This is a genomic window from Salinivibrio kushneri, assembly GCF_027286325.1.
Lineage (GTDB): Bacteria > Pseudomonadota > Gammaproteobacteria > Enterobacterales > Vibrionaceae > Salinivibrio > Salinivibrio kushneri_A.
The window spans coordinates 115,163-172,833 of record NZ_CP114589.1 but is presented as its reverse complement, the minus strand read 5'-3'; the positions used below and the strand labels follow the sequence as shown (position 1 = coordinate 172,833).

At 49.9% G+C, this 57,671-nt stretch carries 49 protein-coding genes and 1 CRISPR repeat array (2 of these 50 running past the window's edge); of the genes, 28 read left to right on the top strand and 21 right to left on the bottom strand.

Annotated features, from left to right (window positions below; genetic code table 11):
* Both hmpA and N8M53_RS13655 read right to left on the bottom strand, forming a co-directional pair.
* A protein-coding gene (gene hmpA, locus N8M53_RS13660) for an NO-inducible flavohemoprotein (protein WP_269580412.1) crosses the window boundary here: on the bottom strand, nucleotides 1-382 show its 5' portion. It extends 803 nt beyond the left edge of the window; only the first 382 of its 1,185 coding nucleotides appear in the window; the start codon lies at nucleotides 380-382; its stop codon lies off the left edge, out of view.
* 195 nt (nucleotides 383-577) lie between these two features.
* Nucleotides 578-2,521 (bottom strand): sensor domain-containing diguanylate cyclase, encoded by a 1,944-nt coding sequence (locus N8M53_RS13655; RefSeq protein WP_269580411.1) that lies wholly within the window; start codon nucleotides 2,519-2,521, stop codon nucleotides 578-580.
* A gap of 209 nt (nucleotides 2,522-2,730) precedes the next feature.
* On the opposite strand from N8M53_RS13655, the gene nsrR reads away from it, so the two are divergent.
* Nucleotides 2,731-3,156: a nitric oxide-sensing transcriptional repressor NsrR gene (nsrR, locus tag N8M53_RS13650; RefSeq protein ID WP_269580410.1), complete on the top strand. Its 426-nt coding sequence runs from the start codon at nucleotides 2,731-2,733 to the stop codon at nucleotides 3,154-3,156.
* 29 nt (nucleotides 3,157-3,185) lie between these two features.
* Nucleotides 3,186-4,997, top strand: a complete 1,812-nt coding sequence (locus N8M53_RS13645) for an ABC transporter transmembrane domain-containing protein (RefSeq protein ID WP_269580409.1) — start codon at nucleotides 3,186-3,188, stop codon at nucleotides 4,995-4,997.
* Here N8M53_RS13645 and N8M53_RS13640 read toward each other — a convergent pair.
* The 7 genes from N8M53_RS13640 to N8M53_RS13610 form a co-directional block, all read right to left on the bottom strand.
* Nucleotides 4,994-5,167, bottom strand: a complete 174-nt coding sequence (locus N8M53_RS13640) for a DUF6435 family protein (RefSeq protein WP_106406577.1) — start codon at nucleotides 5,165-5,167, stop codon at nucleotides 4,994-4,996. The genes N8M53_RS13645 and N8M53_RS13640 overlap by 4 nt on opposite strands.
* A gap of 144 nt (nucleotides 5,168-5,311) precedes the next feature.
* Nucleotides 5,312-5,719 carry a hypothetical protein gene (locus N8M53_RS13635; protein ID WP_269580408.1) on the bottom strand — a complete coding sequence of 136 codons (408 nt, stop codon included), beginning with the start codon at nucleotides 5,717-5,719 and terminating at the stop codon, nucleotides 5,312-5,314.
* Nucleotides 5,720-5,831: 112 nt separating this feature from the next.
* Complete coding sequence (locus tag N8M53_RS13630) at nucleotides 5,832-6,539, bottom strand: substrate-binding periplasmic protein (protein ID WP_269580407.1); 708 nt, start codon at nucleotides 6,537-6,539, stop codon at nucleotides 5,832-5,834.
* Nucleotides 6,540-6,819: 280 nt separating this feature from the next.
* Nucleotides 6,820-9,684, bottom strand: a complete 2,865-nt coding sequence (gcvP, locus tag N8M53_RS13625) for an aminomethyl-transferring glycine dehydrogenase (RefSeq protein ID WP_269580406.1) — start codon at nucleotides 9,682-9,684, stop codon at nucleotides 6,820-6,822.
* Between the two features lie 15 nt (nucleotides 9,685-9,699).
* Nucleotides 9,700-10,077 carry a glycine cleavage system protein GcvH gene (gene gcvH / locus N8M53_RS13620; protein WP_269580405.1) on the bottom strand — a complete coding sequence of 126 codons (378 nt, stop codon included), beginning with the start codon at nucleotides 10,075-10,077 and terminating at the stop codon, nucleotides 9,700-9,702.
* A 165-nt stretch (nucleotides 10,078-10,242) separates the two neighbouring features.
* Nucleotides 10,243-11,541, bottom strand: coding sequence for a serine hydroxymethyltransferase (locus tag N8M53_RS13615; protein ID WP_269580404.1), 1,299 nt, complete (start codon nucleotides 11,539-11,541; stop codon nucleotides 10,243-10,245).
* Nucleotides 11,542-11,567: 26 nt separating this feature from the next.
* Nucleotides 11,568-12,968: an L-serine ammonia-lyase gene (locus tag N8M53_RS13610; RefSeq protein WP_269580403.1), complete on the bottom strand. Its 1,401-nt coding sequence runs from the start codon at nucleotides 12,966-12,968 to the stop codon at nucleotides 11,568-11,570.
* Between the two features lie 584 nt (nucleotides 12,969-13,552).
* Here N8M53_RS13610 and N8M53_RS13605 point away from each other — a divergent pair.
* The 10 genes from N8M53_RS13605 (at nucleotide 13,553) to cas2e (ending at nucleotide 24,127) form a co-directional block, all read left to right on the top strand.
* Entirely contained in the window at nucleotides 13,553-14,155 is a 603-nt protein-coding gene (locus N8M53_RS13605; RefSeq protein WP_269580527.1) for a helix-turn-helix domain-containing protein, read from the top strand.
* A gap of 64 nt (nucleotides 14,156-14,219) precedes the next feature.
* Nucleotides 14,220-15,335, top strand: a complete 1,116-nt coding sequence (gene gcvT / locus N8M53_RS13600) for a glycine cleavage system aminomethyltransferase GcvT (protein WP_269580402.1) — start codon at nucleotides 14,220-14,222, stop codon at nucleotides 15,333-15,335.
* Nucleotides 15,336-15,534: 199 nt separating this feature from the next.
* Nucleotides 15,535-18,264 carry a CRISPR-associated helicase Cas3' gene (gene cas3 / locus N8M53_RS13595; protein ID WP_269580401.1) on the top strand — a complete coding sequence of 910 codons (2,730 nt, stop codon included), beginning with the start codon at nucleotides 15,535-15,537 and terminating at the stop codon, nucleotides 18,262-18,264.
* Nucleotides 18,261-19,856, top strand: a complete 1,596-nt coding sequence (gene casA / locus N8M53_RS13590; protein ID WP_269580400.1) for a type I-E CRISPR-associated protein Cse1/CasA — start codon at nucleotides 18,261-18,263, stop codon at nucleotides 19,854-19,856. The genes cas3 and casA overlap by 4 nt, the downstream gene beginning before the upstream one ends.
* Entirely contained in the window at nucleotides 19,856-20,413 is a 558-nt protein-coding gene (gene casB / locus N8M53_RS13585) for a type I-E CRISPR-associated protein Cse2/CasB (protein WP_269580399.1), read from the top strand. The genes casA and casB overlap by 1 nt, the downstream gene beginning before the upstream one ends.
* Before the next feature lie 14 nt (nucleotides 20,414-20,427).
* On the top strand, nucleotides 20,428-21,462 hold the full coding sequence (gene cas7e, locus N8M53_RS13580) for a type I-E CRISPR-associated protein Cas7/Cse4/CasC (protein WP_269580398.1): 1,035 nt from the start codon (nucleotides 20,428-20,430) through the stop codon (nucleotides 21,460-21,462).
* A 12-nt stretch (nucleotides 21,463-21,474) separates the two neighbouring features.
* Nucleotides 21,475-22,224 (top strand): type I-E CRISPR-associated protein Cas5/CasD, encoded by a 750-nt coding sequence (gene cas5e, locus N8M53_RS13575; protein ID WP_269580397.1) that lies wholly within the window; start codon nucleotides 21,475-21,477, stop codon nucleotides 22,222-22,224.
* Entirely contained in the window at nucleotides 22,208-22,879 is a 672-nt protein-coding gene (gene cas6e, locus N8M53_RS13570; RefSeq protein WP_332301574.1) for a type I-E CRISPR-associated protein Cas6/Cse3/CasE, read from the top strand. The genes cas5e and cas6e overlap by 17 nt, the downstream gene beginning before the upstream one ends.
* A gap of 27 nt (nucleotides 22,880-22,906) precedes the next feature.
* A complete protein-coding gene (gene cas1e / locus N8M53_RS13565; RefSeq protein ID WP_269580396.1) occupies nucleotides 22,907-23,827 on the top strand; it encodes a type I-E CRISPR-associated endonuclease Cas1e in 921 nt (306 codons plus the stop codon).
* Between the two features lie 3 nt (nucleotides 23,828-23,830).
* Entirely contained in the window at nucleotides 23,831-24,127 is a 297-nt protein-coding gene (gene cas2e, locus N8M53_RS13560; protein WP_269580395.1) for a type I-E CRISPR-associated endoribonuclease Cas2e, read from the top strand.
* 78 nt (nucleotides 24,128-24,205) lie between these two features.
* A CRISPR array of direct repeats spans nucleotides 24,206-28,447; the repeat unit is 29 nt; unit sequence GTGTTCCCCGTGCCCACGGGGATGAACCG.
* Between the two features lie 199 nt (nucleotides 28,448-28,646).
* On the opposite strand, the gene N8M53_RS13555 is transcribed toward cas2e, so the two are convergent.
* The gene (locus N8M53_RS13555; protein ID WP_269580394.1) at nucleotides 28,647-28,994 is read right to left on the bottom strand and encodes a carboxymuconolactone decarboxylase family protein; all 348 of its coding nucleotides are present in this window, start codon (nucleotides 28,992-28,994) and stop codon (nucleotides 28,647-28,649) included.
* Between the two features lie 240 nt (nucleotides 28,995-29,234).
* Between N8M53_RS13555 and N8M53_RS13550 the strand changes: the two genes are divergently transcribed.
* Nucleotides 29,235-31,190: a methyl-accepting chemotaxis protein gene (locus N8M53_RS13550; protein ID WP_269580393.1), complete on the top strand. Its 1,956-nt coding sequence runs from the start codon at nucleotides 29,235-29,237 to the stop codon at nucleotides 31,188-31,190.
* A 79-nt stretch (nucleotides 31,191-31,269) separates the two neighbouring features.
* On the opposite strand, the gene N8M53_RS13545 is transcribed toward N8M53_RS13550, so the two are convergent.
* Nucleotides 31,270-32,670 (bottom strand): multicopper oxidase family protein, encoded by a 1,401-nt coding sequence (locus N8M53_RS13545; protein WP_269580392.1) that lies wholly within the window; start codon nucleotides 32,668-32,670, stop codon nucleotides 31,270-31,272.
* A 128-nt stretch (nucleotides 32,671-32,798) separates the two neighbouring features.
* On the bottom strand, nucleotides 32,799-33,572 hold the full coding sequence (locus N8M53_RS13540; RefSeq protein ID WP_420066622.1) for an EAL domain-containing protein: 774 nt from the start codon (nucleotides 33,570-33,572) through the stop codon (nucleotides 32,799-32,801).
* 397 nt (nucleotides 33,573-33,969) lie between these two features.
* Here N8M53_RS13540 and N8M53_RS13535 point away from each other — a divergent pair, with 397 nt between their 5' ends.
* Nucleotides 33,970-34,584 carry a DNA-J related domain-containing protein gene (locus N8M53_RS13535; RefSeq protein WP_269580390.1) on the top strand — a complete coding sequence of 205 codons (615 nt, stop codon included), beginning with the start codon at nucleotides 33,970-33,972 and terminating at the stop codon, nucleotides 34,582-34,584.
* An 83-nt stretch (nucleotides 34,585-34,667) separates the two neighbouring features.
* Here N8M53_RS13535 and N8M53_RS13530 read toward each other — a convergent pair whose 3' ends face one another.
* Nucleotides 34,668-34,964, bottom strand: coding sequence for a DUF406 family protein (locus tag N8M53_RS13530; RefSeq protein WP_269580389.1), 297 nt, complete (start codon nucleotides 34,962-34,964; stop codon nucleotides 34,668-34,670).
* 238 nt (nucleotides 34,965-35,202) lie between these two features.
* Nucleotides 35,203-36,858: an AMP-binding protein gene (locus N8M53_RS13525; RefSeq protein WP_269580388.1), complete on the bottom strand. Its 1,656-nt coding sequence runs from the start codon at nucleotides 36,856-36,858 to the stop codon at nucleotides 35,203-35,205.
* A 363-nt stretch (nucleotides 36,859-37,221) separates the two neighbouring features.
* Between N8M53_RS13525 and N8M53_RS13520 the strand changes: the two genes are divergently transcribed.
* The 3 genes from N8M53_RS13520 to N8M53_RS13510 all read left to right on the top strand — a co-directional run bounded on the left by N8M53_RS13520 (nucleotide 37,222) and on the right by N8M53_RS13510 (nucleotide 39,745).
* Nucleotides 37,222-37,704 carry a TetR/AcrR family transcriptional regulator gene (locus N8M53_RS13520; protein ID WP_046075717.1) on the top strand — a complete coding sequence of 161 codons (483 nt, stop codon included), beginning with the start codon at nucleotides 37,222-37,224 and terminating at the stop codon, nucleotides 37,702-37,704.
* A 323-nt stretch (nucleotides 37,705-38,027) separates the two neighbouring features.
* The gene (locus tag N8M53_RS13515; RefSeq protein WP_269580387.1) at nucleotides 38,028-38,411 is read left to right on the top strand and encodes a hypothetical protein; all 384 of its coding nucleotides are present in this window, start codon (nucleotides 38,028-38,030) and stop codon (nucleotides 38,409-38,411) included.
* Nucleotides 38,412-38,557: 146 nt separating this feature from the next.
* A complete protein-coding gene (locus N8M53_RS13510) occupies nucleotides 38,558-39,745 on the top strand; it encodes an acetate kinase (protein ID WP_269580386.1) in 1,188 nt (395 codons plus the stop codon).
* Nucleotides 39,746-39,921: 176 nt separating this feature from the next.
* On the opposite strand, the gene N8M53_RS13505 is transcribed toward N8M53_RS13510, so the two are convergent.
* On the bottom strand, nucleotides 39,922-40,431 hold the full coding sequence (locus N8M53_RS13505) for a cytochrome b/b6 domain-containing protein (RefSeq protein ID WP_269580385.1): 510 nt from the start codon (nucleotides 40,429-40,431) through the stop codon (nucleotides 39,922-39,924).
* A 209-nt stretch (nucleotides 40,432-40,640) separates the two neighbouring features.
* Between N8M53_RS13505 and N8M53_RS13500 the strand changes: the two genes are divergently transcribed.
* From N8M53_RS13500 to N8M53_RS13470, 7 genes are all read left to right on the top strand, one after another.
* Complete coding sequence (locus N8M53_RS13500; protein ID WP_269580384.1) at nucleotides 40,641-41,258, top strand: thermostable hemolysin; 618 nt, start codon at nucleotides 40,641-40,643, stop codon at nucleotides 41,256-41,258.
* Entirely contained in the window at nucleotides 41,242-42,747 is a 1,506-nt protein-coding gene (locus N8M53_RS13495; protein ID WP_269580383.1) for an AMP-binding protein, read from the top strand. The genes N8M53_RS13500 and N8M53_RS13495 overlap by 17 nt, the downstream gene beginning before the upstream one ends.
* A gap of 8 nt (nucleotides 42,748-42,755) precedes the next feature.
* The gene (locus tag N8M53_RS13490; RefSeq protein ID WP_269580382.1) at nucleotides 42,756-43,448 is read left to right on the top strand and encodes a TenA family transcriptional regulator; all 693 of its coding nucleotides are present in this window, start codon (nucleotides 42,756-42,758) and stop codon (nucleotides 43,446-43,448) included.
* A 9-nt stretch (nucleotides 43,449-43,457) separates the two neighbouring features.
* The gene (locus N8M53_RS13485; RefSeq protein WP_269580381.1) at nucleotides 43,458-44,294 is read left to right on the top strand and encodes an SDR family oxidoreductase; all 837 of its coding nucleotides are present in this window, start codon (nucleotides 43,458-43,460) and stop codon (nucleotides 44,292-44,294) included.
* Nucleotides 44,281-44,925, top strand: coding sequence for a tetratricopeptide repeat protein (locus N8M53_RS13480; protein WP_269580380.1), 645 nt, complete (start codon nucleotides 44,281-44,283; stop codon nucleotides 44,923-44,925). Before N8M53_RS13485 ends, N8M53_RS13480 begins: the two co-directional genes overlap by 14 nt.
* The gene (locus N8M53_RS13475; RefSeq protein ID WP_069587928.1) at nucleotides 44,922-45,578 is read left to right on the top strand and encodes a response regulator; all 657 of its coding nucleotides are present in this window, start codon (nucleotides 44,922-44,924) and stop codon (nucleotides 45,576-45,578) included. The genes N8M53_RS13480 and N8M53_RS13475 overlap by 4 nt, the downstream gene beginning before the upstream one ends.
* A gap of 64 nt (nucleotides 45,579-45,642) precedes the next feature.
* Nucleotides 45,643-46,986, top strand: coding sequence for an ATP-binding protein (locus N8M53_RS13470; RefSeq protein WP_269580379.1), 1,344 nt, complete (start codon nucleotides 45,643-45,645; stop codon nucleotides 46,984-46,986).
* 20 nt (nucleotides 46,987-47,006) lie between these two features.
* Here N8M53_RS13470 and N8M53_RS13465 read toward each other — a convergent pair whose 3' ends face one another.
* Nucleotides 47,007-47,891 carry a LysR family transcriptional regulator gene (locus tag N8M53_RS13465; RefSeq protein ID WP_269580378.1) on the bottom strand — a complete coding sequence of 295 codons (885 nt, stop codon included), beginning with the start codon at nucleotides 47,889-47,891 and terminating at the stop codon, nucleotides 47,007-47,009.
* Between the two features lie 118 nt (nucleotides 47,892-48,009).
* Here N8M53_RS13465 and N8M53_RS13460 point away from each other — a divergent pair, with 118 nt between their 5' ends.
* Nucleotides 48,010-49,116: an alkene reductase gene (locus N8M53_RS13460; protein WP_269580377.1), complete on the top strand. Its 1,107-nt coding sequence runs from the start codon at nucleotides 48,010-48,012 to the stop codon at nucleotides 49,114-49,116.
* 37 nt (nucleotides 49,117-49,153) lie between these two features.
* A complete protein-coding gene (locus tag N8M53_RS13455; RefSeq protein ID WP_269580549.1) occupies nucleotides 49,154-50,158 on the top strand; it encodes a zinc-binding alcohol dehydrogenase family protein in 1,005 nt (334 codons plus the stop codon).
* Nucleotides 50,159-50,419: 261 nt separating this feature from the next.
* On the opposite strand, the gene N8M53_RS13450 is transcribed toward N8M53_RS13455, so the two are convergent.
* The 4 genes from N8M53_RS13450 to N8M53_RS13435 form a co-directional block, all read right to left on the bottom strand.
* On the bottom strand, nucleotides 50,420-50,950 hold the full coding sequence (locus N8M53_RS13450) for an MltR family transcriptional regulator (RefSeq protein WP_269580376.1): 531 nt from the start codon (nucleotides 50,948-50,950) through the stop codon (nucleotides 50,420-50,422).
* 62 nt (nucleotides 50,951-51,012) lie between these two features.
* A complete protein-coding gene (locus tag N8M53_RS13445) occupies nucleotides 51,013-52,161 on the bottom strand; it encodes a mannitol-1-phosphate 5-dehydrogenase (RefSeq protein ID WP_269580375.1) in 1,149 nt (382 codons plus the stop codon).
* Nucleotides 52,162-52,228: 67 nt separating this feature from the next.
* Nucleotides 52,229-54,199 carry a PTS mannitol transporter subunit IICBA gene (locus tag N8M53_RS13440; RefSeq protein WP_269580374.1) on the bottom strand — a complete coding sequence of 657 codons (1,971 nt, stop codon included), beginning with the start codon at nucleotides 54,197-54,199 and terminating at the stop codon, nucleotides 52,229-52,231.
* Between the two features lie 517 nt (nucleotides 54,200-54,716).
* The gene (locus tag N8M53_RS13435; RefSeq protein WP_269580373.1) at nucleotides 54,717-55,217 is read right to left on the bottom strand and encodes a lactoylglutathione lyase family protein; all 501 of its coding nucleotides are present in this window, start codon (nucleotides 55,215-55,217) and stop codon (nucleotides 54,717-54,719) included.
* Nucleotides 55,218-55,319: 102 nt separating this feature from the next.
* Here N8M53_RS13435 and N8M53_RS13430 point away from each other — a divergent pair, with 102 nt between their 5' ends.
* Nucleotides 55,320-56,195 (top strand): LysR family transcriptional regulator, encoded by an 876-nt coding sequence (locus N8M53_RS13430; protein WP_269580372.1) that lies wholly within the window; start codon nucleotides 55,320-55,322, stop codon nucleotides 56,193-56,195.
* Nucleotides 56,196-56,423: 228 nt separating this feature from the next.
* Nucleotides 56,424-57,029 carry a substrate-binding periplasmic protein gene (locus N8M53_RS13425; protein ID WP_269580371.1) on the top strand — a complete coding sequence of 202 codons (606 nt, stop codon included), beginning with the start codon at nucleotides 56,424-56,426 and terminating at the stop codon, nucleotides 57,027-57,029.
* Here N8M53_RS13425 and clcA read toward each other — a convergent pair.
* Nucleotides 57,015-57,671, bottom strand: the 3' portion of a protein-coding gene (gene clcA, locus N8M53_RS13420) for a H(+)/Cl(-) exchange transporter ClcA (protein ID WP_269580370.1). Its footprint extends 741 nt past the window's final position; only the last 657 of its 1,398 coding nucleotides appear in the window; its start codon lies off the right edge, out of view — the gene reads right to left on this strand; the stop codon is at nucleotides 57,015-57,017. The two genes, N8M53_RS13425 and clcA, sit on opposite strands and share 15 nt — an antisense overlap.

The following is a 57,671-nucleotide window of genomic DNA, read 5'->3' as shown; positions in this document are numbered from 1 at the left end:
CGAGCACTTGATAGGCCTCAGCCCACGCATCAAGCACGGCTTGTCCCGGCGAAAGTAGCTCATCAATGGTGGCCAATAAATGCTGACCGACAATCGGATAGTGCTCAGCTTGGACCAGCAAGCTGGTATGTTTGTGAGCAATCTTTTCTACCGCACCCAATAAAGCAGGCAAGTTGTCGATGTTCTGTGCATAGGCACAAATCGCGTTAAACAGTGCTTCCCGTTGATCGCCATTTTGCTGGTGGCGGAGGTTAAAAATGTCCTTTAACTCGGGGTGATGGTGGAACAGTCTTTGGTAAAAGTGGGTTGTCAGCTTGGGGCCAGTTTCGGCGAGCACAGGGGCAGTTGATTTAACAATATCAATGGTTTGTTGGCTTAACATCAGTGTCTCTATAAACATGTATATTTAATGCATGTTTTAAGTTTTATCTAAAATGCATGTTTAGGTCAATGTAAAATGGCTAAGAAAAATGCGAAGAGAAAACAGAGAACAAAAAAGTGTTTGTTAAGCAGTATGTTAATTATAACCTTGCAGAACTCAATCGTTGAGTCCTGCTAGGCTAAAGATGAGGAATTTCTATGAGCTTTTTTGCATATCACTTGCTGATGTATGGGTTTCAGCGGTGTATTTTGATAGTGCGGAAACCACGCGATTACGGCCTTGCTCTTTCGCTTGATACAAACAGCTGTCCGCGTTAGCCAGTAATGCGTTGATGGTGGAGGCGCCCGTAAACACCGCGACGCCGGCACTGACTGTTATACCGGTTGCTTGGCCTTCAAACGGGAAGCTTTCAACTTGCACGCGCAACTTCTCTGCCACTTTTACGCACGTTGCTAAGTCAAGATTGGGGCAAATCACTAAAAATTCTTCGCCGCCCCAGCGAACGACATAATCTGTACTTCTCACGTTGTACTTTAGAATGTTGGCAACGTCTTTTAAGACCAGATCACCTTCAAGGTGGCCATAGGTATCATTCACTTGTTTAAAGTGATCGACATCGAGAATAATCACACCAAACGACTTGCCCGTGTACGAGGCATTATCGAGCTGTTGTTCTAAAATATGGTTGCCTTTTAAACGATTAAACAGCCCCGTCATACTGTCGACTTCAGAGCGACGCTCCAACAGTTTTTTATCGGTAATATCAGCGCCGATACCAATATAACCAATCACTTTGCCGGCGTCGTTTTTATTGGGCATAATATGGGTTTGTAGCCAAAACTCTTCACCTTGTGCGGTTTTATTGTGAAACTCACCTTTCCAACTGATCCCGTTTTTTAAATTCGTCCACAACTGGGTGAAGTCGGCGGGTACGCATGCATCATGCTGAAAAATAGAAGCGGGCGCACCAATGACATCTCGGCGTCTATAACCAGAAAGCACGGACATTGCATCATTACAGCCAATAATGATGCCCTCTTTGTTGGTTTCTAAAATAGGGATGTATTGATCGATAATGCTGCTGTACTTCTTGTTCTCTTCTATGTTTTCTTGCAAAGCATTGGCTGTTTTTGACAGAGACTTTGCAATTAAAAAAGCGACGGGAAAAGCCAATAATAGAATCGCGATGATCGATTGAACCGCGCCTTCTAGGGCCTCGGCGGTAAGTCGACTAATGAAATTTTGCGATGCACGCGCGTACAGCACTAAGCCACTGTCATTTTTAATTAGGTTATCCAGATCATATTGGAAGACAGAACCATCGCTGTATAAAAGCTGTTCTCTCAATAATGCGATTTCTGTTTGCACTGTGGGTGATTTATTAAGATAGCGACTGAAGTCATATTCGCTGTTAGTCGATTTAAGGATAAAACCATCCTTATCTGTAATAGTAATATCTAGTTTATCGCTATTCACCAAGATACCGAGCAGGTATGAGGCGTTCATATTAGCAATCATATAACCGGCACGGTTTCCCGTGACTGGTGATATCACAGGGCGAGCAATGCGTAAGGTGGGACGAAGAGGGCGTTCAATTTCACCAAACTCTTTGTTGAGATTGATACTGGAATAATAGGTAGTGTCGTCAGAAAGTGTTTGTAGCTCAGCGAAATAACGGCTGTCCGACTTGTCTTGCAATTGCTCTGGTTTCTCTATTCGATAGGCGCTGTTTGCGCTGTTTGCGCTGTTTGCGCTGTTGGGCTTATAGACGTCGATGACCTCATTGCCATTCACGTCAAGTAGCCGCAGTTGAAAGATACCTGCGTTAGCGCGCGCCAAGCCGAGCAAATAGCGCTGAAGGTTTTCTTTTGCGTCTGGAGATTTGGTTGTCAGGTAGCTATCAATAAAGTCACTTTGTGCCGCGTTCACCACGGTGAGTTCAGCAGAGCCAATCAGCGTGCGCGTTGCGTTTTCAACTCGATCAAATTGAAAGTCGATTTGGTCTTTTATGATCCCTTTTGATATGTGGTTGAGATGGTAGTAGTTGAGCGCATTCGTGAGTGCTACGATAAGAACCCCAAAAATAACAAATGAAATCAAATATTTGTAAAATGTGGAGCCTTTGAATATTGATGTCATTCTCTTCCCCTAAACCAACACGTTACACCTCTCCTTAATGCATAGTAGACTAGTCTTGGCTGTCTAGTTGAATGTGGTCGACTTTTTTAAACGGTTTTTAGTTAACTTTTCTTAGAAAAAGTGAGGCTCGAAGACGATGATAACAGTGACGATTGCTTTGTTTTCACTGAGTGAAGACTTACAATTCGGCGGAGCAGAAAGAGGCACACATGCAACTAACCAGCTTTACAGATTACGGACTTCGCACGTTGATTTTTCTGGCTTCTTTGCCAGAAGGTGAGCTCACCAACATTACCGAGGTGACGCGCTTGTTTGGTGTGTCGCGCAATCATATGGTGAAAGTCATCAACCGTTTAGGGCAGTTGGGATATATTCAAACGGTGCGCGGAAAGAACGGGGGGATTCGTCTACTGCAAGCGCCGACCGCGATCACGGTGGGGCAAGTCGTACGCGATCTTGAACCCTTGGAACTCGTCAATTGCTCGGTTGAGTTTTGTCATATCACTCCAGCGTGCCGATTAAAAGATCGCTTAGCGAAAGCCAAGCAAGCCTTTTTAGAGGAGTTGGATACATGCACCATCGATGCGCTTATCAACGACAATCGCGAGTTAATGATCCTGCTTACCCGCCCCTAAATGTGCAAGGACCGCACTAAGAAGAGCTTATGGCCAATTCCGCTTCAACACACACCGCCTCGACGCCATCTGCCTCAAGTCGCAACAGTAAAAATCTGACCGTTTTGTGGGAGCTGATTGCGTTTATTCGTCCTTATCGCTGGCAAGTGAGTGCCGCGTTGCTTGCCTTAGTGTTTACTGCATCACTAACGCTGTCGGTTGGACATGGCGTTCGGCTTTTGATCGACCAAGGCTTTGCCCAGCAATCACTGGTTGAGCTGGGGAACGCGGTACAGTTTATTTTGCTGATCACGGTATTAATCGCGATCGGCACCTTCTTCCGCTTCTATCTGGTGTCGTCAGTGGGTGAGCGGGTCAGTGCCGATATTCGCCAAGCGGTGTTTGATCATGTGATTGGCCTACATCCGAGCTATTTTGAAACCCACGGTAGTGGCGAAATCATGTCGCGGATCACCACAGATACCAGCTTGCTGCAAAATATTATCGGTTCCTCCTTCTCCATGGCAATGCGCAGTGCACTGATGTGTGTGGGCGCCATCATCATGCTGTTTGCCACCAATATTAAACTGACCTTGATTGTGCTGGCCTCCGTGCCTTTTATTTTGGTGCCAATACTTATCTATGGCCGTCGTGTGCGGGCGTTGTCGCGGCAAAGCCAAGATTCGATGGCGGATGTAGGCAGCTATGCCGGTGAAGCCATCACCAATATTAAAACCGTGCAAAGCTTCGCAGTAGAAGATCACGCCAAAGCCGCATTTGGGCAAGAGGTGGAGCGTGCTTATCAGATCGGACGCGAGCGCGTGAAACAACGAGCCATTCTTATTTCCGGCGTGATCGTGATTGTGTTCAGTGCCATTACTGGCATGTTATGGGTCGGCGGTCGCGATGTGATTCAAGGCACTATGTCGGCAGGGGATCTGGGTGCGTTTGTATTTTTCGCCATCATGGTTGCCTCTTCGATGGCTACCTTGTCGGAAGTGATGGGGGAGTTGCAACGCGCGGCAGGCGCGACGGAGCGCTTGGTGGAGCTTTTGCATGTGCAAAGCCATATTCGCACTCCTTCTACCTCACCGATTGCCGATGCCCAATCATTGAGCAATGATCTTCGCTTTGACGCGGTGCATTTTCATTATCCCACGCGGCCCCATCAACCGGCGATTGATGCACTAAACCTTGCTATTCAGCCCGGCGAAGTCGTCGCTTTAGTGGGGCCGTCGGGGGCGGGGAAAACCACCGTATTTGAGTTACTGCAACGCTTCTACGATCCGCAATCAGGTGCGATTATGCTGGGCGGACAAGATATTCGCAGCTTGTCCCCGCAAGCGTTGCGCCAACAAATGGCTCTGGTGCCACAACAACCCGCGCTGTTTAGCGATGATGTGATAGGCAACATCCGCTATGGCAGGCCAGATGCCAGTGAGCAAGCGGTGAAAGAGGCGGCGGTTCAAGCGCACGCTGATGCTTTTATTCAGCAATTACCGGATGGTTATCACAGCTTTTTAGGTGAGCGAGGCGTGCGGCTTTCGGGCGGCCAACGGCAGCGAATTGCGATTGCCCGCGCAATTCTTAAAGACCCACGGATCTTATTGCTCGATGAAGCGACCAGTGCCCTTGATAGTGAAAGTGAGCATGCGGTACAGCAAGGCTTGGCGGCTTTAATGCGGGACCGCACGACCTTGATTATCGCTCACCGCTTATCGACCATTCAGCATGCTGACCGCATTGTCGTCATGGATCAAGGTAAGCTTATTGATGTGGGCAGCCATACCGACTTGCTGGCACGCTGCCCGTTGTACCAGCGCTTGGTAAAACGGCAGTTTAGCCATGTCTCAAATGGCTAAGCGTTGTTTTCCAATTCTTTGATTTGTTGGTCAATCTTTTCCGCTTCTTCGGTGAGCAGTGAATAGCCGCGGATGTCGCCGTTGCGCTGCGCCTGAAAGGCTTGTTGCTGCTTAGCTTCGTACTGTTTTTTAAGCTTTTTAACCGGATTCGGCTTTAAAAATGAGAGCATGTCGTGTCCTTTGTTGATAACTGACATGCTTCATTACGGTGAAAGGGTGGGCTTGGATGATAAGCGACTGCTGCTTAGCGGCTCAAAGTGGGTGCTCGAGATAAACAGGTGCCCAATAAAACCTATGGGCAGAGCCTACACTAACTAGAATGAGTAGGTTACGCCTAGTGCGCCACCAAGTTGCAATTCTGGGCCGCCGTGGAAATTGACCTCTGGGTGCACTTGGCCATAAGCACTGATCTGTTTGTTGATGGCCCAATCGAGTCCAATGGGCAAACGCACACCATAGTCGTCATCCCACTCGGCCCAGCCACCGGCGCCTACATACCAATCAACCGGGATATCGGGATTATCAAAAGTGCCGTGTTGAAAAAGGTAATCAAATGCAGTGCCGCCATTGCCGAGGGTAAAACGGTATTGATCGTCGACTTCTAGGACTGCGCTCAGTTGTTGGTCGACGGCAAGACCCGCCGAGATATTGGTTTTTTCTTTCGCCACCGCTTGAGTCGTGAGACCCAGTGCAAGTAGGAGACCGAGAGCGATAGGTTTCATAGTGTGCCTTAATGCTGCTTTTTCAGATGGCACAGAATGTAGCGATGTTAGGAGAACAATCTGTCAAGCGTTTGTCAGTCGCTTTTAAAACCTTCTGCGGGAATGTCAGCGGTTAATCATTAAAAAAGTCATCAATGATCGCTTGATACTCTCCGGTGGCTTTCATGTCTGCTAACGCGTGATCAAATTGGTCGCGCAGAGCTGATAGCCCTTGCACTTTAGAAAAGGCAATGTAACTGGGGGTGTCTTCAATAGGATGGGGGTTGATTTCAACAATCCCCTTCATATTTAGCTGACTAATCAGTGCGCGTGCACCAAAATGGTTGCTGAGCCACAAACGGGCTCGGCCGCTCTCTAACATCCGAAGGCACTGTGGTGCGCGAGTCAGGCGGAAAACCTGAGCGAATTGATTTTGCGCCAAGGCAGCATCCATTCGGCTGCCGTAACTGACTTGATTGATCACGCAGACCGAGTAAGCGCCAAAATTGAATGACTGAATAGCATTTTCAGAGACACTGACATCGGGGCGATGAACAAAGCGGATCCCTTGCCGGAATAAAACCTGCTGAGAGTAATCGAGAAAGGCTTCGCGCTCCGACGTTTTGAAAATGGTGAATATACCATCCGCTAAGCCGGTTCGGACTTGGTAGAGTGCTCGCGCCCATGGCAGCACTTCAATCTCGACGTCATAGCCCAGCTTGGCGAAGGTTCGACTGACCATCCGCACCGCCACACCATCCAGTGCGCCATCCGAGGTTTGAATGTAGGGCGGGTATTCCAACGTGACTAAGCGCACGGTTGACGTAGCAGCATGAACCACTCCTGTCACTCCCAACAGCAGTACTACCAACAGCACGCGTACAACAGGGCGTCGATATAAACTCAGCAAAGCTTACTCTCAGTGAAATGGTGCATTGCGTTAAGTTTAGCCAGCAAGTGGTAAGGCGTGAGAAAATTTCGCTGGGGGAGTGTTGCGAAGCGCGGCATTGTTTGAGGCTGTCACTACAGGCTGTTGAACCGCAACGGTGGACACATGGAGCAATAAAAAGGCGAACCGAGCGGCTCGCCTTTAACATCATTGTTTCCGTTAACGGAATGGATTACTCATCCATATAACTTTCAATGCTAGGGCAAGAGCAAATCAGGTTACGGTCACCGTAGACGTTATCGACACGGTTGACCGATGGCCAGTATTTGCTTGCCTTGTTATGGGCAGATGGGAAGCAAGCCAGCTCACGTGAATAGGCGTGAGACCACTCGTCAGCCATCAGATCCGCTTGGGTGTGGGGTGCATTGACCAATGGGTTGTCTTCCAGCGTCCACTCACCGTCTTGCACCTTGGCAATTTCCTCGCGGATAGCAATCATGGCATCACAAAAGCGATCTAACTCTTCTTGGCTTTCACTTTCGGTCGGTTCAACCATCAGCGTACCCGCGACCGGGAACGACATGGTCGGTGCATGGAAGCCATAATCCATCAAGCGTTTGGCGATGTCTTCTTCGCTGATGCCGGATGCCTCTTTGAGCGGACGAATGTCGATAATACATTCGTGCGCAATGCGTCCGTTTTTGCCGCGATACAGCACGGAGTAGTAGGGACGCAAACGCTCCATCACATAGTTGGCACTGAGAATTGCCAACTCGGTCGCGCGCGTCAGGCCTTGTTCACCCATCATGGCGATGTACGCCCATGAAATAGGAAGAATCGAGGCGCTACCCATTGGTGCAGCCGAGACGGCAAATTCGTCGCCTTGCTCGACATGACCGGGAAGGAAAGGCGCAAGGTGCGATTTCACGCCAATCGGCCCCATGCCCGGGCCGCCACCACCGTGGGGAATACAGAAGGTTTTATGCAGGTTGAGATGCGAGACGTCTGAGCCAATGTAGCCCGGCGTGGTCAGCCCCACTTGCGCATTCATGTTGGCGCCATCCAAGTAAACTTGGCCACCTGCTTCGTGCACCAGCTCGCACACTTGCTGCACGGTTTCTTCGTACACACCATGTGTCGATGGGTAGGTGATCATAATGCATGAGAGCGCATCGCGGTGTTTATCGATCTTGGCTTTCAGATCATCAATGTCGATGTTGCCGTCGTCATCACAGCCAACTACCACCACTTTCATTGAGACCATGGCCGCGGAGGCAGGATTGGTGCCGTGCGCGGAGCTTGGGATCAAGCACACGTTGCGGTGACTGTCACCACGGCTTTCATGGTAGCGCTGAATCGCGATCAAGCCCGCATACTCCCCTTGTGCGCCTGAGTTGGGCTGCATGGAGATCTCGTCGTAGCCGGTGATTTCACACAGCATGTCACGCAGTGATTTGCCCAGTGTTTGATAGCCTTTGGCTTGCTCCAATGGCACAAACGGGTGCAGGGCGCCAAATTCTGGCCAGGTGACGGGGATCATCTCGGCCGCGGCGTTTAGCTTCATGGTACAGCTGCCCAGCGGGATCATACCGTGGGTGAGAGAGAAGTCTTTGTTTTCCAACGCCTTCATATAGCGCATCAGCTTGGTTTCACTGTGATAGCGGTTAAAGACGGGGTGCGTCAGGTATGCACTGCTGCGGCGGCATGCGGCAGGGATCGCGGCAAATTCATCGGCTTCAATGTCGCTCGCTACGGTATCTGCATTGCCTTGACCGGTAAGCGCGGTAAGCAATTGATTGACTTCTGCCAGCGTGCTCGCTTCATCAAAGCTCACGCCGAGTTGGCCATCCAGTTTACGCAGATTAAAGCCGGCATCTTGCGCTTGTTGATACAAGGCATCGGTTTGCTCGCCCGTATTAAGCGTCACGGTATCAAAGAAGCTGTCGTGGGCAAGGTTCAAGCCCGCCGCTTGTACCGATTTGGCGAACAACGCGGTGAGATGATGCACACGGCGGGCAATTTTCTTCAAGCCTTCTGGGCCGTGATACACCGCGTAAAAAGCGGCCATGTTGGCCAGCAACGCTTGGGCGGTACAGATATTGGAGGTCGCTTTTTCACGGCGAATATGCTGCTCGCGCGTTTGCATCGCCATGCGCAGGGCTTGGTTGCCTTTGCTATCGACCGATACGCCAATCACACGGCCTGGCATGGTGCGCTTGAGCTTGTCACGCGTGGCCATAAAGGCGGCGTGTGGGCCACCGTAACCCATTGGCACACCAAAGCGTTGTGCTGAGCCAATCACCACATCCGCGCCCATTTCACCCGGCGCTTTAAGTAAGGTGAGTGAAAGCAGATCGGTGGCGACCGCAACCAGTGTCTTCTTGCTTTGTGCGTCTGCAATAAGTGCGCTGAGATCGCGTACTTCACCGGTGGTGCCAGGATACTGGAGCAGGGCGCCAAATACGTCGTACTGATTCAGCGTGTCGGTGTCATCAACAATGATGTCATAGCCGAGGAAGTTGGCGCGCGTTTTAATCACATCCAAGGTTTGTGGGTGCACATCGCTGGCAACAAAAAAGGCGTTGCCTTTGTGCTTGCCGCCACGCTTACACAGGGTCATGGCTTCCGCGGCTGCGGTGGCTTCGTCGAGCAGCGATGCGTTGGCCAAATCCATCCCTGTCAAGTCCATCACCATTTGCTGGAAGTTCAGCAACGATTCTAATCGGCCTTGCGAGATTTCCGGCTGATAAGGGGTATAAGCCGTGTACCAACCCGGGTTTTCTAGCACATTGCGCAAAATAGGCGGTGGAGTATGCGTGTGGTAGTAGCCTTGGCCGATCAGGCTGCGCTTAATGGTATTCTGCGCGGCAATATCACTAAGCTCGGCCAGCATCTGGGTTTCGCTTTTGGGGGCGCTGAGGTTAAGGGGCTGTGGTAACCGGATGTCAGCAGGGACAGTTTCTTCAATCACGTGCTCCAAGCTAGTGGCGTTGATCGCCGCTAGCATCGCATTTTGCTGATTGGTATCAGGGCCATTGTGGCGCGCGATAAAATCATTATCGGCCACCAGGCTATCGAGTAAACGAGTCTGCGTCATGGTATTCGTCCTGAATTAGTCGTCGATTGTGGCGGTATAGGCGTCCGCGTCCATCAGATGATCCAAGTTGGTGTCGTCTGCCAGCTTAATCTTGGCAATCCAGCCACCTTCAAAAGGTTCTTCGTTGACCAGTTCTGGGCTATCTTCCAGATCTTCATTAATGGCGATGACTTCACCATCTACGGGGGCATAAATATCCGACGCGGCTTTCACCGACTCCACCAATGAAAAGCCTTCACCTTTTTCAGTACTGTCGCCCACCTCAGGCAGATCGACAAACACGACATCGCCAAGCAGGCCTTGGGCATGATCGGTGATCCCCATAGTGACAGTGCCATCGCCGTTGTCTTTGACCCACTCATGGCTTTCAGAAAACTTTAGTGTCGCGTCCATTTGTTACTCTCCTGCTTTAATACGAGCTGCTCAATCGTTGAGCGATTTACAATGTAAATTGAGACGGCGTTTGGGTGATTACACCGCCTCCTGTGTCTTACTTGCGCTGATTGCAATCGTGATAGAAGATGCCGCGGTTATTCCGCGAGTGACTCCAGACCCTTATCACTGGCGATATAGCGGAAAACGGGCACAAAGCTGCTGCACTTCTTTACGTACGCGTGCCTCAACCTCGGCGTTGCCCTCTGGTGCCTCGACTAAGGCATCGAGCACGTCCCCAATCCATTGACCAACTTGGCGGAATTCCTCGGTACCAAAACCGCGGCTGGTACCAGCGGGGGTGCCGAGGCGAATGCCGGAGGTGACCATTGGTTTTTCGGTATCAAAGGGGATGCCATTCTTGTTACAGGTGATCCCAGCACGCTCGAGTGCCTGCTCAGTTTGGTTGCCCTTTAAGCCTTTGGGGCGTAAATCAACCAACATCAAGTGGGTGTCGGTGCCACCGGTGACGATATCGCAGCCACGTGTTTGTAGTACTTCGGCCAGGACTTTGGCGTTAGCAACCACTTGATCAATATACAATTTAAACTCAGGCTCTAGCGCCTCACCAAATGCGACGGCTTTGGCCGCAATCACGTGCATCAATGGACCGCCTTGCAGGCCGGGGAACACCGCTGAATTGATTTTTTTGTTAATGTCTTCGTGATTGGTCAGGATCATGCCGCCGCGCGGGCCACGCAGCGTTTTGTGGGTAGTGGTAGTGACCACATGCGCATGCGGTAATGGCGAGGGATGGGCGCCAGTGGCAACCAAGCCAGCGATATGCGCCATATCAACCATCAGGTACGCGCCTACTTCATCTGCAATCGCGCGGAAACGGGCGAAATCGATATGGCGAGGGATCGCGCTGCCGCCAGCGATGATCATCTTAGGTTGATGCTCTCGAGCGAGAACCGCGACTTCATCGTAATCAATTTCTAAGTTGTCTTGACTCACGCCATACTGCACGGCGTTAAACCATTTACCGGATAGTGCAGGGCGCGCGCCGTGAGTGAGGTGGCCGCCGGCATCGAGCGACATACCTAAAATGGTGTCGCCAGGTTGTAGCAGCGCCAGCATCACCGCGCCGTTGGCCTGGGCGCCAGAGTGCGGCTGCACATTGACATACTCGCAGCTAAACAGCTGTTTTGCGCGGGCCTGGGCGATGGCTTCGACTTCATCGACGTGTTCGCAGCCGCCATAGTAACGGCGTCCTGGGTAGCCTTCGGCATATTTATTGGTTAAGCAGGTGCCTTGCGCTTGCATGACTGCTTGCGAGACGATGTTTTCTGAGGCGATGAGCTCAATCTGCTGCTGTTGACGCTTGTGCTCGGCCTGCACGGCCGACATTACGGCACCATCGGATTCCGATAAGTTGGTGGAGAAAAACTGCTCCAATTCTACATTTGGGTAGCTCGGTTTCATTGCGCTTTCCTTATTGGCGATGGTGGCTAACAGGCCACGACGTTAATCGGGATCACATTGGTGGCGAGACCACCTTGTGAGGTTTCTTTGTATTTGCTCATCATGTCTAGCCCTGTCTCGTGCATGGTTTTTATCACGCTATCGAGTGAGACATGGTGTTCGCCGTCGCCACCCATTGCCAATCGGGTAGCGTTAATGGCTTTTACGGCGCCCATGGTATTGCGTTCTATACAGGGAACTTGCACCAGGCCATCAATCGGGTCGCAAGTAAGGCCTAGGTTATGCTCCATCCCGATTTCTGCCGCGTTTTCAATTTGTTGATTGCTTGCGCCCATTGCCGCAGCTAACCCTGCCGCTGCCATGGAGCACGCCACGCCAATTTCTCCCTGACAACCGACTTCTGCTGCCGAAATAGAAGCATTGGTCTTGTACAAAGAGCCGATAGCCGCGGACGTGGCCATAAAGGTACGGATCCCGTCTGGGTTATTGGGCGACACAAATTTGTCGTAATACGCAAGCACGGCAGGGATCACGCCTGCCGCACCATTGGTTGGAGCGGTGACCACTCGGCCACCGGCGGCATTCTCTTCATTGACCGCCATGGCAAACAGGTTGACCCAATCATTGGTGTCTGTCGGTAACCCATGAGCTTGTTTATCGTGAATCGCTTCGAACATGCCTTTAGCTCGGCGCTTGATGTTCAACCCCCCTGGCAGTACGCCGCCTTGTTTAATCCCGCGATCAATACACTCACGCATCACTTGCCAGATTTGATCAAGTCCCTGATTAACTGTGTCACGCGTGGCGCCACTATCGTGATATTGCGCGCGTGCCACTTCGTTAGTAAACATCAGCTCACTGATGGTCATGCCCGTTTTTGTACATTGCTCAAGTAACTCCGCCGCACTTTCAAATGGATGCGGCGGCGTGAAATCAGTCGCCAGCGCATCGGTTTCGCCTTCTTCCACCACAAAGCCACCACCCACCGAGAAATAGGTTTTGCGAGCAAGACACTCTCCTGCTTTGTTAAAGGCACTTACCGTCATGCCGTTGGGGTGCTCGGGTAGTACCTTTTCATAGTGAAAGGCAATATCTGCCCCCCAGCTAAAACGAATATAGTGGCGCCCTGCAAAAGGAAGCTCGCCACCATTTTTGACCATTTTGGTCATGGTATCGATTTCATCTGACTCGATGGTGGCAGGCATTTCGCCCATTAACCCCATCACACAGGCCACGTCAGTTGCATGGCCTTTACCGGTTAACGCCAGCGAGCCATATAGGTCGACTCTGACGTTATCGATATCGGTTATGGACAGTGTTTGCACCGCATAGTGAGTAAAGCGTGCGCAGGCGACCATCGGGCCGACAGTGTGCGAGCTAGATGGCCCGACGCCTATCTTAAACAGGTCAAACATGCTGTGACTCATGGCCTGTCTCCTAAATCAGTAAGGTACGTTGTTGTCATTATTTATGTTGTCCTGACATCGACGATGCCGACATTGCTTCACGTTGCATTCAACAGGTCCGCGATGATTCCACGCTTACTGTTGATTTAAACATTTTGTTAACGTACCTAAGCGTTCACTTTTCCGCAAAATAAATTTCCAATAAGAAACCTATGTTGTGATCATGGAGACAAAACCTTGCTTTGTTGTCCACAAACCAAGCAACGCAAACGTTTGCCTTTTTATCTTAAACTAGGGTAAATTGCAAATAGGCGACAGTAAAAACACCACTCTTAGTCCGTGGGCTTCACCGTATACATTTCATTTTTTTGTTTTTAATACATTGTTTTTAAGTTTTTTTATAGATTGCGAGTGTTGCGCTCACTCAGCATCGGATATCGTGTTCCGCTGCCAATTCGCTTGCGAGGTCACGTTTATGGTATTGCTATTTTCCGATAGGAAACTTTTTTGTTAAAAGTGTTAAAGCGTCAAATACAGTGGGACAAACCGATAGAGGTAAAAAGCTGGTGACAACAGACCAATCAACACAGGATGTGTACCCGTCGATGCAGGTTGAACGATCGTTGCGTGAGGGAGAAGCGCGTGAACCTATTGCGCCATTGCGCTTAGGCCCGCGCTTAAAAGCGGTACGGGTCGGGTTAGGGCTGACACTTGAAGAGGCCAGCCAGCGCACAGGCTTGGCGCGTTCAACCTTGTCCAAAATTGAGAATGAGCAGATATCTCCCACTTTTCAAGCGATGCAAAAACTTGCGCATGGGCTGGACATTGATATCCCGCAATTGTTTGCCCCACCCAAAAAGCGGCAGGCAACGGGAAGGCGAGACGTGACGTTTGCCGGACAGGGTAAAGCGCATCCCACTGGCACGTACGAGCATGAATTGTTGGCAACACAGCTAAGCAATAAAAAGATGATGCCGTTTAAGTCACGGGTCAGGGCGCGTGCTTTTGAGGATTATAGCGACTGGATTCGACACGACGGTGAAGAGTTTTTATTGGTGCTTGAAGGCAGCATCCAATTTTTTTCTGAGTTTTATGAAGCGATCACGCTCAATGAGGGTGACAGCGTATATTACGACGCCACCATGGGACACATGTTAGCTTCCGTCAGTGATGACGATGCACTGATCTTATGGGTAACGGCGTCTTAACCAACCACATAAACGCATTGCTTAACGTGGGCAAGATGCCCGCAGGCACAATATGGAGAGAATAATGGCAGAGTTACTAACGACCCCGTTACACAGCCTGCACCTTGATATGGGGGCAAAAATGGTTCCTTTCGCTGGCTATGACATGCCAGTTCAGTATCCGCTGGGTGTGCGCAAAGAGCACCTTCATTGCCGTGAGCATGCCGGGTTGTTTGATGTTTCTCATATGGGGCAAATCCGTCTTCACGGTGCGGATGCGGCCAAAGCATTGGAAGCGCTTGTTCCAGTCGATGTGTTGGATCTCCCCCAAGGAAAACAGCGCTATGCCGTGTTCACCAATGAGCAGGGCGGCATTTTGGATGATCTGATGATTGCCAACCTCGGCGATCACCTTTTTCTGGTGGTCAACGCGGCATGCAAAGCACAAGACATTCAGCACCTGCGCGATAACTTGAAAGGGAATGTCTCCGTCGAGGTGCTTGAGGATCGCGCCTTACTGGCACTTCAAGGCCCGAAGGCGGCGCAAGTGCTGGCGACATTCAACCCGAAGGTTAATGACATGGTGTTCATGGACATTCAACCTGTTGAGATCAATGGCATTGAGTGTGTAGTGAGTCGTTCCGGTTACACTGGCGAAGACGGGTTTGAAATATCTGTACCGGCTGAACATGCAGCATCACTCGCCAAAGCACTGTTAGCTCACGACGAGGTAGAATGGATAGGGCTCGGCGCGCGTGACTCACTGCGCCTTGAGTGTGGCCTTTGCCTGTATGGGCACGATCTGGACACCACCACGACGCCAGTTGAAGCAACCTTGATTTGGGCCATTAGTAAAGTGCGTCGTGCTGATGGTGAGCGTGCGGGTGGCTTTCCCGGTGAGGCGATAATCCTCGATCAAATCGCCACCAAAGCGGTCAGCCGCAAGCGCATTGGCCTTGTGGGCCAAAGCAAAGCCCCTGTGCGTGAAGGCAGCAAGTTGTTTGATGCCAACGATAATGAAATCGGCGTGGTCACCAGCGGCACCTTTGGCCCCACCAAGGGCATGCCCGTGGCAATGGGTTATCTCCCCCCTGAGTTTATTGCCCCCGGTACCGAGGTCTACGCGGAAGTACGTGGCAAAAAACTGCCCATGACAGTCGAAAAAATGCCCTTTGTACCGCAGCGGTATTATCGCGGCTAAATGCTTTTTACTTATATAGATGGCACAGATTACCTATTGATAATGATGAATAGGTATTCGATGTGCCATCTTCATTTTTCATGAGACTTTACTGCGGCTGTTTCGATTCGTTCCTAACTCACATAACTCATATGGCTAAATTGCTGGCTGGATATGCCTATGTTAGCGTTCTAAAAAGCATAGGACTTGGGTATGGGTTGTGGATAACGAAAAGCCTTATTTTTCCTATTGGGGAAAGGCCAGTGCTGACATAGGAAGCGGGGATACTTATCACCAGCTGGCCTATCACTGTTTGGACGTAGCGGCCGTTAGCTATCGCCTCCTTCATAAAGAGCGGCCGCTCACGAAAGCCATTGCGGAATTTCTCGAACTCTCTCCGGAACAGCTACGAACCCTATGGTGTTTCATGATATCGCTTCATGACTTAGGCAAGTATGCGTCCGCATTTCAGGAACTGAACCTCAGTGTTTCCGATGCCCTATTAAACCCTCGAAGTAAAAAAGAATATGACGGGCGAGAATACCGACATGACAGGCTAGGGTATTATTTCTGGCAGCAGCATGAGACTGAGATAGTTCAAGCTATTTGTGGTCAATCGCTCGGTTCAATGGATGATGAAACAGCTGTCTATGAAACAGTTGACGTGCTGGCGCAATGTGTATTGGGACATCACGGTCAGCCAGTCAATCGGCAAATGCCGAGGCGGATGAGATCATTCACGGAAGCGCGCAATCATGATGCGGTGACAGCATTTATTGCTGATGTAGGTGAGTTATTTCAGCCGCAAATCAAAATTGAAATACTGTCTTCTTCTGATTGGCGAGCGCGACTTGAACAAGTGAGCTGGCAACTAGCAGGGCTGGCCGTACTGGCGGACTGGATGGGTTCAGATACTCACTTTTTCCCCTACGTCTCTCAGCCTCAACCGCTTGAGCAGTATTGGCATTGTGCGCTGGCGTGTGCCGAACAAGCATTAAGCCATACCGACTTATCTCGCACACCGACAGTGACACCTTTTAGTGCCTTTTCCGATATCTTCCCTTTTTCCCCAACACCTTTGCAGGCCTGGGCGGCGTCGGTAGAAATCAACGACCAACCTCAGCTGTTTATCTTAGAAGATATGACAGGGGCAGGAAAGACTGAAGCCGCGCTCACACTCACACATCGACTCATGGCCGCAGGCGCGGCCGATGGTTTTTATTTTGGCTTGCCGACAATGGCGACATCCAATGCCATGTTTGATCGAGTAGCCGATCACTATACGCAAATGGTGAAACTTGGTGAGGGAGAACAAGCCAGTATTACGCTGGCACACGGTGCCCGTGATATGAATGACCGATTTCGAGAAATGGTGCACACAACAGGTACGGTAGATAGCAACTATCACCAGCGTGATGCAACCGTGACGGCACAATGTAATGCTTGGCTTGCGGATTCGCGTAAAAAAGCGTTATTAGCACCTGTTGGCGTGGGCACCATTGATCAAGCGTTGCTCGCTGTATTACCTCGGCGGCATCAATCTTTGCGTTTACTAGGGTTGAATCGAAAGGTCCTAATTTTTGACGAAATCCACGCAGCGGATGAATATATGCTCGCCTTGTTGGAAAGCTTATTATCATTGCATCTGCATCAGGGCGGCTCGGTTATATTGTTAACGGCTACCTTATCTCAGCAACAACGGCAACGCTTATGCCAAGTGTGGCAGCAAGCCGCCGGTTTAGCCCCTGTGATGCCGAGTCAGGATCACTTCCCTTTAGCTACCCAAGTGGCGATTGATAAAGCTCCAGCACTGAAAGAAACCGCTATTCCTCGGCAGGCTAAACAAAAACGTGCGATCGCAGTAGATATGCTCACTCAGTTTGATGACTGTTTAGAAACGGTGTTGACGGCGGTTTCTAAAGGGCAATGCGTGGTTTGGATAAGAAATACCGTGGATGATGCACACGAAGCGTATGAAAAGTTACTGAGTCGGCTTGATCATCCCGAACGGAGCCATTTATTTCATAGCCGATTTATCTTAGCCGATCGAAAAAATATTGAGAAAACCGTTCTCGACAATTTTGGTAAAAGCAGTTCGCAATCAGAGCGTCAAGGTCGTGTATTAGTTGCGACTCAAGTTTTTCAAGAGAGCTTAGATGCTGACGCTGATGTAATGATATCCGATATTTGCCCGATTGATGACTTGATTCAACGCGCGGGACGTTTACACCGTCATACAAGAAACAAACAAGGTGCCTATATTGCGCAAGGTGACGACGAACGCGACCCTCCCGTTCTCTATATTCATGCCCCCTCTTGGGAAGACAAGCCGAAAGCCGATTGGCTAAGTCGTCACTTTCAACCCACGCAATTTGTTTATCGCTCACCTGGACGACTTTGGTTGGGGCTTAGAAAACTACGCCAATTAGGCAAAATCTGTATGCCAATGCATGCACGCGAGTTGGTTGAAGCCGTTTACAGTGATGAAGCACTGGCACAAATTCCAACCGCGCTTCAACCTATGGAAGACGAATATTTGGGAAAAACATACAGTATCGGCGCGAAAGCACAGTCGCAATGTATTGATTGGCAATATGGTTATTGTGATCGCAGTGCAGACTATTGGTTTGATGATGAAACAGATATTAGTACCCGCTATAACGACATAGAAACCGTGGACGTGTTGCTGGTTAACGAACAAGCAGGTGAGCTAGTGCCAATAGCAAAAGACAATCGATTTGCAGTGGCGCTTAGCACGGTCAAGCTGTCAAAAAGAAAGTACGCCGAACAACTTGCGCCTTTGCCCGAGCGGCTTGAGCCTGCATTGACAAAGTTGATCGAGCAACACCCTCATGTGAAATATATGGAAATCTGGTTGCCCGAAAACGATTCTCGTTTTGCTTATAGCGAGGAAAAAGGATTTTACGAGTGGCCACAGGAGGCGACATGAATTTAATTCAAGACCCATGGTTGGAGTATATCCATCGTAATGGCGACATTAAGAAACGGCCGATTACTGCGATATGTGATCCCGACGTCGTAGATTTTTCACTACCAAGAGCAGATTTTTATGGCGCAGCGTATCAGTTTGCTATTGGCTTATTACAAACCGCGTTTGCGCCAAAAGATTTGTCACAATGGCACCATTACTTTAAAACGCCACCGGCCGATGCTGTTTTGGAAGAAGCGGTTGACCAGGTCAGTCACGCCTTTAATGTGGTTGGAGAGGGTCCCTTATTTATGCAGGATTTTGACTCCCTCGAGGATGCGCCATCCACCACGGTCTCAGGGCTATTGATAGAAGCGCCTGGCGCCAACGGCATAAAGAACAATACCGATCATTTTATCAAGCGGGGTATTGGTCAAGTGTTGTCTCTCGAAATGGCAGCGTTGGCTTTGTTTACTATGCAAATCAATGCGCCTGCTGGTGGATCTGGACATCGTGTCGGTTTGCGTGGTGGCGGGCCGTTAACAACGTTAGTGATGCCAGTAACAAGCGAGGCCAGCCTGTGGGAAAAGCTTTGGCTTAATATCATTAATAAAGATTTTTGGCGGTATCCATCGCCTAATTTTACAGATGGTTCCGTTTTCCCGTGGCTTGCTCCTACGCAGACAAGTGAGAAAAAGGGCAGTGAAGTTTATGCCAATGCGGTTCATCCATTACATGTTTATTGGGCGATGCCAAGACGTATCCGCCTAGAAGTCGAATATCATGACGCAGAGTGTCAATTACTCGGTCAACAGGTTGAGCAGGTTGTTAACCATTACCGGACGCAAAATTACGGGGCGAATTATGATGGAGAATGGTCTCATCCTTTAACGCCATATCGGTTTAACCCGAAAAAGCCCGAAGAGCCCCCTTTTTCGGTTAAAGCACAACCTGGCGGTATCACCTATAAAATTTGGGATACGCTAACGTTAAGTAGCGACGCCCAAGGTTATAGATGTGCAACCGTGATTTCTCACTATTACGCTCTAAGTCAAAGGCACGGAAAGTTATTAGGTTACCGTCCACACCTCAAAGCTTTCGGTTATGACATGGATAATATGAAGGCGAGAGGGTGGTACAACAGTGAATTGCCTTTATTTGCCTTTAGTGAAGAGCAGCAAGAGGATGTGCTAACAGCAGTAAACACACTGCAAGATTTATCGGTCAAAAGTCTTAAGCAGCTCCGCGACCAAATTAAAAATGCGTGGTTTGATCGTCCAAAGGATGCGAAAGGCGATACATCTTTTATCGATCTCGCGTTCTGGCAGAAGACGGAGTCTGCTTTTTTTACTGCCGTGTCTCAGTTGATTGAAAATATAGAGCAAGAAGACGAGAGCTTAACCCCGGAACAAGCAAAAAAATGGCTCAACACATTACGCGCTGTATGTTTCGACTTATTTGATGGTTATGCCATGACTGAGCTGGGTAATGCGAGAAATATGGCGAGACGGATTAAAGCGAGACAGACTCTGAGCTGGTGGCTATTTAACAGTAAAGATATAAAAGCATTTATTCGTGAACATGATATTGCGATTGATAAGGAGATCGCCTAATGGATAGTGCACTACAACATAGTGTTTTACGCTGGTGGCAAAGTATGTACTTATCACCGAATGAATTATACAAAAAAGGTATCACGCCAGCTCCAAACGCACAAAAAGCACAGCTAAAACGCTGTCGAGATCTTGACGCCGTTATGCTGACGCCAGGGTTTCGTGCCTTATGGCAAAGTTTGCCTGCTCTCATAACGGAGCATGCTACATCAAGTGACATGGAATGCTGGGCAGCCATTGCTGGTGCGCTAGTACATGTGAAGCATGATAGCGCACACAATCTGGCGACGGCGGCGGGGAGCAAAGCACAAAGTGATAAATCGAGAGTGAGTGAGCTGCGCTTTGCACAACTGCAAGATACCAAGACACCGGATGAATTTCTGCGCCGTTTAAGAAGGATCCTGCATCAGCTTGATCACAGTGTTTTGGTCAAATCTTTGGCGAAGGATATCTATCAATGGTTTGAGGAACACAGCCAATTTTATCCTCGCCAAGCAGATAAACGCATCACTGTTCAATGGGCAATGGACTATTACCGCGCAGCGGGCACTAAATAGAAAAAGGAAAGAGAATGAGCCAATTTATTCAACTACACCTACTGACTTCTTATGCGCCTTCTAATCTAAACCGTGACGATTTAGGCCGGCCCAAAACCGCAAAAATGGGCGGATTTGAGCGCTTACGTGTGAGTTCGCAAAGTTTAAAACGCCATTGGCGGACATCGGAAGTTTTTGAAACGGCGTTGGCAGGTAAAATTGGGGTTCGGACCAAACGTTTCGGCCGACAGTTATACAGTGAGCTTGTCGAACAAGGTGTTACCGAAAAATCCGCCAAAGTATGGGCGGCAGAGATAGCAGGTGTTTTTGGCCAAATCAAGAAAGATCAATTAGATATCGAGCAGCTTGTTCATATTAGCCCAGAAGAGCAAGATGCAGCACGCTCTTTGATCGCGATATTAGCAGAAGAAAATCGTGCGCCAAAAAAAGAAGAACTGGACTTATTAAAGGCAGATCATGCAGCAGCCGACATCGCCTTATTTGGCCGTATGTTAGCCTCTTCGCCATCGTTTAATGTGGAGGCCGCCTGCCAAGTTGCGCATGCATTGAGTGTTCATAGCGTGGTTGTGGAAGATGATTATTTTACCGCTGTGGATGATTTGAACAACAAAGAGGAAGATGCGGGCTCTGCTCACCTTGGTGAAGCGGGTTTCGCGGCCGCTTTATTCTATTCCTATATCTGCATCAACAAAACGCAGCTGATTAACAACTTGCAGGGCAATGAGGCACTTGCCGATAGCGCGATCAAAGCTCTGACGGAAGCGGCGGTTAAAGTAGCACCTTCAGGTAAACAAAATAGCTTTGCTTCACGTGCTTACGCGAGTTTTGTTTTAGCCGAGAAAGGCGAACACCAACCAAGACAATTGTCGGTAGCGTTTCTGAAACCCATTAACGATCCCGATCAAGGTCAAGCGGCCGTAGCGGCGATCAAAGATCAAGTGCAAAAATTCGACCAAGTGTATGGTGAGTGTGCAGATAGCCGATATGCATTAAATGTATTTGAGGGTAGCGGCTCGTTTGATGAACTACTTAACTTCGTTACAGAATAAGTGGGAGGCAAGATGCGAGATTATCTTGTTTTTCGACTATATGGACCGCTAGCCAGTTGGGGTGAGCCAGCCGTTGGTGGCGACAGACCCACCAGCGCGTATCCGTCGCGTTCAGCCGTACTCGGATTACTTGGGGCGGCACTTGGCATAAAACGGGATGATGAGACGCAGCTTTTAAGCTTGCAACAAAGCGTATGTATCGGCATCAAGCAGTGTGTACCGGGTTCGCTTTTGCGTGACTACCATACCGCGCAGGTGCCGAGTCACGATAAAAAGCGCATACATCGCACGCGCCAAAGTGAATTAAAGACGGGAAAGAAACTACAAACTGTGCTCTCAAAACGTGATTATCGTTGTGATGGCTTGTGGGTAGTTGCAGTGTGGCTCTCTCCCTCGGCTACGATGTCATTAAACGAGCTAAAAAAGGCGTTATTAAAGCCTGTGTATCCCCTTTCTTTGGGGAGAAAAGCATGTCCACCGGCCTTACCACTACAACCTACCCTGGTGGCCAATGCTGATTTAAAGTCAGCATTAGATATGGAGTTTCCAGCGATAACAGCATCGAATAAAAGCGATGCACTCTGGCTGGGGGCGACACCTTATGCGACTTACTTTTGGGAAGGCGATGTGGGAGAAATTGATGATGAGCGCGTATTAACCACCCACCCTTGGGATGAGCCTATCAATCGCGGTCGTTGGCAATTTAAACAACGCGTTATGCATCAATTGACGGTAGAGGAGGCCAATGATGTACCTGTCTAAAGTCCGGCTACTGTCATCTGCACAAGCAGTTAAACTGATCTCAAAATTTGGCCACAATGGTGCATACAGTACGCACCAAATCATTTGGCAACTCTTTCGTCATGCGAGTGAACGACCGTTTATATATCGAGAGGAGCAAGAACAGGCCACGGGACGGCCATTGTTTTATGTTCTTTCAACTATTCCACCACAAGATGAAACTGGTGTGTTTGATCTCCAAACCAAGCTATTTTCGCCCCAGTTATACAATGGCCAGCGACTTCACTTTCAGCTAAAGGTAAACCCGACGATTTGTGTGACAGATGCAAAAGGAAAGCGACAGCGGCACGATGTCCTTATGCATGCTAAAAAGCAGGCGGGGGAAGTGAGTGCTATCGAACTGCAGGAAACTATGGATCAGGCCGCGCAACAATGGCTTTGTGATGAAAATCGATTGTCGCAGTGGGGTATAACATTCGATAACGTGCCAACGATTGAGGGATATACCCAACATCAAAGTTGGAAAAAGAGTGGCGCGCATGTGCAGTTTTCGAGTGTGAATGCTCGCGGTACTTTAACGCTCCAAGACAGCGAACGCTTTTTGGAACAATACGCAAAAGGTTTTGGGCGCGCCAAAGCTATGGGTTGTGGGTTAATGCTGATTCGGCCTGCATAGATATCGGCCAATAAATATGGAGGCACCATGGGGTTCATTCCGTTGAAACCTATCCCGATAAAAGACAGGCGTTCGATGGTTTTTGTCGGGATGGGGCGCATTGATGTGCGTGATGGTGCCTTTGTTGTGATTGATGAGGTGAATGGTGAACGAATGCATATCCCAGTGGGCTCAGTGGTATGCATTATGTTGGAGCCGGGTACGCGCATCAGTCATGCTGCGGTTAAACTCGCGGCAACAACGGGTACATTATTGATTTGGGTCGGTGAAGCAGGGGTGAGACTGTATTCTGTGGGGCAACCTGGCGGTGCGCGGTCTGATCGTCTTTTATACCAAGCGCAGCTTGCGCTTGACCCTGATTTACGTCTAAAAGTCGTGCGTAAAATGTTTGAGCGACGATTTGGTGAGCCGGCGCCTCAAAGACGTAGTGTTGAACAATTACGTGGAATTGAAGGGGCTCGAGTACGCAACAGCTACAAAATATTGGCCAAGCAATACGGCGTTGAATGGCATGGCCGCAACTATGATCCAAATGACTGGGATAAAGGCGATGTGACCAATCAATGTATTAGTGCGGCGACCAGTTGCCTTTATGGCGTGACTGAAGCGGCTATTTTAGCAGCTGGTTACGCGCCGGCGATTGGATTTATCCACTCGGGTAAACCACTTTCGTTTGTTTATGATATTGCAGACATTGTTAAATTTGACACGGTCATACCACTCGCCTTCAAAGTTGCCGCCTCTTCACCCGCAGCACCTGATAGACAAGTACGTCTTGCTTGTCGTGAACTCTTTAGAACCAGCAAGTTATTGAAAAATATTATTCCGATGATCGAAGAGGTATTAGCGGCAGGTGATATTGCACCGCCTGAACCGCCTCATGACGCCCAACCACCAGCTATACCTGAGCCAAAATCAATCGGTGATAGCGGACATAGGAGCGGCTAAATAATGACTATGCTTGTTGTCGTCACCGAAGCCGTACCGCCAAGATTACGTGGCAGACTTGCTGTCTGGTTGCTCGAAGTGCGCGCCGGTGTCTATGTGGGCGATGTAACACGTCGCGTGCGGGAAATGATTTGGGAGCAGGTAACAGAACTTGCTGACTCCGGCAACGTGGTGATGTGTTGGGCGATGAACAATGAATCAGGTTTTGACTTTCAAACTTATGGTGAAAACCGTCGGGAGCCTGTCGATTTAGATGGTTTAAGGTTGGTGGTATTCAAGCCGAGTGATGAGGATAAATAAGCCCAGTTTGCTCTTTAAAAAGTTGGTAGAAAAATGCAGGTCGATTTTTGTTATATAAAACAGTAATATCCGTTTAGAGTGTTCCCCGTGCCCACGGGGATGAACCGCAGACAGACTTTCGTTAGTGCGGATAAACTTCGTGTTCCCCGTGCCCACGGGGATGAACCGACCGGACTTTGACGCTAACCTGAGTGCTGTGGGTGTTCCCCGTGCCCACGGGGATGAACCGCCGACCCTCGTACTCCACCTCGGGCACAACGAGTGTTCCCCGTGCCCACGGGGATGAACCGAGGTAGAACGTGACTATTCATGCGCTGTAGAAGTGTTCCCCGTGCCCACGGGGATGAACCGCCACTTGTCGTGATAGGATAGCATTTCTTTTAGTGTTCCCCGTGCCCACGGGGATGAACCGATTTTACTGTTAACAGTCCCGTAGATTTAACCGTGTTCCCCGTGCCCACGGGGATGAACCGCCCGAGCGACAGATAGTGGACTTTCGGAAGATGTGTTCCCCGTGCCCACGGGGATGAACCGCTGACCAGCGTTTTGTCGTAGTTAATCTCGTTGTGTTCCCCGTGCCCACGGGGATGAACCGAGAGAGATTATGGACTTATTTTCACCGACTCAGTGTTCCCCGTGCCCACGGGGATGAACCGTCACCGAGTCAGCACTAGAAAAGCCGACGCAAGTGTTCCCCGTGCCCACGGGGATGAACCGCATCAATTGCGCGACATTACCGTTTATTATATGTGTTCCCCGTGCCCACGGGGATGAACCGTTCTCTGGTAATACCGTCAGAATTGCTGATACGTGTTCCCCGTGCCCACGGGGATGAACCGGAGTGACAACCGATGCCAATTAAACGACTACTGTGTTCCCCGTGCCCACGGGGATGAACCGTACCGTCGCGTGATCCATGAGACCAAGGCGCAGTGTTCCCCGTGCCCACGGGGATGAACCGGTTCGTCAGGGGCTGTAGTGAGTCAGGATTTGGTGTTCCCCGTGCCCACGGGGATGAACCGTCGTAGTTTAGCGTAATGACTTCTGTGGAGAGGTGTTCCCCGTGCCCACGGGGATGAACCGTTGGATTCCCCAACTCATCATCTCCTTGATTTGTGTTCCCCGTGCCCACGGGGATGAACCGTTTGTCATTAACTTCTCTTGATACCGCTTCTGGTGTTCCCCGTGCCCACGGGGATGAACCGCCTTGCAGCAACGTGTCGCAGCCAACACAACAGTGTTCCCCGTGCCCACGGGGATGAACCGCTAAACGCAAAGCGGCATTTGCGCGTGAAAAAGTGTTCCCCGTGCCCACGGGGATGAACCGTATTACGACGTTCGTTCCTTGAGTGAACGTACGTGTTCCCCGTGCCCACGGGGATGAACCGCCAGTTGTAACGCCCAGGCGCTTTGATAGCGGGTGTTCCCCGTGCCCACGGGGATGAACCGTGTGTCAACAGCTTGTTGATGGGTTCCATAAAGTGTTCCCCGTGCCCACGGGGATGAACCGATAGCACGTGTGTCTTTTGGGATATCGACACAGTGTTCCCCGTGCCCACGGGGATGAACCGCTTCATGATCACCGCTGGTGATATACTTCCCGGTGTTCCCCGTGCCCACGGGGATGAACCGTCACCTGTTCACCAGTCGCGCCAGATTATGGGGTGTTCCCCGTGCCCACGGGGATGAACCGCCATACCGCCTTCCGCAAAACCTGGTACGGGTGTGTTCCCCGTGCCCACGGGGATGAACCGACGACAAAGCCATGTTTCACGACGCCCGTAAAGTGTTCCCCGTGCCCACGGGGATGAACCGCAGCTTGGTATTGTGTTCGGCTGGGGGCAGATGTGTTCCCCGTGCCCACGGGGATGAACCGGTCGTGACGTGCATTGGGTGGCTGAGCAAGTGCGTGTTCCCCGTGCCCACGGGGATGAACCGCACGCCGCCATTACTAACAGGAGTGATATTTTGTGTTCCCCGTGCCCACGGGGATGAACCGTCCGGCGAGTAGTCTCGATGCCCTTTTACGTCGTGTTCCCCGTGCCCACGGGGATGAACCGCGGTAATGATAATGTCTCTATGGCTGCTTACGGTGTTCCCCGTGCCCACGGGGATGAACCGAGAGTGACGAAGACATGACATCACGTAAAGAAGTGTTCCCCGTGCCCACGGGGATGAACCGTTAGCCGCACCAGCGTTTAGGTCGGTGAAAAAGTGTTCCCCGTGCCCACGGGGATGAACCGTGTTTGCACATCACCTTGATGCGGTGAACTTCGTGTTCCCCGTGCCCACGGGGATGAACCGCCGTTTAGCCAGCGATAAATGATGTTTGTATCGTGTTCCCCGTGCCCACGGGGATGAACCGACAATGAAAACGTTGGCAGGCGCGTATAATGAGTGTTCCCCGTGCCCACGGGGATGAACCGCTCTGATCCTGTAATATGTGGGTTATCCTCAAGTGTTCCCCGTGCCCACGGGGATGAACCGACCGATATAGTGCCGTGTAGTCCGGCTCCTAGGTGTTCCCCGTGCCCACGGGGATGAACCGCACGCCGTCGTTGACATTATACGTAAAATTGAGTGTTCCCCGTGCCCACGGGGATGAACCGCGAATAATGGCTGTTTTGATGCTGATGGTGCGCGTGTTCCCCGTGCCCACGGGGATGAACCGGCGCATTAAAAAATCTTTGCGCACGGGTTTGTGTGTTCCCCGTGCCCACGGGGATGAACCGCCACCATACATGGCCATAGATTCCACCACTTTGTGTTCCCCGTGCCCACGGGGATGAACCGCCCTAGACGGTGATGACGTTGACGCATACATGGTGTTCCCCGTGCCCACGGGGATGAACCGGCGGTTTTGTTTGCTGGGGACCACAACCATCAGTGTTCCCCGTGCCCACGGGGATGAACCGGCGGATGAACTATCCAATTGTTCTAGTGGCGCGTGTTCCCCGTGCCCACGGGGATGAACCGCCGTGACATGACGTCTTCTTTGATGTCACTACCGTGTTCCCCGTGCCCACGGGGATGAACCGTTCGTAAGGGCACAAGTTGACATTCGAAAAAGGTGTTCCCCGTGCCCACGGGGATGAACCGGCGAACGCGTTTACAAAAACGAATCCGCACAGGTGTTCCCCGTGCCCACGGGGATGAACCGCCGATTAAGGGAAAATACATGGAACCATTAAAGTGTTCCCCGTGCCCACGGGGATGAACCGTTCGCCTGTACGCAGTTTCAATAACTTGTTATGTGTTCCCCGTGCCCACGGGGATGAACCGTCACCACCAAATCTTCCCCCACCATGTAGTTTGTGTTCCCCGTGCCCACGGGGATGAACCGCAGTGCAAGCCCCCGCCACGTACTGCCTTGGCGTGTTCCCCGTGCCCACGGGGATGAACCGGACGTTGGCAATACATCTATGTTTGTTCAAAAGTGTTCCCCGTGCCCACGGGGATGAACCGGCATCCGCCACGGTGAGTTGGTAACGCTGCCCGTGTTCCCCGTGCCCACGGGGATGAACCAGACTAACATTGCTAATCGCGATATATTGCGGCGTGTTCCCCGTGCCCACGGGGATGAACCGTTAAAAGACGGTACAAAACGGCGGCCTGTTTTGTGTTCCCCGTGCCCACGGGGATGAACCGTGATGACCGGTGGTCGTCTTAAAAGTGACTTCGTGTTCCCCGTGCCCACGGGGATGAACCGGCTTAGCCATTATCAACCGTCTTAGAGATAAAGTGTTCCCCGTGCCCACGGGGATGAACCGGTGGCACTGTCATGCTCGGTAAGCTGATCCAGGTGTTCCCCGTGCCCACGGGGATGAACCGGTTTCGTTCTGATGGGGACAAAGACTGGTTTGAGTGTTCCCCGTGCCCACGGGGATGAACCGTTTGCGAACGTTTACGATCCAAACAAAAACAAGTGTTCCCCGTGCCCACGGGGATGAACCGCACGCGGAAATGATAAAGGCAAAAGCGGATAAGTGTTCCCCGTGCCCACGGGGATGAACCGAGAATACCGAGACAGACGACTTTGAACTGAATGTGTTCCCCGTGCCCACGGGGATGAACCGGAATAGCATTTTTTGTTAACGGGCCAATGGTTGTGTTCCCCGTGCCCACGGGGATGAACCGTTCCATTCGGGTATCTTGGTGACGAACTAATAGTGTTCCCCGTGCCCACGGGGATGAACCGTGAGCGCGTTGAATTTCTTGTTACGCTTTTTGGTGTTCCCCGTGCCCACGGGGATGAACCGCATGCATAAATATTGATGGTTTCATAATCACTGTGTTCCCCGTGCCCACGGGGATGAACCGAAACTGCGCTTTAACATCGGTGATCTAAAAATGTGCTCCCCGAGCCTACAGGAGGTGGGATTCGAGAGAGTGTCGAACATGTTACGAGTAGATGTTTGGCAGCATATCGATACACTATTTGCGTTAGCAGTAACAAGGGTTCTCGATACGGCTGAGACCGTCTCATCTCAGCCCGATATTGTTGCCGAGCGCTAATAAGCTATGCCTCACTCAGTTGCTCGACGGCCTCCAGTGCTTGAGAGCCGTAAATCAATGACGGACCACCGCCCATTAATACGGCGACATTGATGGCCTCTACGCACTCTTGCTTGGTGGCGCCGTGTTTGAGAGCGGCCGCGACGTGCGCACCAATACAGCCATCACAGCGCGCGGCAATGCCAATCCCTAATGCAATCAACTCCTTGGTTTTTACATCGAGATCGCCCTCTGCCATCGCTGCCCGGTGAAGCTGTCCGAATGCGGATAAGGTATCACTGCTGTGTGCTTTAAATTGTTTATTGAGCGCCAGTTGTTGCTGATTGATTTCCTGATAGTTTTTCTTCGTCATAAGGCCTTCCTATTAATTTAGATTTATCTAATTTAAAGGGTTTTTTGCCATCATGCAATCCGTGTCTGCCGAGTCGTTGCTTTTGTCTAAAAAGGCCAGCAGTACGAGTCTGCCTTTTAGTAAAAATGGGGACAAATGCATTATTTATTAGATTGTCACTAATAGTTGATCTAGTTTAAAACAACACATTCAACCTTTTTACCTACATGCTCCTATGTGCTGTCACTGACGGAGGTCAGTATGAGTATAAAAAAACGATTACTCGTTGTAGTCCTGACAGGCGTTATCCTGCCCACCCTCATTATCGCTATTGTGTCACTCTATCAGTTTCGAACGAGTACATTGCAAAGCTATGAGCAGAGCTCATACAAAGAAATGCAGCACATAGGCAATGCGTTTAAATTCTACTTAGAAGGACTGGCGGCAAACGCCAAGATGCTGGGTAACAGCGACGCGCTTAAACGCTTAGATAGCTCAGTCACCAAGTATATGGGCGCAACCCAAACCATGACCTCCAAGCAAAATAGCCCCACTGAGGCACGGGCATATGGGTTGCTTGAGGCGATGGGAGAATCGCGAGAAGATTTTGCGTATGTGTTTCTTGGTTTAAGCGACGGTGGTTACATTCAATGGCCGCAAGGCGATTTGGGTGACTATGACCCGAGGCCACGTCCTTGGTACCAGACGGGGCAGGGGAGTGGCAACACCCCTGTCAGGGTACCTGCCTATCAAGACGTGAATACCGGGGCTCCCCTCCTTGATTATGTGATGGAGTTTCAAGCCCAAGATGGCCTGAGTGGCGTGATTGGTGTCGACGTCACCCTAGAGGCGCTGACAAACATGCTGGGCGACGTTACCCTCGGTGAGTCGGGTTACATTGTGTTGGTGGAAGACACGGGCACAGTGCTTGCGGATCCTAACAATCCGGATAACAACTTTGAGCCTGCGCGGAGTGTCGAAAGTGTTTATAGCGGCGGCAACTTTAGCGAGTCACTTACCGCCGCGTCCTTTGATGGTGAAGACTATTTCGTGAACCAATACAAAGCACCGGAGAGTGGCTGGCGTTTGATTGGGATTGTGCCGCAGCAAGAGGTTCTCGGCCAAGTGACGCAGTTGCAGACGGTGATCCTGTCCATCAGTCTGATCCTTGTTATCGTCTTTGGTGTGCTTGGCTACTTTATGATTCAACGTATATCGGCATCTATCATTGCGGTCAGTGATGGGCTGAGTGATGCGGCAAGCGGTGATGGTGATTTGACCAAGCGTTTACCGGTTCGCAGCCAGGATGAGCTGGGTAAAACGGCCGGTGCGTTTAATCAGTTCGTGGATGTGATTCAAGAGCTGATTATTGGTATTAAGGACAGATCCACCAAGCTGTCGTCTCATGCCGATCACACCACCCAATTTGCGGAGCAGTTAGACGGTGCCAGTAACCAGCAGCGCTCAGGGCTAGAGCAAATCGCCACTGCGTTCCACCAAATGGTGGCCACCGCCAACGAAGTCTCTCAAAACTGTAATCAAACGGCGGATTCCGCCCAGCAGTGTCAGTCGGAAGTCGATCGTGGTATGGCCTTGATGAACAATACCCGTGCGGCCGTACAGGAAATGGCGACCACGCTCAACGAAGCGGATAGCGCGATGGCGGAGCTCACCAAAGAAAACGACAATATCACCGCCATGCTGGATACCATTCGAGGTATTGCCGAGCAAACCAATTTGCTTGCGCTTAATGCGGCGATTGAATCAGCGCGTGCGGGGGAGCATGGGCGAGGTTTTGCGGTTGTCGCTGACGAAGTGCGTGTTCTGTCACAAAAAACCACCAAATCAACGGAAGAGATTGATGAGCTGCTACAAGCCTTAACGCAACGCACCAACCAGCTCTCTGAAAAGCTGCAAGGCAGTGTTGAGCATTCACAGACCACCACGGAGGCGACGGAAGAGGCCTTGAGCGTCTTTGATACCATTCAAAGCTTGGTGGGACAAATTCACGATATGGCGGCACAAATTGCCACAGCCACTGAGGAGCAGCACTCTGTTTCTGAAGATATCAATCAGAATGTGACCGGTGTGCTAGAAGGCGCTAACAGCGCAGCGTCCACGGCAGAGCAAACGAATGCCACGGCGGCAGAGCTACGTATGGTGGCCTCAGAGCTCTCAGAGTTGGTGAATCGCTTTAAAACGGAAAAGGATCGTTAATCGTAGCGGTTGACAACCGAGTGACGACATAAAGCGGCGAGTCAAATGCTCGCCGTTTTTTATATACGTGGTTTGGCCGCTATGCGACCTCGACAAACCCCATCAGGCCGGTTTTCATGTGCTCAATGACATGGCAATGATACATCCACCGGCCTGGGTTATCGGCCACAAACGCTGCCTTGGCGTGGCCATTTTTACCCAACAGCACGGTGTCAGTGTGGAAAGGTGTCACCGGTTTGCCATCCATTTCCAGCACAGTAAAGGTGTGGCCGTGCAGGTGAATCGGGTGATGGTATTGGGTGACATTCTTTAAATCGAAAATATAGGTTTTGCCCCGTTCGAGTGTTGCGATCGGTTCAGGAATATTACCTTTACTCATTCCCTCCCAGGCTCGCTTATTCATCAGCCAAAACTCGTGTTTTCCTTTGCCTTGCTTATCAGCAGGTGTGATGGCACCCGCCCACTCAAAGACAAAGTGGCGGGTTTCGGCGTTGGCTAAATCAAGCGCGGGTACAGGGTTGAGCGGTAGCGCCGGAAGCTCTTTCTCGCGCAAATGCGAGGGCGTCGAGATAAAGCTCGCGAGCAAGAAAGGAAAGTCACCTTTCATGTGCATTATTTCGACTTTTTCGCCGGCGTTTGGTGCAATCAGGCCAATATCTAGCCGCATCCCTGGGGCTATCTTGTGTTCTTCTAACCGGCGTGGTGTGGCAATCGGGTTACCATCGATAGCGATGATCCAAGCGTCTGCGCCGCGCACTTGAATCGGATAGGTGAGCGTATTGTCCACATTGGCCAAGCGCAACCGTGTGGTCGCCTTTTCTTGCAGTGTGTATTCAGGATGATGAGTACCATTCACGGTGCCCCACTCACCGGGTGTGCCCATGCGAGCGCTATAACGAGGAATAGCGAGATCTTTCCATTGCCCTTGGCGGTCGAGGTGCCAGTGCTTGAGCATGAGAACATGTTCTTCGTCAAACGCGATCGGTGATGACTCTTCCACCACAATGGTGCCGACCAGCCCTTTTCCTAGCTGCACGACAGAGTTCATGTGAGGGTGGTACCAAAAGGTGCCGGCATCCGGTGGGGTAAAACGATAGGTAAAGGTTTCACCGGGCTGAATAGGCGCTTGGGATAAAAAAGGTACACCGTCCATTTCAATTGGGATACGCAGTCCATGCCAGTGAATGGTGGTGGGTTCGTTGAGGTTATTGGTAAAGTGAATCGTCACTGGCTCGCCTTGGCGGCAGCGGATAGTAGGGGCTGGGATGTTGCCATTAAAGGCGAGCACGTCGGTTTGATAACCGGGCACCAACTCGGCCTGACTGGGCTCAGCGCTTAAATGGTATTCCCATTGGCCGCTTTGCCGAGAGGCAGAGACTAGGGAGCAAGCGGGTAGAGTGGAAAGCGCCGCTATGGCTGCCGTTTTTTGTAAGAATTGGCGTCGGGAAACGCCCTGAGAGCTCAACTTATCCCAGCTCATCCTGTAAACCTCCTCAACATGGTGAATGCTCGCCAGTATACCCTGGAAGACGATAGTTGAGAAAGATTATCAATTGTGAGTGTGAGGCAGTTAAAACAGCGAGCGGTCAAACTCGCTGGGCAGTCAGATTATTGACGATGGAAGGCATCTAGTCCAGGTGCTTGATTGATTTCAGGTAAACACTCAAATCCAGGCTTAGCGATGTAATAGCCCTGAAAAAAATCGACCCCCAACCCGACCAAGCACTGCAACTCTGCCTCTGTTTCAACGCCTTCGGCAATAATTTGACGATGTAGCTCCTGACACATAGCGACACTATGGCGAACAATGGCCTGCTTGGTGACGTCAGTGTCAATATCCCGTACCAATGCCATATCCAGTTTCACCATATGGGTATCAATATTAGCCAGCGCTGTTAGGCCGGAATAGCCAGCACCAAAGTCGTCGATTGCGGTCAAAAAACCTTGCGAGCGGTAATAGCGAATAATGCGTTGAATATGGCCGTAATCCAACACTTCTTCACCTTCGGTGAACTCAAACAGAATCTGATCAAGTGGGAAGTTATAGTCATTCGCTGCTTTAAGGGTGGTACGAATACAACGCTCAGGCTCGTAAACCGCATTGGGCATGAAATTAATGCTGAGATAACAAGGGATACCCAGCTCAGCGGCCAGCTTCACCGCCTTGATGCGACAGGTTTGGTCAAACTGATACTGATTATCTGCATTGACATGTTGGAACACACTGCCTGCACCACTGCCATCTAATCCCCGAGCTAGCGCTTCATAGGCATAAATGGAACCGGTAGAAAGCTGAATGATCGGTTGGAATGCCATGGTAAAATCGAAAGCGAGTGGCTGGGCATCCCTGCAAGCCTCACATTGTGTAGAAGAAGCTGTCATAGAAAAGAGGTTGTTTAGTCTGTGCTTGTAGAAAGATTAATGGAGTTCTGGGCAGAATGCGAATTAGATGACAAAAATTATGGGGTTTGCACGGTTTAAGATGAATGCCTTGTGATGTCGACTCGACATAAACAGACAAGACTTGGTTTTAATATGCCAAAACGGTCTCTTTTTCATCATAAGTTGGCACTGGATATGCTTAATATTAAATCGGCAACGTTGGGAGTGTCATTATGATGGCGGAGAACGCGGTCAAAAGTGCGTGCTTGGAAAATGGATTTCCCGATATTTGCTACAAAATAGCCAGAATTGGTTTATACCTTAATAAGGTGGCTTTACAACCAACCCCAAGAGATGCCGGTTCAAGGTAGCTGGCCAGTGACAGAGGATGAACGTCATGCTTGCTGAAAAACGGGATGAAATAGACAACCCCCTGATTTGGCCAATACTCAGTATTCTAGAATCAACGCGACAAAGCTGGAAAGTGCACCACCTACTCGGTGAGCTGCAAAAAGACACCATGATGGCCCAGCTCGATGCTGACCCCCACCTTGATTTATTCAAACGCAACTTCCTGATTATGAATGCACTGTATCAACTACAAGAAATGTTGTTGCCGCAGCAATGGTTGCAGGTTGAGTCAATGGATATTCAGCTGCAATGGCGGGTCGGCAGCAGTGGTTTTGTAGCCAAAGAAATTGATTACCAGGATCCGTTGCGTGATTACTACATGGACTGGAACAACTACGATGCCAGCCAAGATGACGTTAAAGAGCTGCTGTCGTCGTTTTGGAAGCACTACCAGCGCCATATCGGCAACGAAGCGCCGGGTGAAGCCATGCTGGAGCGCAATAAGGCGCTAAAAGTGCTGGGGCTCGACGAGCATGCCAGCGAGCATGAAATTCGTCGTCAGTGGCGCAAAATGGCACTCAAGTGGCACCCAGATCGGCCCGAGGGAGATGCAACCACCTTCCGTGAAATGTGCGAAGCTTGGCAAAGCTTGCGCTTATAAACAGCGTTCGGCAAGCAACAACAGGGTGTGAGATAACACCCTGTTGCTTAACCCCTTAAACGCGCGTTGTTTTCGCGTCACACTCACGCGTTATTCAGCCCGCGGCTGCGCAATTCAAAAATCAGCTTTTCGGCACTGCATTCAAATTGCAGTTTGATGTGAGCGCGACTGCCATCGAACTGTTGCGGATCAAAGTCATGCTTCACGGCAGGATTAATGCTTTCTGCAAGGGATAGGTATTGCTCGAAGCGTGCTTGCACCGCGTCCTTGCTGTCGCCGTGAATGGTCACTTCTGCCACTTCGTCGCCTTCAGAAATAATGTAACCTATTTCAGCGCTGACACCGCATGCATCACAGGTGTCGGTTTGATTCTCTTTCATGATATTTCCCTACGTTAAAAGCAGCAGGCGTGAAAAACGTGCTGGTGGCCTGCTGTAAGTCGATACGACGATCTTTAGCAAAGTATTGGTTGTGGCACATTGAGGCAGGTCAGGTTTTGCAGTGTTTGTAGCGACACGTAGCGATAGCAAGCGATACAGGTACTGACAAAGACATCACCCACCATTCGCGTTTATGCCATTGGTGGGTGAGCGTTATCATGCGATTGGGTTTAAGGGATCAGTCCCAATCTTCTTCCCATTGTACTAAGGTGCCTTTCGGCCAGTGAGTACCGATATCATGATACTCTTGCTCAAGCTTGTGGCGGCGAATTTTCAGTGTTGGCGTGAGTTTGCCGTTTTCAATGCTCCAAGGCTCTTTAATCATCAATACGCCTTTGATTTGCTGGTGTGATTCCAGCTCCCCATTGATAGTATCAATCACCTTCTTTACGCGACGCTCATAACGTGCGCGGTCAAAGTTGGGAAAGTGATGTGGCAGCGCGAGTAGAATAGGCGCAGGCATGCCTGAACCAATCACACACAGCATCTCGGCATTAGAGAGCTCGAACAAACGCTTTTCAATCGGCACCGGCGCGACAAATTTACCTTTGGCGGTTTTAAAGGTGTCGTTTTTACGCCCCGAAATACTGAGATACCCCTCACTGTCTAGTTCACCGAGATCACCCGTATGTAACCAGCCATCCACCAAGGTCTCGGCTGTGGCCTCTTCGTTTTTGTAGTATCCACTGAACAGGCCTTCGCTTTTTACCAGGATTTCCTGGTCATCGGCAATTTTTATCTCAACCCCAGGCCCAGCATTACCGACTGTGCCAATCTTATCGGCTCTAAAGGGGTAGTTGAGAGTACTGTAGGCATAGCTTTCTGTCATGCCCCACGCCTCGGTAATGTGTAATCCTAGCTTTTCATACCATTGCAGTAATGCGGGCGAGACAGGGGCTGAGCCGCAGCCCAACACGCGTGCCTGATCCAACCCAAGGTTTTTAGCGATTTTGCTTTTAATCAAGTTATTGACCAAGGGGATGCGAAGGAGAAGGTTAAGCTTTCCGTCTGGAAGCTTCTCTTGAATCCGTTGCTGGAACAGCGTCCATAAGCGAGGAACAGAGATAAATAGCGTCGGACGATGCATTTTGACATCTTCGATAAAGGTATCAAGCGATTCAGGGAAAGCGGTAGGTATCCCGCCCATGATGGCCGAGCCCATGATGTAAACCCGCTCGGTAATATGCGCCAGTGGTAGATAAGAGAACAGGCGGTCATCAGGCTCAATGCCAATATGGTCAATTAACCGCTGAGCTGACCAGCAGTAGCCGCCATAACTTAAAATCGCCCCTTTAGGTAATCCAGACGTGCCGGAAGTATACACTAAAGACATCACATCACTGTCTTGATGCACAGGGCGCTCATCTGATGCTTCATGGTTGGCGATCAAATCATGCCATTCGTAATGGCAGCTAAACGTGGGGTAAGGAAAGGCAATGGTCTTTAAGCCTGGCATGCTTTCCAGTGAGGCACTCAGGGCTTTACTGTCATCAAGTTTGCCCACAAACATGGCTTTCGATTCACTGTGAGTCACCACATGGTCAATGGTGTCTGTCCCGGCCGTTGGAAATATTGGCACACTGATATAACTGCCCATCATCATCGCTAAATCGGCAATAAACCATTCCGCGCAGTTTTTAGAGATGAGCGCGACCTTATCACCGGGCTTCAGTCCCATGTCACGCAGAGCGGTGACCATGCGCAATGCTTGGTCGGCCACATCCGCAAAGGTGTAGTCATGAAAGCGGCGGCCGTGAATCTGGCGGAGAAAAACATGGCTTGGACGTTCATCGGCCCACCGTAGGATCTGATCGTTCGGTTTGATATGTGACATTGGACTTCCTCATTGTCGCAACGTAAGAATACGTTTAAACGTTATAATAATGTTAATTTAGTGATCAGGAGCGAGGGGAAGCAAGATAATCATTTAAACACGTGTTCAAATTATGACTGATGGCACTATTTGCAGTGATTTGCCACGGATTTTTCAGTTTTTTCATATTCTTCTCAATAAGGTTTTTGGAAGTTTGATCCGCTTCAGCGTCTTGGTAAAGCGTTAGTGTCAGGCTGAGTGGGTCAGTCTGTACTATTTTAAAAGGGGCGGGACTTTTTCGTGAGTTAGCCTGACCGCGAGCCGAGTGGCGCGCGTGTCATCACAGCGCCAATGACGGCGATTGACGGGGAGAACAGATTACGCATGCCAAAACGCAGTAAAGCCCAAACACAGCAAACCATCGAGACTATCTTGGCAGAAGCGAAGCGGCAGCTGTTGGCGCTTGGTTATGAAGGAATGTCTTATACCACGCTCAGTGAAGCGACAGGCGTATCGCGCACCGGGATCAGCCACCACTTTCCCCGCAAGCAAGATTTTATGGTCGCATTAGAGCCTTTTTTGGTAGAGAGCCTGCGTACGCCCCTCGATACTCGCAGTACCATCAATGCGTTTATGAAAAGCTGGATGCAAGCGATGCATGCCGAGGGTGAGTTTAAAGCAACGCTAAAGCTGTGCTTTTATGTGTTAATCAGCGGCAAAGCCGATAATGGTGCCGCATTCAGATGTTTAAAAACACTACAGCAAGAGTGTGAACAACAAATGCAAACCGATTTAACGGTCGCTTTTTCGCAACTGTTGGGTGCCAGTGTGTTGTTATGTCGTCAGCGAGCTGAAACGAAATCCTAATGTCATGGTTATTTTTGATCAGGCAATGGGGTGAGAAATGACTTCCCGTTAACAGACAGCCCCTGCGTTTCTTGTTATCATTACCTCGCTTTCTAAGCAGCACATGAATTTTGGAGACAACCATGAACAATACCGACCATCCTCCGAGTCTGAACGGAGAAAAATAGCGACAGTTGGTATTGCTGTATCCCATCGTTACCAACTGTCGCCGATAGTTGGCCCCGCCCGCTTTGTTTTTCTCCTCTCGCTGTGACACATCACTCTGCCTAGTTGGGCACTATGTTGTTGATGGTCGTTACCTACTGCCAATCGGGAGATTCGCCATGACGGTAATGAACAACCCTTTTACTGAATCGACCACTTTCTCAACGTCAGAGATCGTGGCCGCTCGCAATGCCTTTTTGCAATATGAAATCAACAAGCAAGTTGAATTGCTCACAGTTATGCCCCATGAGGAGTGTATGGCCGTGCTGGGTCACTGCTCGGTGGCGCATGTTCACCAACTGCTTGATGAACTAAACCAACAAGGCCATCAGCATCAAGCTAATCAATATGCTCATTGCTTGGGTCTCGTTGTGCCTCATACCAGTATTCGTCAACGTGTCAGTGCTCAGATAAATCAGTGGCGTTTCAGAATCGCCATCAGCATGCTGATAGTGCTCGCCACCGCTATCTTGAGCTATCTATCGGTTTTTGTTTTTGTCTAGTCCGTGCGCACTTAGCTTGATCTTACGCAGTAAATTGTTGCGCAATTATGCTATCACTATAACGATAGTTGAATTGTTCAAAAATATTTTAATAATGGGGTCACGGCTGTGAGCCGCGACCCCAATTCTGCCAATAAGGTAACCCTATGAGTGATGCACTGGTACTCGTTATTAATTCAGGTAGCTCGTCGTTAAAATTTGCACTGATGGATGCGCAAACTGGCGATGCGGTGATTTCCGGCGCTGGAGAATGCTTTGGGCGCGATGACGCGCGGATGAGCTGGAAAGTCGACGGTGAAAAAACCGAGAAAACCTTAAGTGCAGGAAGCAACCACCACCAAGAGGCCATGGACATCATTGTGGGCCTTATCGAAAGCAACCAATTGAGTGACAAACTGCAGGCCGTTGGCCACCGTGTGGTACATGGCGGTGAAACCTTCAGCCAAGCTACCCTGATTGACGATGCTGTACTGGCGCAAATTGATGCGCTAAAAGCCTTGGCGCCACTGCATAACCCCGCGCACGTAGTGGGCATTAAAGCGGCACGCAAAGCCTTCCCAAGCTTGCCACAAGTGGCGGTTTTCGATACGGCATTCCATCAAACGATGCCAGAAAAAGCTTACCATTACGCGATTTCGCGTCAGCTCTACAACGATTACGGTATTCGCCGCTATGGCTTCCACGGTACCAGCCATTATTACGTGAGCCGTGAAGCCGCCAAATGGCTTAACCAAGCGCCTGAACAAAGCAACGTGATTACCGTTCATTTAGGCAACGGTGCCTCTTTGTGTGCGGTCAAAGAGGGTCAAAGTGTCGACACCAGCATGGGCTTTACGCCGTTAGCCGGTTTGATGATGGGCACACGCTGTGGCGATATTGATCCATCCATTCTTGAGTTCTTGTCGCAAAAAGGCTTAACCACTGAGCAGATCCACCATGAATTGATCGATAAAGCCGGTTTACTCGGTGTCTCGGAATTGACGAACGATTGCCGAGGCTTGGTCGAGGCGGCAGAGCAGGGCCACAAAGGCGCACAATTGGCACTAGAAATGTTTGCTTATCGTGTAGCAAAATACATCGCAAGTTACATGGTGCCGTTATCCCGCCTCGATGCGATTGTTTTTACCGGTGGAATTGGCGAAAACTCACTGCCAGTGCGTGAGATGATCCTCAAAGAGCTGGCTATTTTCGGCTATCAGGCGGATGCCGATGCCAACGCCGCCGCACGTTTTGGTGCCGCAGGGCAAATCACCACCCAAGCGTCACCGCTAGCATTGGTGATCCCAACCAACGAAGAGTTAGTGATCGCACAACAAGCCATGGCAATGGCCTGATCTCTGCACCGTATTCGGGTATCAAGCGAGCCTCAAGGCTCGCTTTTTTTGTGGTCACTCGCCATGATCTTGCCAGACAAGCAAGCCGACTCTCGATAGGCTAAGCAGGACGAGCGCAAGAGAAAAGAAAACGAGAATAGGTCTAAAATTGCGAAGGCTTGTCATCTTTGCACCACTTAACGCAGCATAGATTTAATGTAGTTACGCTTGCCAAAACGACTCATCAAAATGGCGGCGCTAACATGGATAGTGACGAGTACCAGGGTTGCGTTGGCAGCAAACTCATGGACTTCTTCTAACCATTCGATCTCTTCACCTGACCGCGTCATTGCCCAGCCAGTCAAAATGGTGACGAGGAGCAATCCCCAAAGACTCCAAATCATAAGTGCTGCGGCAGGGTTATGACCTGAGCTTGTATGATCACGTCCGCGTGTAAGGTTGCTGAAGTGAGCACGAGCGGCAGAAAGCGAGGGAATAAAACGGGTTAGTCGTGCTTCTGAATGCGTGAGCATTCCCCAAATCAGACGTAAGGCAATGGCCCCAAGAATCACGTACCCAAACCAGCGATGAATGTCACTGCCTTCTTCCGTGACGCTCATATTGGCAAAGAATAATGCAGCAATCAGCCAATGGCTGAACCGGGCGACTCTGTCCCATTTAAATGGTCGGGTGGTGTTGGCGGTCATGATAATTTCCTCTCATGTGGTTATGCCTTCACTCTATGAGAGGAAACTTAAGAATCACTTAAGAGGGGCGAAAAAATAAAAAAGTTATATTTTACAATTGGATAAATTTGTTGGGTGCATTTTTTATCGGCTGGAGGAGCTTCTTAAGCTTTTCTTAAGTATCGCGCCGTAAGCTCAGTGACAATCAGCCAATAAAGGATGTCACCGCTATGGTCAATTCAGCGAGTCGATTTGACATTGTTACACCAGACTCAGCGAATCGCGCTGAAATAGAGGCGTATATTGCTGAACGCTATCAACAAGCCTTCAACGCGACAATTACCACCTTCATGCCTTATTTGTCCTGCCTGAGAGGACAAGACGATCGCTTATTGTCGGTGTGCGGCTATCGCCCCGCTGCGTATCAGCCGCTTTTTCTCGAACAATACCTTACCGATGATGTGGCTGACGTACTTAGCGCTCACTATCAGCAAGTGATCACACGTACCTCAGTGATTGAGTTTGGGCAACTGGCCTCATTCTCTTCGGGAACGTCACTACCACATTTCTACGCTTTAGCGAATGGGCTGCTGTCACACGGATACCTATGGTGTGTGTTTACCGCCACAGGGCCGCTATATGCACTTATGCGACGATTTGGCCTTGATCCCCATCTACTGACTGATGCGGAAGCGAGTCGTCTACAACCCGCCACTGATCAATGGGGCAACTACTACACGCGGATGCCTCGTGTCTGTGCCGGTCACCTTGCTCAAGGTGCCGAGCAGTTGGAGCGGATTGTGTCTCACCACCGCCATACGGAGAATGCTAATGCGCGTCTTATTTGAACGTTTGGCTGACTATGCCAGATCCCAACCTGATCAGGTTGCTATTCACGGGTCGGATGCATCTGGCGACTGCCTGATACTGACCTACCAAGCGCTTTGGGGACGGATCAGGGCGCTGAGTGAAACGCTATTGGCGCTCGATACACAGATGATTGGGCTTGCCGGTGACAACAGTGTTAGTTGGGTATTGATCGATCTTGCCGCTGCGTATGCAGGCATCTCAATTGTACCGATCCCGCCCTTTTTTACGGCGGACCAACAACAGCATGTCTTGGAGACTGCGAGGGTAGATTGGGTGATTGGCTCGCTACACCCTGATGTCGCATTAAGCCACGCATCTGTGACTACATTGGCGGGATTACCATGCCATGCACGAGACGTAGACGCACTGCCAGCGTTGCCTCCTGCCGTAAAGGTCACGTTTACTTCAGGCTCGACCGGTTCTCCCAAGGGCGTGGTATTGAGCGCAGCCACGTTGGAGAGCGTTAGTGTATCGCTTGCCAGTACCGTCTCCACTAATGCGGTACCCTCCCGTCATTTAGTCGTCCTTCCCTTGTCCACACTACTGGAGAATATGACGGGTGTTTACGTGCCTCTTTTGCTTGGGGTGACGACAGTGATCCCATCCAGCAATGACTTGGGGCTGATCGGCTCAAGCCAGTTAAACCTGAATCAATTGATGAGCGGACTGATTCGTTATCGTCCGCAAAGCTTGGTACTTACCCCTGCGTTATTGCGAGCCGTCATCCATCTTGGTGAACAGCATCCTGGTGCGGTTGCCGATCTCAAGCACGTTGCTGTCGGAGGCGCAAAGGTGGCACCGGCCTTATTGCGCGCAGCAAGCCGGCTTGGCTTATCGGTTTTTGAGGGTTATGGCTTATCGGAGTGCGGATCAGTGGTGAGTTTGAATACCTCCGAGCACCATTGTGTTGGCAGTGTGGGTAAACCGTTACCTCACCATCGTGTTTTTCTGGCTTCAGACGGTGAAATCATGGTAGTGGGCGCGACATTCTCAGGCTATCTGGATCGCGACTTTCACCCTCACCAAGGCGTCGTTGCGACGGGAGATATCGGTGAGTTTGATGATGACGGCTTTTTGTACGTGAAAGGTCGCAAAAAAAATCAACTCATTACGGCTTTTGGCCGCAACATCCATCCAGAATGGATTGAGGCGGAAGCTATGGCCTATTCGGCGCTTAGCAACATGGTGGTATTGGGAGAGGGGAAGGACTACCTGACTGCCATTATTGGTAGCGACTCTCCTGAACAAGCAAAGCAGCAGCTGATCCAGCTTAACCACCAACTGCCCGATTATGCGCAGCTCCGAGCGGTGATATTTACCGCTCCTTTTCATCAGCAACCCCATTTAATTACGGCAAATGGCCGCCCTAAACGCGATGTCTTTTGCCAACAATTTGAGCCGCAACTTAACACGTCGGCCCAATCATTACTGACTGACGAAACCCTGCCACTCACGGCACATTCCTAGGAGGATTTATGGATAATCAAGGTTTTTTCCATGTACTAGAGAAAGAAACCGCTCAGGCGAGAGCCTCAATGCTGAGTGTGCCTGTGATTGAGGCTTGCGACGATAAGGCGATCTCGCTGCAAACCTACACGGCCTTTCTTGTTCAGGCTTATCATCATGTGAAGCATACCGTTCCATTACTGATGGCCTGTGGTTCTCGGTTGCCGGAGCACTATGAATGGTTACGCCAAGCGCTCGGCGCATACATTGAGGAAGAGAAAGGTCACCATGAATGGATCTTGGATGACTTGCGCGCATGTGGCTTTGATGCCGAACTAGCGAAGGCTAACTGCGGTGAAGGCCAAGTCGGGTTAGGGATTGAGATGATGGTGGCGTATTTATATCACCAAATTGATCGTAAAAACCCAATGGCCCTATTTGGCATGGTTTGGGTGTTGGAAGGGACGAGTGTCTCAATCGGCGGCTCGATGGCCGCACTGATCCAGCAAATGCTTTCTCTACCCGATACAGCGATGCGGTATTTAACGTCACACAGCACCTTGGACGTAGAGCATATTGGCTATTTTGCCGATTTGATGAACAAGGTAACGGATCCCGCGGACCAACAAGCCATCATTGATAGTGCGAACCGTGTTTATGCGCTGTATGAATCAATGCTGCGAGCACTTCCCATGACCACGACACAGACCCAAGTGGCATAGGAGGCGGTAATGAAAAACACAATTATATTGCTAACAGGTGCGACAGGGGGCATTGGCCGAGCTCTGGCTGATGCACTGGCAAAAAAAGGCGCAATACTTGTGCTCGTCGGCCGCCATCTCAATGCGTTGCATGATCTTAAAAATCAGCTTGTGAATGACGACCATCATCAGATCATCGAAGCAGACATTGGTACAGCTGAGGGCAGAGACAAGGTGAATCAGCATGCACGATGGCTGGGCCAACAAGGTACGCCTATAGAAATGCTGATCAATAATGCGGGGGTAAATGGTTTCAATTATCTATCCATGCGCGCAGATGACAGTATTGAACATGAAATTGCCATCAACCTAACCGCCCCTATTTTGCTTTGCAAACATGCACTCACGTGGCTCGCACCGACAGGCCTCATTGCCAATATTGGCTCAACCTTTGCTGGTATCGGTTTCCCCGGATATGCCAATTACGGTGCGACGAAATCAGGCTTGTATCGCTTTACCGAAGCGTTAAATCGGGAGCTACATGGCACTCAGCAGTGTGCCATTTATATCGCGCCTCGAGCAACTAAGACGGCGTTAAATGATGCACGTGCAACGGCGATGAATAAGCAATTGCGAAATCATGTGGACTCACCAGAGTGGGTAGCGAATCACATTATTCGTGCCATCGAAAAGCGTTGCTTTGCGACGTGGCTCGGGTGGCCCGAAAAACTGTTTGTTCGTCTGAATCAACTTTTTCCATTGTTAGTGGGTCATGGAATCGCAAAACAAAAAGACATCATTGATTTTCACGCCAATACGCCACAAGGCTTGCCAGTTGTAGAGGAATCGCACCATGACTATTCGTAAATCATTTTATATTACCGTATGGGCACTCAGTTGTTCTTTGATCAGTGCGACAGCGCTGGCCGACCCTATCTTGGCTAAGATCCAGACACGCTGGGCACAATGTAACTACACTGTCGAAAGCAGTGACGACAAAGTGGCGTGCTTCGACCGTTTAATCGATGACACGCAAATTGCACTCCTTGCTCAACCAGCGCGTCATGATCTGAAAATATGGCTTGCTATCAATAAGAGCTCGTTAGCCGGGGTTGATGGTGGCATGGGAGCATTAGGCTTGGTCAAGGATGCAAAAATCCTACTTGAAGATGTGATAACACAGGCGCCGGAAACGCTGGACGGTTCGGCCCTAACGAGCCTCGCGACGTTGTACCACAAAGTGCCGGGCTGGCCACTCGCCTTTGGTGATGACGATAAGGCTGCTGAGCTGTTTAAAAAAGCACTCGCGATCAATCCAGACGGTATCGATCCGAACTATTTTTATGGCGAATTTCTGGCGGATACCGGAAAAACAAATCTCGCTGTGGCATTCTTGAAGCATGCACAGCAAGCCCCTGCACGGCCGGACCGTCCTCTTGCTGATCAAGGACGCCAACAAGAAATTATCCAAAAACTGAAGGAGCTTAATCAGCAATGAGGCTGCTACTCGTCGAAGATGATTGCATGCTAGGGGAGTCCATGGTGGCGTCGCTGCAGCGTCACGGCTATACCGTTGATTGGTTGCAGCGAGGCGGTGGTGTGGATGCCCTGTTAAATACCGAAAGCTTTACCGCCATCATTCTCGACTTAACCTTGCCAGACACTGATGGGCTTCATGTGTTGCGTAAAATTCGCCGCAAACATAGCGATATCCCTGTGATGATTTTGACCGCACGCGATGACATTGATGACCGTGTGAAAGGGTTAGATGGTGGAGCCGACGACTACATGATCAAACCTTTTGCGCTCGAAGAGCTATTGGCGCGTCTGCGCGTCATGATTCGGCGTATTTCCGGTTATGCCGATACCACCATGTCATGCCATGGCGTGACCTTGTCGATGGCAACGGGTGAAGTGGATATGGAGGGTGCACCTATTCGGTTAACTCCTAACGAGTTCAAGCTGTTATCCACACTGATGGCACACGCTGGCCGAGTAATGAGCAAAGATCAACTTCAACAAGCGCTTCATGGTATGGATGAGGGAATTAGTCCGAATGCCATTGAAGTCCATATTCACAATTTACGCAAAAAAACGGGTGGAACCTTGATTCAAAACATTCGTGGGGTTGGGTATATCATTGAGAAATAAACAGCGCCCACATTCAATAAAACGCCATCTTACATTCAGCACTGTGTGTGTGGTGGGGGTGTTAATGTTTGTCTCTTGGCTGCTGGTGTATAGCGAAGCTCGTCATGAAATTAATGAAGTCTATGACGCGCGATTGGGGCAATCGGCAAAAACGTTGGCGCTGTCGGTAATGAGCTGGGGAGATCAGCCGCCAGATAACTTTACACAAAGCTATACCTATTGGTTAAACGCGATCACTGCCAACGCAAAAGATGACGATACGACCACACCATTTGGTCACCCCTACGAAGATAATTTGTTTTTTCAGTACCGTGTTAATGATGCATTAGTTGGCAAAAGTCCGAACGCACCGGCGCAATGGATAGGGACATCGGACAACCCCGGATTTGATATGGTTACCGCAGCAGGTGAACAGTGGCGCACCTTCCTATTAGTATTCACACTGCCGGACAAACGGCAAGCGAGTCTGCTGGTGGCGGAAAAAGAGGCGATTCGCCAAGAGTTGATGACAGAAGTCTCGTTGACCATTGGCTTACCCCAGCTCCTATTGATCCCACTTTTAGCGGTTATTGTTGTGGTGTTAGTTAGCCGCGCATTTAGGCCGCTAGGCGAATTAAAAGAGACGATCGCTGCGCGCAGTGTTGATAATCTCGATCATATTCATGTCTCACAACCCACCGTTGAACTTTCACCACTCGTCAAGCAGATCAATTATTTGTTTTCTCAGTTGAATAATGCCTGGGTGCGTGAAAAGCGTTTGGTCAGCACTGCGGCACACGAGTTAAAAACCCCCCTCGCGGTGCTGCGACTCAATGCAGAAAACGCCTTGTCTGCGACCACAGAAGCGGAACGTGATAATGACTTGACCAATATTCTGAATGGCATCGATCGAACTGATCGTGTTATCCAACAGTTGCTCATGCTTTCGCGGGTGGAGCAGCAAAAAAATACCGAAGTCACGCAGGTAGATATTGTTCCATTGTTGCGAGAACAAATCGCTGCGCTCGCACCGATGGCATTGACACAACAACAGTCAATAGAGCTTGAAGGGCAAGAGAGCCTGTGGGTCAAAGGCCATCCTGTGATGTTGTCAGTGTTATTTACTAACCTGATTGATAATGCCATTCGCTATGCAGGAAAAGGCGCATCTATCAGTGTGATCACCAGCCACTCAGCCAATACCGTCGTGGTGGAAGTGATTGATTCTGGCGACGCGATATCGGACGAAATTAAGAGCCGTATTTTTGACAAATTCTTCCGCGGTCATACCGAGAAAGGTGATGGGGCGGGGTTGGGAATGTCGATTGTCAAAGACATTGTGGAACAGCATCACGCGAGTATTATGATTCAAAGTCCGTACTTTTCTGACTATGGCAATGGTTTTACGGTGACTTTTCCAATGGTTTAGGCATGTGAGCATTCATAACCTTACGCCAACTGGTCGCGCAAGAACCGGTGTAACGCCTTGACCGCTGGGGTGAGTTGGTGGCGCGACGGGCATAACAAGTGGAGTGGAGCCTGCTCGCCTTGCCAATCGGTGCACAAAGGCACTAACCGTCCTGCACTCAGATCCGCTTTGACATCAAGTGCCGATTTATAAGCGATCCCTTTTCCTGATAATGCCCATTGCCTTACCACGCCGCCATCATTGCTGGCGCGCCGCCCCGTCACACTGACTGCAATTTCTTCCTCTTGGCGATGAAACTGCCAACGGTTATAGCGCACTTCATTGAGCTCGTAGAACAGGCATTCATGATGTTTCAAATCGAAAGGATGCGAGGGGTTTTTATGCTGAGCTAAATACTCGGGGGAGGCCACGAGCACCCGACGATTATCTTTAACCAACGGCATTGCGATCATACTGGAATCGCCCAACACACCATAACGAATCGCGATATCAATAGGCTGGGAAAACAACTTGGCTTGCTCGTCGGATAACGACAGACGGATGCTGATGTTGGGGTAAAGCGACATAAAGACATCAAGCAGCGGCAGGATTACGTCACGGCCCAAGTCAGATGGCGCGGAAATAAGCAGCGAGCCTTGAATTGTATCGGCGTTTTGCAGCTGTTGCTGACCTTGTTGTAGTAAGTCCAAGGCTTGTTCGCTGTAGCGCAGAAACTGCTCGCCTTGCTGAGTGAGTCGCAAACTGCGTGTTGAGCGCACAAATAGCGGGCTGCCTAACTCAGTTTCTAACCGTTTCATGGCGGCACTGGCAACGGCGGGAGACACATCTAATTGTCTGGCCGCGCCAGTTAAGCTGCCGTATTTGGCCGCTTCGACGAAGATAGCCAGATCTTGAAGTGCTTTCATTATCAAAAAAATGTTGAAAGAGATGTCTCTGTAGCATGGTTTTTCTTTGTGGTGATTGTCAATAGGCTGATAGCCACACACTGACACGATCATGCGCTAACACCACAAGGAGACCAGTATGTCTTTATTTGATGATTATCAACAGTCTGAGCTTTCGCTCGCGAACCGCATTGTCATGGCACCGATGACGCGCGCTCGCACTGACCAACCAGGCAATATTCCTAATGCGATGATGGCTGACTATTATCGCCAACGCGCTAGCGCAGGGCTCATCGTGACGGAAGCGACGCAAATCTCCCCACAAGGGCAGGGGTACAGCTTTACGCCGGGCATTCATAGCGACGCTCAGATCGCGGGCTGGCGTCATGTTACGGATGCCGTGCATGCTGAGGGAGGCAAAATCTTTTTGCAGCTGTGGCATGTGGGTCGTATGTCGCACCCCATTTTTCACGAAGACGGTTTGCCTGTCGCACCGTCGGCATTATCTCCTGAAGCGAGTGTATGGATAGCTGACGAAAATGGCGGAAGCATGCGTCCGTGTCCTATCCCGCGTGCATTGGAAACCGACGAAATCCCACGCATTGTCGATGATTACCGACAAGCTGCTCTGAATGCGGTAGATGCCGGCTTTGATGGAGTGGAAATTCACGCCGCCAATGGCTACCTCATCGACCAGTTTTTACGCTCGACCTCCAATCATCGTGAAGATCAATACGGCGGCAGTCGTGAAAACCGGATGCGCTTTTTGGTGGAAATCATGGCAGCGATTAGTGAGGCGATTGGTGCGTCACGCACTGGGATCCGTCTGGCTCCATTTATCACTGCGCGTGGAATGAACTGCCCTGACATTATTCCCACCATTCTTGAGGTAGCGAGCCATGCCAATCAATTGGGCCTTGCCTATTTACATCTTGCCGAAGCGGACTGGGATGATGCGCCGCAAGTTGATGATGATTTCCGCCATCAGCTACGCGCGCGGTTCGGCAATGCGATCATTGTGGCCGGAAAATACGACCAACCCAAAGCAGAGAGTCTGATTGCTCGTGAGTTGGTGGATTTAGTGGCATTTGGTCGTCCTTTTATTGCCAACCCAGATTATGTCGCCCGTCTCCAACATGGCTGGCCTCTGGCTGAATTTAACCCTCAGACCTTGTTTGGTGGCAACGAAGCAGGCTATGTCGACTATCCCAACTATTCCGTCTCCCACAGCTATCACACAGAGTGAGGACATCATCATGACAACACAAACATTACCGACAGAGATGCATGCGGTTGGTTATCGCTTTGCACACCCGATAGAAAAGGCCACATTGGCTGACATTATTTTACCCACGCCGAGTCCTGGCGATGATGACTTGCTGGTGGAAGTGAAGGCGGTTTCTGTTAACCCTGTGGATGTCAAAATCCGCGGTAACGTCGATGCCCCTGAGGGGCAGCATAAAGTGCTGGGGTGGGATGCGGCGGGCATTGTGCGTCAAGTTGGCCGACATGTGACGGAGTTTAAGCCCGGCGATAGAGTGTGGTATGCCGGCGCGCTCGATCGGCCCGGATCGAATGGTCAATTCCAGTGTGTGAATGCAAAAATAGTGAGCGCCATGCCTAAAACGCTGTCCTTTGCCGATGCCGCCGCCATGCCATTAACTGCACTCACGGCATGGGAGCTACTGTTTGATCGCTTAAAAGCCGGACTTGAGCCAGAGTCGAGCACCTTACTGGTTGTGGGTGCAGCAGGCGGGGTGGGTTCGGTGTTAACTCAGCTTGCGAAGCAACTGACGTCGTTGACGGTGATCGGTACCGCGTCGCGACCAGAGAGCCAAGCGTGGGTGAAAGAAATGGGCGCCGATCATGTCATTGACCATGCTCAGCCCTTAAAGCCGCAACTTGATGCGTTGGGAGTCGAAGCGGTAACCCATGTCGCGAGCCTCAATCATACCGAAGCGCATTTGGAGCAACTAGTCGATTGTCTGATCCCGCAAGGCAAACTGGCGTTGATTGACGACCCAGAACAGCTCGATATCCGAAAGTTAAAGAGCAAGTCGATTTCGTTGCACTGGGAGTTCATGTTCACCCGCAGTTTGTACTCGACGACGGACATGTACCAACAACATGTGATCTTGGCGAATGTGGCTAAATTGGTTGACCAAGGCGTGCTAAAGGGCACGGCCTCTCATCAACTCACTGGGCTTAATGCAGCCAATTTAATCCTTGCACATCAAGCCGTAGAAAGTGGTCGAACAATCGGGAAGTACGTCATCGCTGAAAGCTAACCCACCTTACTTGCATTAAGCCTTATTTGCATTAAGCCTTATGTGATCCGGCATAAGGCTTTTTGTATACAATGGTAGACAATGTGCATCTTTTTTTGATTTCATACCCGAAAGATAAAAAAGTTGGTTGGGTATGAAATTGTATAATGTGCTTAAGGCTTACTTCGTTGAAGCCATGATTCTTGGCGGCGCGTTCGCGCTAGGGGTGTGGTTAACGCTTTCAGGCTACTTGCTTCATTAGTGATGGTAAATGTTGGTGCATTAGAAAGGGCTTTCTTTACTTAATTCATTGCAGATTTCCACGATGGCGAGTGACAACCCAGAGCGGATCACCTGCCGTTGGCGTTGCAGTTGTAGCTGATAGAATTCGATATCTATGTCATCTCCTGACGGGCCCAGATCAAGCTGAAGCATGCCCATTGTATTCGCTTTGCGTAGTTTTTTGACGGCATCAAGCACCTTGGGATCGGTAAATTGATAATCGTCGGCATCGTTACTCAGTTGGTTTTTAAGTTTAATGATCAGCTCAATATCGTGATAAGCGTCATCTGATAACACGCCTAGACCAAACAAGAGTTTCAACCGCACAGACAGATCCCCCAGCGGTCCAGTGTCGTGCAGTAAAGGCCCCACCACTGATTCCACTGCAAAGTTATCTTTGCGAAAAACCCGCTTAATCAAGCCATCAATAGATGCCTCAAAGGTATCCACCGCGGCAACAAAAAAGCCACGCACGGTTGGCGCTTGGTTTAATCGCTCAATGATGTCTGTTTCGTCGAAGTTTTCTGCCATAGACTCAATACTGCTTATTGTTATAACGGGGGGAGCTAACTCCCCCCTGTGAAGTGCACGGTTTACAATTGTTGGTACAGGATGTCGATTGCCTCAACTGCTGGACTTTCCTCTGCCAAGCCGGTGTATGTCGCCAGCGTCTTTCTTACGCCCACCTCAGCCAATGAAGCTTGAAGCTCTTCAGCTTGTGGATCGGTGTGATTGGTGTATTTCAGTGCTGCGGCAATCCCTTTTAATAGAGCTCGGTTATCTGTGCCGTACTCTATTGTACCTAGTAATGGCTTGATAAGCCTATCGTTCTGACTCAGCTTTCGGATCGGCTGGCGACCAACACGATCGACCTCATCAACCAAGTAGGGGTTTGAGAAACGTCCTAAAATCTTCTCGATGTACGCTTGGTGAGCCGCGCGATCGAATCCGTAGCGTTGGATAAGCACTTCGCCACTTTCTTGCATGGCCTGTTTCACCACCGCATGAATCTGTGGATCGGTAATAGCTTCACGAATGGTGCGATGGCCGCTCAAGCAACCCAAATACGCCGTGATACAGTGGCCCGTGTTCAAAGTGAAAAGCTTGCGCTCGACGAAGGCCATGAGGTTTTGTGTCTTCTCCATCCCTGCAATATCTGGGATTTCGCCTTTGAACTGTTGTTCATCCACAATCCACTCGCTGAAGCTTTCTACCGTGACTTCTAAGGGATCATCGTTCGCCGCTTCCGCCGGCGGCACAATGCGATCAACCGCAGAGTCGACGAAACCAATCAGTGCGTCTGCTTTCTCATGTAATGCGGGGTCAAGGTGCTTATAAACTTCGCCTTTGAGATGCGATGTACCACGGATCATGTTTTCACAGGCAATAATGTTTAGTGGAGCCTCATTGCCTGATGCGAAACGTTTTTCAATGCCGGTGGCGATAGTCTTAGCAATAATATCAAGCACATTCGGGCCTACGGCCGTGGTCACTAAATCCGTTTTTACGATTTTATCGACAACATCATCACTTGCGGAATTGACTGCCGTGATATGGGAAACCGTGTCGATATGGCAGTCGTTACCCACCACTTTGACGTTGTAGCTCTGTTTGTGACTGAGTTGGTCAATGAGGGGCGCATCGACATCGGCAAAGGTGACCTCGACATTGGCATCCGCGAGCAATTTTCCGATAAAGCCGCGGCCGATATTGCCGGCACCAAAATGAACAGCATTTTTCATAGTATTTACCTCAAACTAAAAACGATGGTGATGAGAGGCCACCGAGGTGGCCTGCTTATTGGGTTGACTAATGGGATGACGTCATAAAGGTGACGCTTTCATCACTCAATAGATTGAGGATCTCGTCAATACTGTCAGTACTGGTAAGAATATCTATTGCATCAGGCTCATCTAACGCATTCGTAATGGCGGTAATTACTTGAATATGTTCATCGTTTTTGGCGGCAATGCCTATCACCAACTTAGCGATATCCTCTTTGTCGTCGGTGAACTGCACGCCCGATGGATATTGACATACCACAATGCCGGTTTGCTTGACCCCATCTTTTGCTTTGACGGTGCCATGAGGGACGGCGATCGATTCCCCGAGGTAAGTGGGGGTTAAAGCCTCGCGCTCAAACATCGCGTCAACATAACCTGGCTCTACGTAGCCAAGTTTGACAAGTTGCTCACCGGCAAATCGAATCGCTTCATCCTTGCTTTTGGCCGTTAAGCCAAGATGAATGTTTTTACGCTGCAGTTGAAAAGCAGGTGCCGGGGTTGGTTCGAAGCTATCGTCATTGGCCGCCGTTGTTGGAACCTGAAGCACTTGCGGATCGTTTGCCGCGGGATACTGGGCGGCAAGAATTTGGGTAACCAACTGGCCGTACACATCGCCGTCTAAAAAGTTATTGAGCGAAATATGATGCGCGGTTGGCGCGTGAGTGCGTGCGCGCTCGGTCAGATCTTTATGCGTGATCACAATCTGCGCATCCTCAGGCAGATTATTGACCGCAATATTGGTGACACCAATGTCCAAGCCTGCATTTTGCACTTTTTTGCGCAGCAAGCTGGCACCCATGGCACTTGAGCCCATTCCAGCGTCACAGGCAACTAAAATATGCTTGACGTCAGCAAAGTTAACCGTGGCTTTAGGCGCAGAAGAGGGAGCGGAGGTGCTTGCTTTAGCGCCTGATTTCATGTCTTTCATTTTGGCGGTTGCTTCGTCGAGTGAGGCTTCGTCACCATCACCTTCTGTGCTTTTCTGCGTTTTCATCAGTAAAGCGGCGACCACAAATGACACGCTGGCTGCGGCAATAATTGATGCTAAGACGCCGACAATCGAGCCTTTTTGCGTCATTAACAGCACAGCAAAAATAGAGCCAGGAGAGGCGGGCGACACAATACCTGCATCAAACACAGTGAGAACGAACACACCTGTCATACCACCGGCAATCGCGGCAAGAATAAGGCGTGGATTCATCAGAATGTAAGGGAAGTAGATTTCGTGAATACCACCGAAGAAGTGAATAATGGATGCGCCGCCTGCGGTTTGGCGTGCCGTGCCTTTACCAAACACCATGTAGGCCAACAAAATGCCTAAACCAGGACCTGGGTTTGCCTCAATGAGGAAGAAAATAGACTGACCAGCTTCTGAGGCTTGTTGGATGCCCAGCGGTGAAAAGATGCCGTGGTTAATCGCATTGTTGAGGAAAAGAATCTTAGCAGGCTCAACAAAGATCGATGTCAACGGTAACAGGTGTGCTGAGACCAAAAACTCCACACCTGCCGCGAGGCCACTAGATAAGAGTTTTACGAACGGGCCGATAAGGAAGAATGCGATAATTGCGCAAAGCATACCGATAATACCGGCAGAGAAGTTATTCACTAACATCTCAAACCCGCTTCTCACTTTGCCATCGACATAGGCATCGAATTTTTTGATCGCCCAGCCACCGAATGGACCAACCATCATCGCGCCCATAAACATGGGAATGTCCGTCCCGACAATCACCCCCATGGTGGTAATTGCGCCGACAACCGCACCGCGTTCGCCGCCAACAAGTTTACCGCCGGTGTAGCCGATCAGTAGTGGTAGTAGGTAGGTAATCATGGGACCGACCATGGCCGCCAATGTCTCATTGGGGACCCAACCGGTTGGAATGAATAGTGCGGTAATAATCCCCCAAGCAATGAATGCGCCGATATTAGGCATCACCATGTTTGAGAGGAAGCGACCAAAATTCTGTATCTTGATCTTGGTATCAGATGATATCATAACAATACCCCGTTTGATGTTCTCAGAGAACGTGTGTGGTAGAACGGTTCGCCAAAACCGTCTGGCTAGTAAGTACCCAGTCAATTTACCACACATTTTTTCAAGAGAACTGATAACGGGGATTTATTGACTCACTTCTCACTTTTAACATCTAAACTATATTTTATACCGACACGCATCACAAAAATAACCTGTAAATTTAGTACAAAAAGCAAAGATCAATCTTGTCAATAAAAATATTGATGACAATCGTCACGTTTTTGTTTTTTTACTTATAAAATTTAGAGTGACATAGATCACTTTTTATTTTTTTAGAATAGTGAAATAAAAAATCATAGTGATTATAGTCACATTTTTAGTCTGGTCAATATTGAGTCGTTGAGTGACTTGTGTCACGTTTGTTTTTTTATTACGAGTGGTGACGGTTTGGTTGGTGTGGTATTGAGGCGCTCACCAGGCTCAATCAGGTTGAGCCTGGTGAGTTAAAATACCAAGGTAGCCATCACAGACAAGAGGGTTAATACGCCCCCGCACTGTAGATCAGCTCATAGCTGTGGCTGTAGATCTCCAAAATATTACCAAATGGGTCTTCCATATAGATCATGCGATAGGGCTTCTCTCCAGGATAGTAATAGCGTGGCTTCGCCATCCGTTTCTTACCACCCGCCTCAACAATACGTTCAGCCAGTGCTTCAACGTTAGGATCTTGCACGCAGAAGTGAAACACGCCTGTTTTCCAGTACTCGAAATTGTTGTCAGGGTTTTGCTGATCCTTAAACTCAAATAGCTCCACACCAACGCGGTCGCCTGTCGATAAGTGGGCAATGCGGAAGCGTTCCCAACCTTGACCAAACACATCGGTGCACATTTCTCCAATTGCACTATCGTCTTCGACAATCTTGGTAGGTGTCATAATGAGATACCAGCCAAGCACTTGCGTGTAAAATTGAACGGCTTTGTCTAAGTCAGGGACCGAAATACCAATGTGTGAAAATGTACGTGGATAAGGGGTTAGCATGCGTTGCTCCTTCTAAGATGACGTTGTCAGTGGTTGCAAGCATGAGGTATCACAAACATAATGTTAAATTATGGTTTGCAATAGTTATGATGACAATTTGTTATGGTTAACCCTGTTTGGCTGAAAACCTTTTGCACCCTGGTAGATGTTGGCAGTTTTACCAAAGCCGCTGATAAGTGTTTTATGACCCAATCAGGCGTAAGCCAACACGTGCGAAAGCTTGAGGACTCGTTATCTACAACGTTGGCTATTCGAGGAAAGAAAGGCGTGGTGCTGACAGAAGCAGGCCAACAACTCTACCGTCAAGGAAAAGACGTGCTACAAACGCTGGATAATCTTGCTGTAAGCATCAGTCACGATCCTGGCTATGAAGGCGAGGTAAGCATTATGTCGCCGGGAAGTGTTGGGCTCCGCTTGTATCCGCGTTTGCTCGATCTGCAGGTGACATATCCTGCCCTTACGATTAACTATCGTTTTGCGCCGAATGGCGATATTCACAAGGCTATCTTGAACAACACTATTGATATTGGACTAACAACGGCTTGTCCAGTTGATCCCCATATTCAGTCTGAACCCATTGGGGAAGAGCCATTGTTATTGGTGACACCGCGCCATATTAAAGACCCTACATGGGAAACACTCTGTCAGCTAGGATTCATTGATCACCCAGATGCTAGGCATCACGCTGAGTTATTACTTGGGGCGAACTTCGAGCAATACCAAACCGCGCAATTGCGCCCCATAAAGCAATCTGGTTTTTCTAACCAAATAAGTCTTATCTTGCTACCCGTTGCACGCGGACTTGGCTTTACCGTCTTGCCCGCCAATGCTGTCGCCGCCTTCGCGCAACAAGGGGCCATTAAAGCCCATCATTTACCGACACCGATCAGTGAAACCTTATATCTTTCCTCTCTTGCCGGACGCGAGCTGCCTCAGCGCGCGATCAATATTGTTGACGAGATTAAAGCGAATATTTAGGTCGTTTTATGCTTTGGTTTGCAGTCAAAGTCACATTGGGTGAACACAATGCCACACTTTTTATGTGACGTTGTCACGCAATTGGGCGTGTACTAGTATGCTGAATGTGTTCTATGCTTTGACTACTGGAATAAGCGAGTTGTTATAATGAGACGTTGGCTGCTTTGTGTACTGTTGTTACCAACCAGTGTATTTGCGTCTGTGCTAACCGTTGCGTTTCGGGAACCAATGCAAGGTATAGGAGAGGTGACCAAGCAACTGACCGAACGCATACTGCTTAGCGAAAAGCAAAATATTGAGTTTCGGTGGGAGGAAATGCCACTTAAGCGCGCCCAATTCTCTATGGTTAAGGGGATTATTGATATCGACTTTGCCAGAACGCGATTTGCGTATGATGAGTCGGATCCCGTTGTTTTTACCTCAGAAGCAATCTTCAGAATCAACTATCACTTATTTGCTCGTACGCATGTTTTAGCGGCGGATGACTATCAACGTGTGGTTGGAGTGATCGGCGATCAGCTATCTGCGGCAATAGCAAAAAGGCATCAATGGCGGATGGTTTGGGCACGTTCTGAAGAGGATGCACTAACAATGGTGCAAAATGGACGTGTTGACGCAATGATTGGCTTTCGTAGTATCGAACAGGTGCTAGATCGCCCCTCGCTTTCACATGTGGTGGCGAGCGAAAAGCCGATCGCCTCGATCCCAGTCTACCTTGTGTTCCACCAGCGTCATCAGCGACTTGCCGAACACGCCAGTGTTGCGATTGCACGGATGAAGCAGAACGGCGAGATCACCGCTCTGTTTAAAGAACACGGCTTATTGGCTCGGTGAGTTCTCTATCCGCAGTTTTTGCTCGCGCACTTTACGCCGCAATAGTTCTGTATAAATTGGTTGTCCGCCTAGCAACTGTGCGACCAAGGTGGCACCGAGCGTGGTGATGATTAACGGCAAAATCAGGTAATAGTTATTGGTCATTTCAATCACCAACAAAATCCCAGTGATAGGTGCGCGTACCGTGGCCGCAAATAAGGCACCCATGCCGGCAATGGCAAACATCCCCGGCTCTATGCCCATCTCAGGGTACATATTGGCAACCACTAACCCATAAACAGTGCCTAATAAGGTGCCCAGCGCCAGCATAGGCGCAAAGATGCCGCCAGGCGCACCAGAGCTAAAGCAAATCACCGTCAGTAATGTGCGCGCCATAAAGATAAACAGTAGGGCACTGATTGAATAATTGAGGGTGACGAAGTCCGGCACCAAGTTAATGCCACCGTGGGTCAGCTCCGGGGCGTAGACAAGTAGCAGACCAAAAAAGCCACCTAACGTGGCACCCACAAGCCAAATCCGCGTTTGGCTTTTTTGATAAAAGCGTTGGAAGAAATCCTGAAAGCGAATAATCAGAAAGTTGAACAGCACGCCAAACACGCCGAAGCAACAACCCAGGGCGAGAAAGAACCAAAGTGAGATCAA

What these genes read in the sequence shown, in the direction of transcription:
- N8M53_RS13655 (WP_269580411.1), bottom strand. Translation starts at nt 2,521, where the DNA reads ATGACATCAATATTCAAAGGCTCCACATTTTACAAATATTTGATTTCA.
- nsrR (WP_269580410.1), top strand. Translation starts at nt 2,731, where the DNA reads ATGCAACTAACCAGCTTTACAGATTACGGACTTCGCACGTTGATTTTT.
- N8M53_RS13645 (WP_269580409.1), top strand. Translation starts at nt 3,186, where the DNA reads ATGGCCAATTCCGCTTCAACACACACCGCCTCGACGCCATCTGCCTCA.
- N8M53_RS13640 (WP_106406577.1), bottom strand. Translation starts at nt 5,167, where the DNA reads ATGCTCTCATTTTTAAAGCCGAATCCGGTTAAAAAGCTTAAAAAACAG.
- N8M53_RS13635 (WP_269580408.1), bottom strand. Translation starts at nt 5,719, where the DNA reads ATGAAACCTATCGCTCTCGGTCTCCTACTTGCACTGGGTCTCACGACT.
- gcvP (WP_269580406.1), bottom strand. Translation starts at nt 9,684, where the DNA reads ATGACGCAGACTCGTTTACTCGATAGCCTGGTGGCCGATAATGATTTT.
- gcvH (WP_269580405.1), bottom strand. Translation starts at nt 10,077, where the DNA reads ATGGACGCGACACTAAAGTTTTCTGAAAGCCATGAGTGGGTCAAAGAC.
- N8M53_RS13615 (WP_269580404.1), bottom strand. Translation starts at nt 11,541, where the DNA reads ATGAAACCGAGCTACCCAAATGTAGAATTGGAGCAGTTTTTCTCCACC.
- N8M53_RS13610 (WP_269580403.1), bottom strand. Translation starts at nt 12,968, where the DNA reads ATGAGTCACAGCATGTTTGACCTGTTTAAGATAGGCGTCGGGCCATCT.
- N8M53_RS13605 (WP_269580527.1), top strand. Translation starts at nt 13,553, where the DNA reads ATGCAGGTTGAACGATCGTTGCGTGAGGGAGAAGCGCGTGAACCTATT.
- gcvT (WP_269580402.1), top strand. Translation starts at nt 14,220, where the DNA reads ATGGCAGAGTTACTAACGACCCCGTTACACAGCCTGCACCTTGATATG.
- casA (WP_269580400.1), top strand. Translation starts at nt 18,261, where the DNA reads ATGAATTTAATTCAAGACCCATGGTTGGAGTATATCCATCGTAATGGC.
- casB (WP_269580399.1), top strand. Translation starts at nt 19,856, where the DNA reads ATGGATAGTGCACTACAACATAGTGTTTTACGCTGGTGGCAAAGTATG.
- cas7e (WP_269580398.1), top strand. Translation starts at nt 20,428, where the DNA reads ATGAGCCAATTTATTCAACTACACCTACTGACTTCTTATGCGCCTTCT.
- cas5e (WP_269580397.1), top strand. Translation starts at nt 21,475, where the DNA reads ATGCGAGATTATCTTGTTTTTCGACTATATGGACCGCTAGCCAGTTGG.
- cas6e (WP_332301574.1), top strand. Translation starts at nt 22,208, where the DNA reads ATGATGTACCTGTCTAAAGTCCGGCTACTGTCATCTGCACAAGCAGTT.
- cas1e (WP_269580396.1), top strand. Translation starts at nt 22,907, where the DNA reads ATGGGGTTCATTCCGTTGAAACCTATCCCGATAAAAGACAGGCGTTCG.
- cas2e (WP_269580395.1), top strand. Translation starts at nt 23,831, where the DNA reads ATGACTATGCTTGTTGTCGTCACCGAAGCCGTACCGCCAAGATTACGT.
- N8M53_RS13555 (WP_269580394.1), bottom strand. Translation starts at nt 28,994, where the DNA reads ATGACGAAGAAAAACTATCAGGAAATCAATCAGCAACAACTGGCGCTC.
- N8M53_RS13550 (WP_269580393.1), top strand. Translation starts at nt 29,235, where the DNA reads ATGAGTATAAAAAAACGATTACTCGTTGTAGTCCTGACAGGCGTTATC.
- N8M53_RS13545 (WP_269580392.1), bottom strand. Translation starts at nt 32,670, where the DNA reads ATGAGCTGGGATAAGTTGAGCTCTCAGGGCGTTTCCCGACGCCAATTC.
- N8M53_RS13540 (WP_420066622.1), bottom strand. Translation starts at nt 33,572, where the DNA reads ATGACAGCTTCTTCTACACAATGTGAGGCTTGCAGGGATGCCCAGCCA.
- N8M53_RS13535 (WP_269580390.1), top strand. Translation starts at nt 33,970, where the DNA reads ATGCTTGCTGAAAAACGGGATGAAATAGACAACCCCCTGATTTGGCCA.
- N8M53_RS13530 (WP_269580389.1), bottom strand. Translation starts at nt 34,964, where the DNA reads ATGAAAGAGAATCAAACCGACACCTGTGATGCATGCGGTGTCAGCGCT.
- N8M53_RS13525 (WP_269580388.1), bottom strand. Translation starts at nt 36,858, where the DNA reads ATGTCACATATCAAACCGAACGATCAGATCCTACGGTGGGCCGATGAA.
- N8M53_RS13520 (WP_046075717.1), top strand. Translation starts at nt 37,222, where the DNA reads ATGCCAAAACGCAGTAAAGCCCAAACACAGCAAACCATCGAGACTATC.
- N8M53_RS13515 (WP_269580387.1), top strand. Translation starts at nt 38,028, where the DNA reads ATGACGGTAATGAACAACCCTTTTACTGAATCGACCACTTTCTCAACG.
- N8M53_RS13510 (WP_269580386.1), top strand. Translation starts at nt 38,558, where the DNA reads ATGAGTGATGCACTGGTACTCGTTATTAATTCAGGTAGCTCGTCGTTA.
- N8M53_RS13505 (WP_269580385.1), bottom strand. Translation starts at nt 40,431, where the DNA reads ATGACCGCCAACACCACCCGACCATTTAAATGGGACAGAGTCGCCCGG.
- N8M53_RS13500 (WP_269580384.1), top strand. Translation starts at nt 40,641, where the DNA reads ATGGTCAATTCAGCGAGTCGATTTGACATTGTTACACCAGACTCAGCG.
- N8M53_RS13495 (WP_269580383.1), top strand. Translation starts at nt 41,242, where the DNA reads ATGCGCGTCTTATTTGAACGTTTGGCTGACTATGCCAGATCCCAACCT.
- N8M53_RS13490 (WP_269580382.1), top strand. Translation starts at nt 42,756, where the DNA reads ATGGATAATCAAGGTTTTTTCCATGTACTAGAGAAAGAAACCGCTCAG.
- N8M53_RS13485 (WP_269580381.1), top strand. Translation starts at nt 43,458, where the DNA reads ATGAAAAACACAATTATATTGCTAACAGGTGCGACAGGGGGCATTGGC.
- N8M53_RS13480 (WP_269580380.1), top strand. Translation starts at nt 44,281, where the DNA reads ATGACTATTCGTAAATCATTTTATATTACCGTATGGGCACTCAGTTGT.
- N8M53_RS13475 (WP_069587928.1), top strand. Translation starts at nt 44,922, where the DNA reads ATGAGGCTGCTACTCGTCGAAGATGATTGCATGCTAGGGGAGTCCATG.
- N8M53_RS13470 (WP_269580379.1), top strand. Translation starts at nt 45,643, where the DNA reads ATGTTTGTCTCTTGGCTGCTGGTGTATAGCGAAGCTCGTCATGAAATT.
- N8M53_RS13465 (WP_269580378.1), bottom strand. Translation starts at nt 47,891, where the DNA reads ATGAAAGCACTTCAAGATCTGGCTATCTTCGTCGAAGCGGCCAAATAC.
- N8M53_RS13460 (WP_269580377.1), top strand. Translation starts at nt 48,010, where the DNA reads ATGTCTTTATTTGATGATTATCAACAGTCTGAGCTTTCGCTCGCGAAC.
- N8M53_RS13455 (WP_269580549.1), top strand. Translation starts at nt 49,154, where the DNA reads ATGCATGCGGTTGGTTATCGCTTTGCACACCCGATAGAAAAGGCCACA.
- N8M53_RS13450 (WP_269580376.1), bottom strand. Translation starts at nt 50,950, where the DNA reads ATGGCAGAAAACTTCGACGAAACAGACATCATTGAGCGATTAAACCAA.
- N8M53_RS13445 (WP_269580375.1), bottom strand. Translation starts at nt 52,161, where the DNA reads ATGAAAAATGCTGTTCATTTTGGTGCCGGCAATATCGGCCGCGGCTTT.
- N8M53_RS13440 (WP_269580374.1), bottom strand. Translation starts at nt 54,199, where the DNA reads ATGATATCATCTGATACCAAGATCAAGATACAGAATTTTGGTCGCTTC.
- N8M53_RS13435 (WP_269580373.1), bottom strand. Translation starts at nt 55,217, where the DNA reads ATGCTAACCCCTTATCCACGTACATTTTCACACATTGGTATTTCGGTC.
- N8M53_RS13430 (WP_269580372.1), top strand. Translation starts at nt 55,320, where the DNA reads ATGGTTAACCCTGTTTGGCTGAAAACCTTTTGCACCCTGGTAGATGTT.
- N8M53_RS13425 (WP_269580371.1), top strand. Translation starts at nt 56,424, where the DNA reads ATGCAAGGTATAGGAGAGGTGACCAAGCAACTGACCGAACGCATACTG.